39 protein-coding genes and 1 pseudogene are annotated in these 41,905 nt (G+C 34.8%); 25 read left to right on the top strand and 15 right to left on the bottom strand.

Features of this window, described 5'->3' with window-relative positions:
* From RM520_RS06430 to RM520_RS06390, 9 genes and pseudogenes are all read left to right on the top strand, one after another.
* Positions 1-798: pseudogene (locus RM520_RS06430) on the top strand (bZIP transcription factor); the annotation flags it as partial.
* Positions 798-1,961: a T9SS type B sorting domain-containing protein gene (locus RM520_RS06425; protein WP_311387377.1), complete on the top strand. Its 1,164-nt coding sequence runs from the start codon at positions 798-800 to the stop codon at positions 1,959-1,961. The pseudogene RM520_RS06430 and the gene RM520_RS06425, both read left to right, overlap by 1 nt.
* A gap of 97 nt (positions 1,962-2,058) precedes the next feature.
* Entirely contained in the window at positions 2,059-2,793 is a 735-nt protein-coding gene (locus RM520_RS06420) for a M15 family metallopeptidase (RefSeq protein WP_311387376.1), read from the top strand.
* A gap of 43 nt (positions 2,794-2,836) precedes the next feature.
* The gene (locus RM520_RS06415) at positions 2,837-3,610 is read left to right on the top strand and encodes a M48 family metalloprotease (protein ID WP_311384879.1); all 774 of its coding nucleotides are present in this window, start codon (positions 2,837-2,839) and stop codon (positions 3,608-3,610) included.
* A gap of 135 nt (positions 3,611-3,745) precedes the next feature.
* Complete coding sequence (locus tag RM520_RS06410; RefSeq protein ID WP_311384878.1) at positions 3,746-3,913, top strand: DUF6747 family protein; 168 nt, start codon at positions 3,746-3,748, stop codon at positions 3,911-3,913.
* Positions 3,914-4,093: 180 nt separating this feature from the next.
* Positions 4,094-5,596 carry a 2,3-bisphosphoglycerate-independent phosphoglycerate mutase gene (gene gpmI / locus RM520_RS06405; RefSeq protein WP_311387375.1) on the top strand — a complete coding sequence of 501 codons (1,503 nt, stop codon included), beginning with the start codon at positions 4,094-4,096 and terminating at the stop codon, positions 5,594-5,596.
* 45 nt (positions 5,597-5,641) lie between these two features.
* Positions 5,642-6,448 (top strand): type I methionyl aminopeptidase, encoded by an 807-nt coding sequence (gene map / locus RM520_RS06400; protein WP_311387374.1) that lies wholly within the window; start codon positions 5,642-5,644, stop codon positions 6,446-6,448.
* Between the two features lie 12 nt (positions 6,449-6,460).
* A complete protein-coding gene (locus RM520_RS06395; RefSeq protein ID WP_311387373.1) occupies positions 6,461-7,225 on the top strand; it encodes a class I SAM-dependent methyltransferase in 765 nt (254 codons plus the stop codon).
* A 164-nt stretch (positions 7,226-7,389) separates the two neighbouring features.
* A complete protein-coding gene (locus RM520_RS06390) occupies positions 7,390-8,526 on the top strand; it encodes a polysaccharide lyase family protein (RefSeq protein ID WP_311387372.1) in 1,137 nt (378 codons plus the stop codon).
* Between the two features lie 4 nt (positions 8,527-8,530).
* Here the strand turns inward: RM520_RS06390 and RM520_RS06385 are convergent, their stop codons facing one another.
* From RM520_RS06385 to RM520_RS06350, 8 genes are all read right to left on the bottom strand, one after another.
* Entirely contained in the window at positions 8,531-9,535 is a 1,005-nt protein-coding gene (locus tag RM520_RS06385; protein WP_311387371.1) for an FAD:protein FMN transferase, read from the bottom strand.
* 5 nt (positions 9,536-9,540) lie between these two features.
* Positions 9,541-9,912, bottom strand: a complete 372-nt coding sequence (locus RM520_RS06380; protein WP_311384872.1) for a DUF8840 domain-containing protein — start codon at positions 9,910-9,912, stop codon at positions 9,541-9,543.
* Positions 9,913-9,989: 77 nt separating this feature from the next.
* A complete protein-coding gene (gene nqrF / locus RM520_RS06375; RefSeq protein WP_311384871.1) occupies positions 9,990-11,297 on the bottom strand; it encodes an NADH:ubiquinone reductase (Na(+)-transporting) subunit F in 1,308 nt (435 codons plus the stop codon).
* 1 nt (position 11,298) lies between these two features.
* Positions 11,299-12,042: an NADH:ubiquinone reductase (Na(+)-transporting) subunit E gene (gene nqrE, locus RM520_RS06370; RefSeq protein ID WP_311387370.1), complete on the bottom strand. Its 744-nt coding sequence runs from the start codon at positions 12,040-12,042 to the stop codon at positions 11,299-11,301.
* 10 nt (positions 12,043-12,052) lie between these two features.
* Entirely contained in the window at positions 12,053-12,700 is a 648-nt protein-coding gene (locus tag RM520_RS06365; RefSeq protein ID WP_311387369.1) for an NADH:ubiquinone reductase (Na(+)-transporting) subunit D, read from the bottom strand.
* A gap of 1 nt (position 12,701) precedes the next feature.
* On the bottom strand, positions 12,702-13,451 hold the full coding sequence (locus RM520_RS06360) for a Na(+)-translocating NADH-quinone reductase subunit C (protein ID WP_311384868.1): 750 nt from the start codon (positions 13,449-13,451) through the stop codon (positions 12,702-12,704).
* Positions 13,452-13,453: 2 nt separating this feature from the next.
* A complete protein-coding gene (locus tag RM520_RS06355; protein ID WP_311384867.1) occupies positions 13,454-14,722 on the bottom strand; it encodes an NADH:ubiquinone reductase (Na(+)-transporting) subunit B in 1,269 nt (422 codons plus the stop codon).
* Positions 14,723-14,724: 2 nt separating this feature from the next.
* Entirely contained in the window at positions 14,725-16,077 is a 1,353-nt protein-coding gene (locus RM520_RS06350) for a Na(+)-translocating NADH-quinone reductase subunit A (protein ID WP_311387368.1), read from the bottom strand.
* A 151-nt stretch (positions 16,078-16,228) separates the two neighbouring features.
* On the opposite strand from RM520_RS06350, the gene RM520_RS06345 reads away from it, so the two are divergent.
* The 7 genes from RM520_RS06345 to RM520_RS06315 all read left to right on the top strand — a co-directional run bounded on the left by RM520_RS06345 (position 16,229) and on the right by RM520_RS06315 (position 22,985).
* Complete coding sequence (locus RM520_RS06345; RefSeq protein ID WP_311387367.1) at positions 16,229-17,473, top strand: type IX secretion system plug protein; 1,245 nt, start codon at positions 16,229-16,231, stop codon at positions 17,471-17,473.
* Between the two features lie 15 nt (positions 17,474-17,488).
* Positions 17,489-18,700: a DUF3667 domain-containing protein gene (locus RM520_RS06340; protein WP_311384864.1), complete on the top strand. Its 1,212-nt coding sequence runs from the start codon at positions 17,489-17,491 to the stop codon at positions 18,698-18,700.
* A 3-nt stretch (positions 18,701-18,703) separates the two neighbouring features.
* Positions 18,704-19,090, top strand: a complete 387-nt coding sequence (gene apaG, locus RM520_RS06335; RefSeq protein ID WP_311384863.1) for a Co2+/Mg2+ efflux protein ApaG — start codon at positions 18,704-18,706, stop codon at positions 19,088-19,090.
* A gap of 72 nt (positions 19,091-19,162) precedes the next feature.
* Positions 19,163-20,791 carry an L-glutamate gamma-semialdehyde dehydrogenase gene (gene pruA / locus RM520_RS06330; RefSeq protein ID WP_311387366.1) on the top strand — a complete coding sequence of 543 codons (1,629 nt, stop codon included), beginning with the start codon at positions 19,163-19,165 and terminating at the stop codon, positions 20,789-20,791.
* 90 nt (positions 20,792-20,881) lie between these two features.
* Entirely contained in the window at positions 20,882-21,646 is a 765-nt protein-coding gene (locus tag RM520_RS06325; protein ID WP_311387365.1) for a creatininase family protein, read from the top strand.
* Between the two features lie 303 nt (positions 21,647-21,949).
* The gene (locus RM520_RS06320) at positions 21,950-22,462 is read left to right on the top strand and encodes a DinB family protein (protein ID WP_311384860.1); all 513 of its coding nucleotides are present in this window, start codon (positions 21,950-21,952) and stop codon (positions 22,460-22,462) included.
* Positions 22,463-22,568: 106 nt separating this feature from the next.
* The gene (locus tag RM520_RS06315) at positions 22,569-22,985 is read left to right on the top strand and encodes a hypothetical protein (RefSeq protein WP_311387364.1); all 417 of its coding nucleotides are present in this window, start codon (positions 22,569-22,571) and stop codon (positions 22,983-22,985) included.
* Here RM520_RS06315 and rsmG read toward each other — a convergent pair.
* Positions 22,958-23,593, bottom strand: a complete 636-nt coding sequence (gene rsmG, locus RM520_RS06310) for a 16S rRNA (guanine(527)-N(7))-methyltransferase RsmG (protein WP_311387363.1) — start codon at positions 23,591-23,593, stop codon at positions 22,958-22,960. The two genes, RM520_RS06315 and rsmG, sit on opposite strands and share 28 nt — an antisense overlap.
* A gap of 112 nt (positions 23,594-23,705) precedes the next feature.
* Here rsmG and RM520_RS06305 point away from each other — a divergent pair, with 112 nt between their 5' ends.
* Together RM520_RS06305 and RM520_RS06300 are read left to right on the top strand one after the other, a co-directional pair.
* Positions 23,706-24,806 carry a fatty acid desaturase family protein gene (locus RM520_RS06305; RefSeq protein ID WP_311384857.1) on the top strand — a complete coding sequence of 367 codons (1,101 nt, stop codon included), beginning with the start codon at positions 23,706-23,708 and terminating at the stop codon, positions 24,804-24,806.
* A gap of 14 nt (positions 24,807-24,820) precedes the next feature.
* The gene (locus tag RM520_RS06300; protein ID WP_311387362.1) at positions 24,821-26,008 is read left to right on the top strand and encodes a pyridoxal phosphate-dependent aminotransferase; all 1,188 of its coding nucleotides are present in this window, start codon (positions 24,821-24,823) and stop codon (positions 26,006-26,008) included.
* A 25-nt stretch (positions 26,009-26,033) separates the two neighbouring features.
* On the opposite strand, the gene RM520_RS06295 is transcribed toward RM520_RS06300, so the two are convergent.
* From RM520_RS06295 to trkA, 4 genes are all read right to left on the bottom strand, one after another.
* Positions 26,034-27,095, bottom strand: a complete 1,062-nt coding sequence (locus RM520_RS06295) for a proline racemase family protein (protein WP_311387361.1) — start codon at positions 27,093-27,095, stop codon at positions 26,034-26,036.
* Positions 27,095-28,051, bottom strand: a complete 957-nt coding sequence (lhpI, locus tag RM520_RS06290; RefSeq protein WP_311387360.1) for a bifunctional Delta(1)-pyrroline-2-carboxylate/Delta(1)-piperideine-2-carboxylate reductase — start codon at positions 28,049-28,051, stop codon at positions 27,095-27,097. The genes RM520_RS06295 and lhpI overlap by 1 nt, the downstream gene beginning before the upstream one ends.
* A 75-nt stretch (positions 28,052-28,126) precedes the next feature.
* On the bottom strand, positions 28,127-29,584 hold the full coding sequence (locus tag RM520_RS06285) for a TrkH family potassium uptake protein (RefSeq protein ID WP_311387359.1): 1,458 nt from the start codon (positions 29,582-29,584) through the stop codon (positions 28,127-28,129).
* A gap of 32 nt (positions 29,585-29,616) precedes the next feature.
* Positions 29,617-30,966: a Trk system potassium transporter TrkA gene (trkA, locus tag RM520_RS06280; RefSeq protein WP_311384852.1), complete on the bottom strand. Its 1,350-nt coding sequence runs from the start codon at positions 30,964-30,966 to the stop codon at positions 29,617-29,619.
* A 177-nt stretch (positions 30,967-31,143) separates the two neighbouring features.
* On the opposite strand from trkA, the gene ubiE reads away from it, so the two are divergent.
* Both ubiE and porT read left to right on the top strand, forming a co-directional pair.
* A complete protein-coding gene (ubiE, locus tag RM520_RS06275; RefSeq protein ID WP_311384851.1) occupies positions 31,144-31,872 on the top strand; it encodes a bifunctional demethylmenaquinone methyltransferase/2-methoxy-6-polyprenyl-1,4-benzoquinol methylase UbiE in 729 nt (242 codons plus the stop codon).
* Positions 31,873-31,876: 4 nt separating this feature from the next.
* Positions 31,877-32,575 carry a type IX secretion/gliding motility protein PorT/SprT gene (gene porT / locus RM520_RS06270; RefSeq protein WP_311384850.1) on the top strand — a complete coding sequence of 233 codons (699 nt, stop codon included), beginning with the start codon at positions 31,877-31,879 and terminating at the stop codon, positions 32,573-32,575.
* 27 nt (positions 32,576-32,602) lie between these two features.
* Here the strand turns inward: porT and RM520_RS06265 are convergent, their stop codons facing one another.
* Complete coding sequence (locus tag RM520_RS06265) at positions 32,603-33,325, bottom strand: TrmH family RNA methyltransferase (protein WP_311387358.1); 723 nt, start codon at positions 33,323-33,325, stop codon at positions 32,603-32,605.
* A 25-nt stretch (positions 33,326-33,350) separates the two neighbouring features.
* Here RM520_RS06265 and tamL point away from each other — a divergent pair, with 25 nt between their 5' ends.
* Genes tamL through accD form a run of 3 tightly spaced genes read left to right on the top strand, consistent with a single transcriptional unit; the run spans position 33,351 to position 37,958 of the window.
* Entirely contained in the window at positions 33,351-35,942 is a 2,592-nt protein-coding gene (gene tamL, locus RM520_RS06260) for a translocation and assembly module lipoprotein TamL (protein ID WP_311387357.1), read from the top strand.
* Positions 35,943-35,996: 54 nt separating this feature from the next.
* A complete protein-coding gene (gene fbaA, locus RM520_RS06255; protein ID WP_311387356.1) occupies positions 35,997-37,064 on the top strand; it encodes a class II fructose-bisphosphate aldolase in 1,068 nt (355 codons plus the stop codon).
* A gap of 18 nt (positions 37,065-37,082) precedes the next feature.
* Positions 37,083-37,958, top strand: coding sequence for an acetyl-CoA carboxylase, carboxyltransferase subunit beta (gene accD, locus RM520_RS06250; RefSeq protein WP_311384846.1), 876 nt, complete (start codon positions 37,083-37,085; stop codon positions 37,956-37,958).
* A gap of 35 nt (positions 37,959-37,993) precedes the next feature.
* On the opposite strand, the gene RM520_RS06245 is transcribed toward accD, so the two are convergent.
* Positions 37,994-38,866 (bottom strand): hypothetical protein, encoded by an 873-nt coding sequence (locus RM520_RS06245; protein WP_311384845.1) that lies wholly within the window; start codon positions 38,864-38,866, stop codon positions 37,994-37,996.
* A 231-nt stretch (positions 38,867-39,097) separates the two neighbouring features.
* Here RM520_RS06245 and rpsO point away from each other — a divergent pair, with 231 nt between their 5' ends.
* Both rpsO and RM520_RS06235 read left to right on the top strand, forming a co-directional pair.
* The gene (gene rpsO / locus RM520_RS06240) at positions 39,098-39,367 is read left to right on the top strand and encodes a 30S ribosomal protein S15 (protein WP_311384844.1); all 270 of its coding nucleotides are present in this window, start codon (positions 39,098-39,100) and stop codon (positions 39,365-39,367) included.
* Between the two features lie 198 nt (positions 39,368-39,565).
* Positions 39,566-41,776, top strand: coding sequence for a polyribonucleotide nucleotidyltransferase (locus RM520_RS06235; protein WP_311387355.1), 2,211 nt, complete (start codon positions 39,566-39,568; stop codon positions 41,774-41,776).
* Positions 41,777-41,905 lie beyond the last annotated feature (129 nt).

The raw sequence follows: 41,905 nt of genomic DNA, 5'->3' as shown, positions 1-41,905 counted from the left end.
GCCGTAAAAACTTATGTAGATAACCAAGTAACAACATTAGGTGATACCAATTTTGCAGAAAACGATTTAACCCTTGACGCCAATAGAACCCATAATTTGGACGGTAATAACTTAGTTTTTGATGGAACTGGAAATATTGGTATTGGTAATTTGCCAGGTGCTCCCCAAGATAAATTAGATGTTGATGGCCAAATTAGAGCAAGAGGTGGATTTGGAGCATCAAACGGAACTTTTGGTTTACCTAGTATTGGGTTTTACAATGACCCTGACACCGGTATATTCAGAGACTTTGCGAATCAAATAGGTATTTCTACAGGAGGTGCTGAGGCCATGAGAATTGATGCAACTCAAAATGTGGGTATTGGGGTTGCAATACCTCAAGAAAATTTGCATGTTTTAGGTAACATAAGAACCGATGGGAGTTTTCTTTCAATTGACACAAATATTGGCGTTCCGGACTACGTTTTTCAAAAATATTTTAACGGATTTTCAAATTTAGATAAGACGTACCAGTTTTACAGTCTCTCAAAAATCGAGAGATTTATCAGAAAAAATAAACATTTACCAGGCATTACTTCAGCAGCAAAAGCCAAAAAAGATGGGTACTGGAATTTGAGTCAATCTAACCTTCAAAATCTTGAAAAAATTGAAGAATTGTTTCTTCACACCATTGAGCAAGAAAAGAAAATAGAAGCTTTAAAAGCTGAAAACATTAATTTATCAAAAGAGCTTGAAACCCTTAAAGCTGATATGGAGCTAATAAAAGCTATGTTGTTAAAAAACCAAGAAAACGACTAGTGAAAAAGTACATATTCATATCATTTTTGATTATTAAGTCTACAATTTGGGCTCAATCTGCCTTATATAATGGTGGAACATTCCAATTACATGAAAATGCAAATGTTGGTTTCCATACAGATTTAATTAATGATGGTGTTTTTAATCAAAATACTGGGCTTGTTGGTTTTTACAATGAAGGTGTGCTTTTCTTTCAAGGTACTCAGTCAATAAGCTTATTTGATACCGAATTTGCGGCTCAAGGCAATCTATTTTTAGAAAACACTATTAACATTGGTAACAATGCCAATTTTATTTTTGGTAATGTTAATGCCTCACAAGAAAATGTCAATAGCACTCTAAATTTTGAAGTAAACTCTTTTTTTACCGGTGAAGCAAACGATTCAAAAGTCATTGGTTTTACCTCAGTTAATGAAGTGACCACCTTTTCTTTCCCCATCGGCGATGAAGAACAATTGAGATCACTAGTACTTAACTCAACCTCTGTATCTGAATTTGCCAACGCTGCATATTTTTTTGAGAGCCCAAACGGGCCAAATAGTTACAACCAAACTTTTGATATAGATACCAAAATAAGAGATATTGGTTTTATTACGAATAATGAGTTTTGGGTTTTAAATAATGATACTGCATCAAACATTACCGTGAGTTGGAACCTAAGAAGTGACCTAGCTCAAATTGCAACAGTTGTTGAAGATATTATTTTGGTCGGTTGGAGTAAAGTTTCAAATCAATGGACAAGTCTTGGTAATACTGATTTTGCAGGAGACTTAAATGAAGGTTTTATAACTTCTGACACCTTTAATCCGGCCGATTATTCAGCAATAACATTTGGTACGAGACCATTACCACTTGATACCTTTGCTACTAACAACCCAACACTTGGCAACTATTTTATTTCGCCAAATGAAGATGGTACTAATGATTTTCTAATTTTTGATAACCTCGAAGACACGGGTCCTAACCAACTATTTATTTTCAATAGTCTAGGGCAAAAAGTATTTCAAATGACTAATTACACCAATGAGTTTAACGGTGTTTCTAACATTGATAATTTTGTGATTAATAGAGAATTAGGTCTTGAAGAAGGAATCTATTATTATGCGCTTTCTTTATTTGACTTAAACCTTAGCTATCAAGGCTTTCTTTTTCTTGATCGATAAATCTTAAATTTTTAGTTAGTAATTTTATAATACAATAACATAAATGGTATATGTTTTGCGTTATATATATCATATTGTTCTTATAAAAATCTAAATAATGCTTAGAAGATCTTTCATAAAAAAAACTACTGCTGGTAGTTTGGCCTTAGCAAGCTTTCCATTAATACCTATCTCTCAAGAGAAAGAATATTCTATTGTAGAGCTCATGGGAAAAACAGACATTAAGCTTTATGGTGAAGGTATTAACCTCAGAGAAGAAGCACATAATGCTTTTGTTGAAATGAAAAGAGCAGCTTACAGTGCTGGTTTTGATATGAAAATAGTTTCAAGTTTTCGTGATTACTATAGACAAGAAGCCATCTGGGAAAGAAAATATATTCGTTACACCGAAGAAGATGGAATGAAACCTATTGATGCTATAGATAAGATTATTGAGTATTCAACCATTCCGGGAACTAGCAGACATCATTGGGGTACTGATATTGACATCATTGACGGTTATCCAAAAAGTTCAGGTGATGTTTTAGTGCCAGAAAAGTTTGAAGAAGGTGGTCCATTTGCACCTTTTAAAAAATGGCTAGATGCCAATTCAGAGAAGTTTGGGTTTCATCTAGTTTATACCGATAGTGTTATAAGAAGAGGGTTTAAATATGAACCTTGGCATTACAGCTATGCCCCAATCTCAAAACCCATGTTAACGCAATTCAGAAGTAAAAATATTTTCAGACTCATTCAGAATGAAACCTTTGAAGGTTCAGAGCATTTTACAACTGGTTTTCTAAAAAGTTATATCCAAGACAATATTTTAGGAGTTAATCCAGATTTGCTATAAGTCATTTTTTGTATATTCCGATTCTATTCTAGAACACTAAACCATGAGAAGTAGAGGAAGTTGGAAGATTCGAATCTTTATCGGCCTTGCTATTGTAGCTTTTGCATTTATTCAACGTTGCAATAACAAAGAAGAAAACCCGTACACCGGTCGTGTACAAACTATTAATATGACCGCTGAACAAGAAATTGCTATTGGACTGCAAAGCCGTCCTGAAATGGCGCAACAGCATGGCGGTCTATATCCTGATGAGCGCATGCAAGCCTTGGTTGATGCAGTTGGTAATCGATTGGTCAATAACAGCATAGCCAGAGAAACTCCATATAAGTATGAATTTCACTTATTGGCGGACGACCGCACAATTAATGCTTTTGCCTTACCCGGCGGCCAATGCTTTATCACCTACGCTTTATTTTCTCAACTTAATGAAGACCAACTTGCTGGGGTTCTCGGCCATGAAATTGGGCATGTAATTGGGCGACACTCGGCAGAACGAATTGCAGAAAGTAGTTTTTGGCAAACCTTAACAATGGGAGCTTCTGTAGGCGGTGATATGGGTGGTCTAGTTCAAGGAATAGGTCAAAACAAACTACTAACAAATGGTAGAGGCGATGAGTTAGAAAGTGATGATTTAGGAGTTCTATTTATGATTCAATCTGGCTACGACCCTTATCAGATGATAGAAGTAATGAAAATACTCAAAGCAGCTGCTGGCCCCAATAGAGTGCCTGAATTTCAAAGCACACACCCTGATCCTGAAAATAGAATTGAGAGGATAAAAGAATCAATTGAGAAGTATCAAGGTTCGACGAGATGATATTCAACTCCATTAAAAGAGAGAAAAAGACCATTCACCGAAATATTATGGTTACCCGTCTATATTACCTATCTTTATAGTCCCAAATCAAGTGCCCTAGAATTTATCCTTTATTGCTATATTAAACTAGACAATATGGGAACGCTTTTGACTTTTAAGAATTTGTATTTTAACGCTTTTGATGAGAATCAACCTAAATATTTGGTAACCTTATTAAAAGCCTATTCGATTTTTTGTGGATTAATGATAACTATGGCCATGTATGCTTTTTTTTACAGAGCTTTTACAGGTTTTAGATTTTAATAAATAATATTCTTACTCTTTTACTTGAACACTATGAGGTAAGGAAAAAACCCATTGCGATGCAATGGGTTTTTTTATTTAAAATAAAATTATTTTCACATTTATACCTTACACCTTCTTTTAAAAAAACTAGCAGTTCACATTAAATCAGTTTACTTTTGAGTAAACTTTAAGATACTCATGAACAAGAAGGTAATATTGATGATTTTAGACGGCTGGGGTAAATCTCCCGACCCAAAGGTTTCCGCAATTGAACAAGCAAAGACTCCCTTTGTTGACTCTCTTTATTCAAAATTTGCAAATTCAGACTTACTTACAGATGGTATGAATGTAGGGTTGCCGGAAGGTCAAATGGGAAATAGTGAAGTTGGCCATATGAATTTAGGAGCTGGCAGAATTGTTTATCAGGATTTAGCCAAAATAAATAAAGCGGTAAAAGAAAATACCCTTAAAGATGAAACTGTACTTCAAGATGCTTTTAAATATGCTCAGGCAAATAACAAACCAGTCCATTTCCTTGGTTTAGTTAGTGATGGTGGAGTACATAGCCATATCGACCATCTTAGAGCTTTAATTGATGCTAGTGAATCAAATGGTGTTCAAAAATCTTTCGTTCATGCTTTTACTGATGGACGAGATGTAGATCCTAAAAGCGGAAAAGGCTTTTTAACAGAAATTGAAAATTATTGTGAAGATAAAAAGACTAAGCTTGCCTCTGTAATCGGACGTTATTTTGCGATGGATAGAGACAAAAGATGGGAACGAGTTAAAAAAACTTATGATTTACTAATTAAAGGAGAAGGAACATTCTTTAACTCTGCATCTGAAGCATTACAGAATAGCTATGATAATGATAAAACAGATGAATTCGTTGAGCCAATTGTGCTGAATAAAGAAGGAATAATAAAAGAGGGTGATGTCATTATATTTTTCAATTTCAGAACAGACCGTGGTCGCGAACTTACACAAGTTTTAAACCAGCAAGATTTTCCTGAATTCAATATGAAAAAACTTAATCTTTATTACGTAACCATAACCAATTATGATGACTCGTTTAAAGGTGTAAAAGTTGTTTATGATAAGGATAATATTAAGGATACACTTGGAGAAACTTTAGAAAAAGCTGGTAAAAAACAAATAAGAATTGCGGAAACTGAAAAATATCCGCATGTAACATTCTTTTTTAACGGGGGCCGTGAAGAGCCCTTTGAAGGAGAAAGTAGAATATTGTGCCCTTCACCTAAAGTCGCTACTTATGATTTACAACCAGAAATGAGTGCATATGATATTACAGCCGGTATTATACCCGAATTAGAAAAAGGAGATGTTGAATTTGTCTGTCTGAACTTTGCAAATCCCGATATGGTTGGTCATACAGGTAGCATGCCCGCTGCCATAAAGGCTTGTGAAGTGGTTGATGAGTGTGCAAAAAAAGTAATTACGGTTGGTTTAGAGAATGGCTATTCTACTATATTAATTGCAGATCATGGTAATTGTGATACCATGATAAACGCAGACGGAAGCCCAAATACAGCTCATACCACAAATCCGGTTCCATTAATTTTAATTGATAATGATATTACATCAATTCAAGATGGTGTGCTAGGTGATATTGCACCTACAATTTTAAAAATGATGGGAGTTAAGCAGCCAAAAGCAATGACCCAAAAAGCTTTGGTTTAAAAGGTCAAACTAAGTTTTGTATTAAATCACATTATCTTTACCGATATGATTAACATTAAAACAGCTGAAGAAATTGAATTGATGCGTGAAAGCGCTCTTATAGTATCGAAAACACTTGGTATGGTAGCTTCTGAAATTAGGCCAGGTGCGAATCCATTAAAGCTGGATAAGATGGCTGAGGAGTTCATTCGAGATCAAGGCGCTGAACCAGGGTTTTTAGGCATGTACGATTTTCCAAACACCCTGAATTGGAGTCCTAATGCACAAGTTGTTCATGGTATTCCAACCAATGAGGTTTTAAAAGACGGCGATATTATTTCGGTAGATTGTGGTGCCCTAAAAAACGGTTACTATGGAGACCATGCCTATACATTTGAAGTTGGTGAAGTTGCAGAGGCAACGAAAAAGCTATTAAAAATTACTAAAGAATCACTTTATATTGGTATCAAAGCTTTCAAATTAGGTAATCGTGTAGGTGATGTCGGACATGCAATTCAAAATTATACCGAGAATCATGGTTATGGAGTAGTTAGAGAACTAGTCGGACATGGTTTAGGAAAAGAACTTCACGAAGATCCTCAAATGCCTAACTATGGAAAACGTGGTCGCGGCAAAAAATTTGTAGATGGTATGGTGGTTGCTATTGAACCTATGATAAATATGGGTACAAAACGAATCAGACAACTTAAAGATGGTTGGACGGTTTTAACGGCAGACGGAAAACCAAGTGCCCATTTTGAACATGATGTTGCCTTAATTGATGGAAAACCTGAACTGTTGTCTACCTTTCAGTATATTAATGAGGCTTTAGGTATTATTACTGATGAAGAAAAAGAATTCAGAAGACACTAAACTTCTATTTACTTGTCAAAGATTTTTAAATTTTTTTTGAACCTAATTCCAAGACCTTGGCTTATTAAATTAAGCTACTGGGTGAGACCATTATTGGCCTTTTATTTGAAAGGTTCAAAATATATGGACCCAATAGATGGTAAAGGGTTTCGAAAATTTTTACCCTACGGTTATGAAAATCCTAGAGAAGGAGTATTATCTCCTTCCACCCTATCATTAGAAAGACATAGATTACTTTGGTTGTATCTTAAAAATCAAACCAATTTTTTTACAGATAATTTAAAAGTACTGCACTTTGCCCCTGAGCAGGCATTTTATAAGCGATTTAAAAATCAAAAAAATATAGATTATTTAACGACGGATTTAAATTCTCCTTTGGCTGATATAAAAGCTGACATTTGCGATTTACCTTTTGAGGATGCATCTTTTGACGTCATTTTGTGCAATCATGTTCTTGAACATATTCCTAATGACATCACTGCAATGAAAGAATTATATCGAATATTAAAACCAAATGGCTGGGGTATATTTCAGATTCCTCAAGATTTAAATCGAACGACAACTTTTGAGGACAACTCGATTACAGATAAAAAAGAGCGAGCAAAAATTTTTGGTCAATATGATCACGTACGAGTTTATGGAAGGGATTATTTTGACAAGCTAAGAAATATTGGTTTTAAAGTTGATGAAGTTGATTATACGGCAACCTTAACAAATCAGAATATTGAAAAATACCGATTAGCAAAAGGAGAATTAATTCCTTTTGTTCGTAAATAATCTTAAAGCAAAACACAAAGAATCGCATAAAAAATACCTAAGAAACGTTGTAATATGGTATTAGTTGATGAATTTACAGATAAAACAATAGTTTTTGAGAAAATCTGAGCGCAAATTATGTGATATAAAGAATTGAGCTCGACCTTAATCCAAATTAGAAATAAATGAAAAACTCGATTCAATTAATTTTAAAAAAAGTGGCCGTTTTGGTTCTAGTTTTCACAGCACTTTTATCATTGAGTTTTTGTAGCAGTCAGGAGGATGAACAGCCGACAACATTTGTCCCAACAAATACTGATATTTCAGTTACCACATCCGAAAGCCTTTTAATTTGGATAGATGGCAATGACCTGATTCAAAAGCTGGAAAACTCTATTAGTTATAATTATGGCGATGCCTCTCAAAGTCAAACTGAAAAGTCTTTAGTTATATCAAGTGATTCTACTTCCGCTATAGCATCCATCAACTTTAAACAAGAATTTTCAAACCTATTTTCGGATACTAACGTGGCAAATAACTCAGTCACCATTTCATTAGAAAAAGAGATTATACAAAATAATGCAGTTATTTTAAAAGCAGATGGACCTGGCAATACATATGATTTAATTACATCAGTTTTGGCTCCTGGCAATAATCCTATTGAAGTACCAGATTGTAACCACTCAGAATTTGGAAATCATATTGATGAAGTATTTGATAGCGAATTGAATGATAATATATTTCGTTTTTATATACATACAACACCAGATAATGACCGCTGTTTAAATTTTGATAGACAACGTAATGAAATAAAAACTTATGATAAGTCACCTGATAATTTATTGGGTATTGAAAACGAGACGGTAGTTTACACGTGGCTGTTCAAGTTACCTGAAGGTTTTCAATCTTCCCCTAATTTCACGCATTTACATCAACTTAAATCTGTTGGAGGGGACTTTAGTAGTATGCCAATGTATACCCTAACTACCAGAAAAGGAAGTCCAGACCGACTGGAATTACGTTATGCTGAAACAGATACTCAGATAACGCTAAAACAAACAGATTTGGCAACCTTAATTGATGTTTGGCTTGAAGTTACTGAAACTATAAGCTATGGTGCATCCGGTACCTATGCAATCTCTATTAAAAAAGTGATTGACGGTACTGTTTTATTCGAATATGCAAACAATGATATTATTAACTGGAGGCCCGAAGGGAGTTTTGTAAGACCAAAATGGGGTATCTATAGAAGTTTACTAAATGCACAAGACCTTAGAGATGAAACGATTCTTTTTGCAAATTTTAGTGTAGAAGAATTATAACTAATTAGTTTTTGACCAAAGTTTTAAACCCATCTGTCATAAATTGTTGGGGCCTATCATATTCATCTAAATAAATTATATAAGCATCGAGCTCTTGATTATTTTCAAGTAAACTTTTCGATTCTTCTAAATCAAGAGTCATAAAAGTTGTTGCATAAGCGTCGGCAATAGCACAGTTAGAGGCAAGAACACTTGATGCTAAAACTCTTGAATTCTTTGTGTATCCGGTTTTTGGGTCAATGGTATGAACATATTTTTCACCAGTTTCAGGATCAATTCTGAATTTTCTATAATTACCAGAAGATGCTAAAGCTTTATTTCTTAAAGTAATTATAGCTGAAGTTCCTCTTTGTAGAACATCATTAGGGTTGTCAATACCAACGGTCCAATCTTTAGCGGTTACAGTATTATGTCCTTGGGTTAAAACTTCACCACCTACTTCAATTAAGTAATTTTCTATTTCTCTATTATTTAATAAAACGCCTAACCTATCAATCGCATAACCCTTAGCAATAGCATTAAAATCAAAACGTATTTCTGGATGCAATTTTTTTATAGTGCCGTTTGGACTAAGTTTTACTTTATTCCAGCCAACAAAATTTAAAAGACTGTCAATTTTTATACTATCTAATTGAATTTGTTTACCTGGCCCAAACCCCCATGCATTTGCTAGAACACCAACACTTGGATCAAAATAACCATCTGATGTCTCATAAACTTGAGTTGAGAGTTCAAAAACTTCTTTAAACATAGTATCTACGACTACTGTTGTGTCACCATCATTTATTTTAGAAATATCCGAATCAGGAATATACGTAGACATTGATTGATTTATCACCTGAAATACTGAGTCAATCTCCTTTTGAAAATCAACCTCTTTATGAGCGATATATATTATAGAATAAGTCGTACCAAGTGCATTACCAATATTTTGATTTTTAATCCAACTAGATTTTTCTTGACAACCAGCAATAACCAAAATGATGAAAACTAAAATCACTTTTTTCATACAGCTTATTTTATTTCAACCAAACCATCATAATCCACAACATACTCTTCATTCAAATATACTGGCAAATTATGATCTTTAGCATTTACCAAACCTACCGCAGCATAAAAGGTACGAGCTTCAAATTTTAAGGCATGGTCTCGCATCTTATTTAAATCTGCCCTGAAAAATTCCATATCCTTAGGGTCACCAGGATATTCAATTCCTTTCACAACCACAAAACTCATCTTTTTGTCCTTCGTACATACGAATTGTGGATTTTTTCTAAGTTCACTGTTAACGGCTAAAAACTCGTAACCATCATTTTCAAGTTCCTTACCGACTATATTCATAGCCAAATTATGCAATTCTTGTTCTGTCAGTATTCGTTGTTCCATTCTAATAAAAAAGCCGATACAAAAAGTATCGGCTCATATTTTTGTTTCTTGCTAACACAAGAATATTAATTTAATGCTTATCCACCGAAATCATCAAATCTGATATGCTCATCAGGAATTCCAAAATCTTCTCCCATTTTTTGAACAGCTTTATTCATCAATGGTGGGCCACAAAAATATAATTCAATATCCTCAGGTGAATCGTGATGATTCAAATAATTATCGATAACACAATTATGAATAAAACCTACAAACCCATCACCAGGGGCATCAATACTTTCTTTTACTTTCCAATTATCTTCTTCCATTGGTTCAGATAAGGCTAAATAAAATTTAAAATTAGGAAACTCCTTTTCCAGTTCGTAAAAATGGTCTAGGTAAAACAATTCTCGTTTTGAACGTCCTCCATACCAATAGCTTACTTTTCTATTCGTTTTTAGTGTTTTAAATAAGTGATAAAGATGAGAACGCATTGGAGCCATACCAGCACCACCACCTACATACAACATTTCTGACTCAGACTCATTAATAAAAAATTCACCATAAGGTCCTGAAATTACCACATCATCGCCTGGTTTTAAACCAAAAATATAAGAAGAAGCGACTCCAGGGTTTACATCCATCCATCCATTCTTAGATCTATCCCAAGGTGGAGTAGCAATACGAACGTTAAGCATTATCTCTCTGCCTTCTGCTGGAAAAGATGCCATTGAGTATGCTCTTTCTACCAACTCTGGGTTTTTCATAACTAAAGGCCACAAGTTAAACTTGTCCCATTCAGCCTGAAACTTATCAGGAGTATCGTGTTCCTCTGGGTGCGCGGTAATATCAATATCTTCAAACTTCACTTCGCATTCCGGAACTTCGATTTGAATGTAACCTCCTGCTTTGTATCCCATGTCTTCAGGAATTTCTACAACAAACTCCTTGATAAAAGAGGCTACATTATAATTACGAACCACTTTAGCCGGCCACTTTTTAATACCAAAAACCTCTTCAGGGATTGTGATATTCATGTCTTGCTTTACCTTTACTTGGCATGCCAAACGTGCACCGTGCTGCAACTCCTTTCTTGAAAAATGTGGTGTTTCTGTAGGTAAAGCTTCACCACCACCTGAAAGAACATGGCATTCACATTGAATACAAGTTCCACCTCCACCACATGCGGAAGGTAAAAATACTTTCTGAGCACCTAAGGTTGTTAGTAATGTCGAGCCCGAAGCTACTTCAATCTTTTTTTCTCCATTTATTGTTAACGTAACTGGACCAGAAGGGGACAGTTTTTCTTTTGTAAATAGCAATAATGCTACTAACATTAACAATAAAATCAAAAATGCAACTACGGTTATTAGAATGGTACCACCAGTACTTGTAGCTAATATCATCTTATTCGTTTATTACATCGTTATAAGAGACTGCTTTTTCATCGTCCTCAATCTCCTCTTTAATTATTTTTTCTTCTTCGACTTTTTCAGCAGTCGTTGCTTCTGTTCCTTCAGGCGGTTCATTATCACCAGTTAACATTCCACCAAAACTCTGAAAACCAATACCCATTAACCCTGTAATAATGAAGGTAATACCCAGTCCGCGCAGTGGCGCAGGAACATTTGAATATCTTATCTTTTCACGGATTGCCGCAATAGCTACTATCGCCAAGAACCAACCTATACCTGAACTAATCCCATAATTTAATGCTAAACCTAATGATGGAATATCTCTCGCTTGCATAAATAATGACCCACCTAAAATAGCACAGTTTACAGCAATTAAAGGCAAGAAAATACCCAGAGAATTGTAAAGCGACGGTGAAAATTTCTCAACAACTATTTCAACCAATTGTACCATTGTTGCAATAGTTGCAATGAATAAAATAAATGATAAAAAACTCAAATTATAGTCCGCGTACTCTGGTCCTAGCCAAGCCAAGGCACCATCTCTTAGTAGATATTGATCTAACAACCAATTCAAAGGCACCGTAACTGCCAATACAAATATTACAGCAGCTCCTAAACCTACGGCGGTACTTACTTTCTTTGATACCGCTAAATAAGAACACATTCCTAAGAACACGGCAAAAACCATGTTATCTATAAAAATGGATTTAAAAAATAATTCTAAATGTTCTAACATAATACTTTATTTATGCCTCTTCAATTAATGTCTTATTTCTTGAACGTTGAATCCATATAATGACACCTACAACGATTAATGCAGCTGGAGGTATTATCATGAAACCATTATTCTCATACCCAATAGAGTATAAACCTGTTTTTGCAATCGGATCACCTAATACTGGTATTCCAAAAAGTGTTCCCGAACCAAGTAATTCTCTAATAAATCCTACTATAATTAGAATGATACCATAACCCAATGCATTACCAATACCATCTAAAAATGATCTCCAAAGACCATTCCCAAGCGCAAATGCCTCAAATCGTCCCATGATAATGCAGTTCGTAATAATCAATCCAACGAATACCGAAAGCGTTTTACTTAATTCGTAGGCAAATGCTTTGAGCACCTGATCAACCACAATAACAAGAGTCGCTACAACGATGAGCTGCACAATAATTCTGATTTTTGAAGGGATGATGTTTCGTAACATAGAAATTACAACGTTACCAACACCCATAACAAAAAGTACAGATATCGCCATTACTACAGAAGCTTTAAGCTCTGCTGTAATTGCTAAAGCAGAACAAATACCTAATACCTGAATGGTGATAGGATTATTGTCTGCTAAGGGGTCTAATATGAGATTTGCATCTTTTTTTGAAAGTAGCGCCATCTTAGTTGTTTCTTATGGTTTCTAAATAAGGCTTATATGCCTTTAAAGTTTCTTTTATCATAGCAGCAACACCATTACCTGTAATGGTAGCTCCTGCTAAGGCATCAACCTCGTTGTCTTCTTTGTTGTCATTCAACGGGTCGTTGTTAGTTTTCGATACATTGATACCAGCATAACTATTTCCGTCTAAAATTGATTCTCCAATAAAGTCGTCCATAAAAAATCTCATTTTTATGTTAGCTCCTAAACCTGGAGTTTCTGCTTTATGGTCAAAATAGACCCCTTGAACAATCATATTTTTGTCAACCGATATAAAACCCCATATAGCATCCCAAAGTCCTTTACCATACATTGGTAATATATAAGTCTGTTTACCATCTTTTTCACCAACAAAAATTGGTAAACGGGCTTCGCCGCCATTCTTTAATGTTGCCATTTCTTTCTTAACATCAATTAAGAAAGCTTGTTCATTCTTCTGAACTTCGCCATCCACCAAAATGTACTGCTCTTTGATTGTTTCAGAAAATTTTGTTTCTACAACATCAGTAGGAATACGATTTACTCCGCTATCTGGAGTATTTTCATTAACTCCCATAGCATAAAGAATATTCTGTTGTTTTTCAAAACGTTCATTTTCTTTAATTCTTTCGCTAAGCCCAGAGGCCAAAAATGCTAATACAGAGCCGACGATAATTACCATTACCGCTGCAAAAACTACTGTATAAACGTTCTTTTCAGTATTAATAGCCATAATTAAACAGTTTCTGCTTTAAGTTCTTGTGCTTTTCCATCTGAAGGTTTTGGAAAGATGGTAGCATTCTTTAATCGCTTCATTCTTTTTCTAACATTACCTTGAACAACATAATGATCAATTGTAGGTGCAAATACGTTCATTAGTAATATTGCCAAAAAGACGCCTTCTGGATATCCTGGGTTAAACACTCGAATCATTACAGAAATGAATCCAATGAAAAATCCGTAAATCCATTTACCTTTATTCGTTTGAGAACCTGTTACCGGATCTGTAGCCATGTATACAATACCAAAGGCTAAACCGCCAACAATTAGATGTTTCCAAAATTCAAATTGCATTAATCCATAGAACTTGCTGTATGAGGGAATCCATTCAGCATCTACTATACCGTTGAATATTAAACCCATTACCAATGAGCCTATTACGGCACTAACCATTATTCTCCAACTAGCTATTTTCGTGAAAATCAGAAATAATCCGCCCAACAAGATTAAAAAAGTAGAAGTTTCACCTACAGAACCAGGTATAAAACCAAAGAACATATCTGATAAGGAATAGGAAAAATCACTTGTATTACCTTGGGCTAAATACCCTAAAACAGTCTCACCAGATATTGCATCTGCAGAACCAGCTTGTACAACCCCATCCTTAGCGCCATGCACCCACACCTTGTCTCCACTCATCCATGTAGGATATGCAAAGAATAAAAATGCTCTAATTGTAAGTGCAGGATTCAAGATGTTCATTCCTGTACCTCCAAAAACTTCTTTTCCGATTACCACGCCAAATGCAACAGCTACAGCTAGCATCCATAATGGAGTATCAACTGGAACAATAAGTGGTACCAGCATTCCGGTCACTAAATAACCTTCTTCAACTTCATGACCTTTTATAACTGCAAAAATAAATTCTATTAAAAGACCTACTCCGTAAGAAACTATTACTAAAGGTAGAATTGTAATGGCACCTAACCAGAAATTATCCCAGGTGATAAAGTGTTCCATCACTGAAAAATCTGTTGGAAAACCATTAATTGCAGAATAATGCTGATAACCGGCATTAAACATCCCAAAGATTAAACAAGGTACCAACGCCATAATGACCGTATTCATGGTACGTTTTAAATCATCAACTGCTCTAACATGACTGCCAGAATGCGTTGTCTCATTTGGTGCGTATAAAAAAGTATGAATAGCATTAAAGGCAGGAGCCATTTTCTTGCCTTGATACTTTAATTTTAACTGGTGTAATTTTTCTTTCATGCCCATTTTTATCCTATTTCTTGGTACATTAAATCAAGTCCTTCCCTAATAATTTGTTGATGAGGTTGTTTTGAAATACATATGAACTCCGTAAGTGCAAAATCTTCTGGAGCTACTTCATACATTCCAAGCTGCTCCATTTCATCTAAATCCTTAACCATACAAGCTTTCAAAAGTTGTAACGGATATATATCTAATGGAAAAACCTCTTCATATTTACCCGTGACCACAAAAGCTCTATGCTCACCATTTGTATTTGTATCTAAATCATACTTCTTCTTTTTACTTAACCAAGAAAAAGTTAACGCTCTTGTTGAAGATATTTTATTAAAAACAGGTTTGTTCCACCCAAAAAATTCGTAATCGTCTCCCTCCGGTATCGCTGTTACTGTAGTGTTATAAAAACCTAGATAACCATCAGGACTCACTTTTGAACCTGTTAAAACATCTCCATTAATTAATCTAAAATTTTCACCATTAACACCACTAGCATATAAAAATGTTGCAACCTCAGCTCCTATCTTAGTGGTAAAATATTTAGGTGTTTTAACCGAAGAACCTGCAAGAGCTATTGTGCGCTCCGCATTAAACTTACCAGTTAACAAATATTCACCTATGATTACCAAGTCTTGAGGAGAAACGGTCCAAACAACTTCACCCTTGTTAATTGGATCTATTTTATTTATTTGAGTTCCTACCAATCCTGCCGGATGTGGTCCAGAAACCTTGTGCAGTGAAACTCCTTCAAGGTTAGAAAATGGCGATGCAGATTTGTTGGCTATTGAAACATGCACCTTACCTGGTGTCATAATATTTAGAGCAGAAATTGCAGCTTGCAATTCAGCTTCTTTACCTTCTAATACATAATCAACATCAGCTGCTAAAGGCGCTGTAGTGGCCCCGGAAATAAATATAGCTTTTGGTGTCGCATCTGGATTTGCGATTACATCATAAGGTCGTTGCTTAATAAATGCCCAACAGCCTGATTCTAATAAACTAGCTTTAATTGTTTCTGAGTCTGCAGCCTTTAAATCAACCGCTTTGGAAGAATGAAAAACTTGTTCTTTATCGGCTAAAATTTTAATTGTTAAAATGCGTCGTCTTGCACCCCTTAAAACCTCAACCACTTCACCACTTACCGGTGAAACGAATTTCATTGCCTCAATATTTTTGTTGTAAAAAAGGGGTTCACCAGCTTTTACCTCACTACCCTCTTTCAATAATAACTTTGGTGTAATACCATGGAAGTCATTTAGATTTAAAGCATAAACATTACTTAAAACGGCTTTGGAGGTAGTCTGTTCAGCAGCCCCGACAAGGTTGATATTTAAACCTTTCTTAATTCGGATGTCTTTGGACATATTATTGTAGACCTTTGGTTAACAAAATTGCTTGCAAATTTACTACTAAAACAACAAAAAATGCAATTATTATCTAGAAATTTGGGAATACAACGAGCTTAATTTGTTGGGCATGCTTTTTGTTTACCTTTACTCAAAATATATGCTTTAAATGCGATTTTTACTTAAACAACTTTTGTTTTTTCTAATTTCTTTTTGTGCTTTCGCACAAGTACAAGAAGAAATTAATCCTCCTACTAATATTAAGTCAATCATTTTTAAAGGGCCCACCGAAGATCAATTTCCGGTAGTCAAGCTCGGTGAGAACATTAATTTGGAGTTTGATGATCTTACCGCAAGTGAACAGGACTATTATTATAAAATAATACATTGTGACTATGATTGGTCTCCATCTCAACTATTGAAATCTCAATATTTAAATGGAATAGATAATCAGCGAATTGTTAATTATGAAAATAGTTACAACACCCTTCAACCTTATTCCAACTACCAGTTAACGATACCTAATAACGAAGTACAGCTTAAGGTTACTGGTAATTTTGTTCTTGAAGTTTATAATACGTACCGTGAACTCCAGTTTTCTAGACGTTTTGTCGTTTACAAAGATGTAGTTAAAGTTGGAGGAGTTGTGAAGCGTTCTCGTGATTTTGAATTTCTAAACACTAAACAGGTAGTACAATTCAATATTAATACTGCAGGTTTTCCAGTGGTTAATCCCAAACAAGAGGTAAAAGTTGCTATCATTCAAAACCACTATTGGCCTACAGCACTTTATAACATAAAACCTCAATTTACCTTAGGTACCGAGTTGGTTTATAAATATGACCAAGAAACCAGTTTTTATGGTAGTAATGAGTTTTTAAACTTTGACACCAAAGACCTGCGTTCACCCACTTTTGCAATTGCGAATATTGAATTTAAAGAATTGTACCATCATTATCTTTTTGCCAATCAATTTAGAAAAGATAGGTCTTACACTTTTTTCCCTGATATTAACGGTGATTTTGTGGTTCGTACGCTTCAAGGGGAAGATGTCTCGAGAGAAGCAGAATATAGTAAAGTGCACTTCTCGCTTCCTTATGAGCCTGAATTAGGTCTTGATAATGTTTATGTGTATGGTAAATTCAACAACTATGAACTTAGCGAAGAAAACCTAATGTCCTATAATGAGGAAACAGGAAACCTCGAATTAGAATATCCAATCAAACAAGGCTTTTATAATTATAAATATGTTGTAGAAAAAGAAGATGGAACTCTTGCTCCAAATCAGATAAGCGGAGATTTCCACTTTACTGAGAACAACTACCTCATTTTAGTGTATTACCGAGATTTTGGAGATTTCTACGATAGTTTAATAGGTATTGGGTCAGCGAATTCTCAAACCATTAGCAATTAATTATATTTGAAGGCCATGGAAGATGTGCCTAAAAATAAAGAAACACGATTAATATCTAAAGGACGTTACGAACTAAAATTTAGAGGGACCGCATGTCTGAACTGTGGTCACATTTTAGATATTAGTGACAAATACTGCCCAAACTGCTCTCAGGCAAACAGCACTAAAAAATTAGTGTTGAAAGATTTTTTTGATGAATTCTTTTCTAGCCTCATTAATTACGACTCCAAGTTATTAGCTACACTCTACGCGATGTTGGCCAAACCAGGGTCAATTACTAGAGATTACATAAATGGAAAAAGAATTGCCTACACTAATCCTTTTCGGTTTTTATTGAGTTTGGCATTCCTCTATTTTTTAATGGTAAGTTTTGGTGGAGCATTTTCTAGTCTCGATAATCTAAATCTTGACAAAGAACTCAAAAAGAATGGACCGGCATCATTTTCTTTTAGTAATGATGAAAATGAGCAAGAAAATGACAGCACTGCTTCTATTAACCAATTAGAGAATGTTTTCAAAGGTTTAGACTCACTTAAAACTAGTGACCCCGCTGTTGCAAAAAACCTTAAGGGTTTAGATTCTCTAGAATACAATATAAAAAAGTGGGAAGCCAAAGAAAGAAAATCAGACTCCTTATTGGCAGCGAATCCCAAGAATTACTTTGAAAAACTTGAATCTGATAACGCTGATTTTTACGATAGAGCAGAATTCTTTTTCCTTATGCTAAAGAATGATTCCATAAGTGATTATAATGAGGCAAAAGAGAAATATAGTGTTCAGGGTAGCTGGAAAAACAGAATGGCTTTCAATATTGGCAATAGTACTTTACGGGTTTCTAGGCAGCCAGGAAGCTGGTTAAATGACACTATTGCAAAACTACCATTTGTCATATTTTTCTTTTTACCCATCTTCACAATATTCGTTTATGTGGCGTACATCCGAAAAAAATTCACCTATACCGATCATTTGATCTTCAGTTTTCACAACCAATCATTATTATTTATCTTGCTCATCCTTAGTTGGATAATTGACACCATATTTGATTGGTCGACAGCTGGTTTATTCTTATTGATTTTTGGAATATATCTTTTTCAAGCCATGAGAAAATTTTACAACCAAGGTTTTATTAAAACTAGTATTAAATACTTGTTTTTGAACTCAATATTTACGTTTTTAGCAATAATAACCGTATTATTATTGGGCATCGGAAGCGCTTTTACCTACTAAACTATGATTACTCAAGTCACCAAAGGAATTAAAGTATCGGTTCAAACTTCTTTTGAAGGAACTTTTTTTAAGAATTACAAAATGCACTATGCATTTGGTTATACCATTACCATTGAAAATCAAGGTAAAGACCCTGTTCAATTGACTGCTAGACATTGGGATGTTTTTGATTCTTTAAAAGAAATGGAAACTGTTGATGGTGAAGGAGTAATTGGTAAAAAACCGGTAATACAACCAGGAAAGTCGCACACCTACAGTTCGGGTTGCCTTTTAGCTTCGCCTATTGGGGCAATGCGTGGCTTTTATCAAATGGTTGATTTAGCCACAACCGAAGAGTTTGAAGTTGAAGTACCAACCTTTAAGTTCGCCGCTCCATTTGCAATGAACTAAAACGCTTTTGTTTTTCTTTCGAAATCGCTTTCATTACCTTTGCAGGAATTTATAACACTAAAAAATTCCACAATGGGTAAAGGTTTTTTTCAAGTTCCAACTGCAATTAATGAACCTATAAAAAGTTACGCGCCGGGCTCGTTTGAAAGAGAGGCCGTCTTACAACAATACAAATCATATTTCAATAGTCAAGTCGAAGTTCCACTATATATCGGTGGCGAAGAAATTGAGACTGGCGAAACTAAACCCATGTCTCCTCCGCACGACCATAAACACGTTGTGGGTCATTATCATACTGCAGAAAAAAGTCATATTGAAAAAGCAATATCAAACTGTTTAGAGTCGAGAAAGGCTTGGGCCGATTTAACTTGGGAACAAAGGGCTGCCATCTTTTTGAAAGCTGCCGAATTAATAGCCGGACCTTATAGAGCAAAAATTAACGCATCAACAATGATGGCACAATCAAAGACTATTCATCAGGCGGAGATAGATGCGGCTTGTGAGTTTATTGATTTCTTGCGATTTAATGTTGAGTACATGTCCCAAATTTATGAAGAACAACCTGACTCAGCAGAAGGAATTTGGAACCGAGTAGAATATCGCCCGTTAGAAGGTTTTGTTTATGCTATCACCCCATTTAATTTTACTGCTATTGCCGGAAATTTACCTGCAAGCGCTGCCATGATGGGTAATGTCGTTGTCTGGAAACCAAGTGACAGCCAAGTATACTCCGCTAAAGTTATAATGGACGTATTCAAAGAAGCTGGTTTACCTGATGGTGTAATCAATATGGTCATGGGTGACCCGGTTATGATTTCGGAAACCGTTTTAGCGAGCCCTGATTTCTCAGGACTGCACTTTACAGGCTCGACACATGTTTTTAAAGAATTATGGAAACAAATCGGAACTAACATTCATAGCTATAAAACTTATCCACGAATAGTTGGTGAAACAGGTGGAAAAGATTTCATTATTGCACATCCGACGGCAAAACCAGCTCAAGTAGCTACAGCAATTGTTAGGGGTGCTTTCGAATTTCAAGGTCAGAAGTGTAGCGCAGCATCTCGTGTTTATCTACCTAAATCTACTGCTGATAAAATCCTAAGCTTGGTCAAAAAAGATATCGAAAGCTTTAACAAACCAGGTTCGCCTGAAGATATGAGTAATTTCATAACTGCAGTAATTCATGAAGGGTCTTTTGATAAATTGGCAAAATTTATTGATCAAGCAAAAGCAGATTCAGATGCTGAAGTATTTGCAGGTGGTAATTATGACAAATCAAAAGGATACTTTATTGAGCCAACCGTAATTATAGCTAATGACCCAAAATACACAACTATGTGTACTGAACTTTTTGGACCTATAGTAACCATTTTTATTTATGAAGATCAAGATTGGTCCAAAACTTTAAAATTAGTTGATGGCACTTCGGAATATGCATTAACAGGTGCTGTGCTTTCAAAAGACAGATACGCAATTGACGAAGCTACTAAGGCCTTACAGAATTGTGCAGGTAATTTTTATATCAATGATAAACCAACTGGTGCTGTTGTAGGTCAACAACCTTTTGGTGGGGCTCGAGCCTCAGGGACAAATGATAAAGCCGGTTCGGCTCAAAATTTGTTGCGTTGGGTTTCACCTAGACTAATCAAAGAAACCTTTGTAACACCAGAAGATTATCGTTATCCATTTTTAGGATAATTCAAGTCTAAATAAAAAATGTAGCCGTTATTCCTGAAAAATCTTGGAATAACGGCTATTTTTATTAGCAAAGATTGTAAAACTCCTATTATGCCTAGACCATATGTATTAGCAGAAACCAATTGGAAACATTTAAAAGATGAGCAAATTGATTTAGCCATTTTACCTTGGGCGGCTACAGAAGCACATAACTATCACTTACCTTACGCCACTGATATTATAGAAGGTACTGCTATTGGTGAAGAATCCGCCAGGCTAGCTTGGGAACAAGGTGCAAAAGTTACTGTTTTACCCACTATACCTTTTGGCGTTAATACCGGACAATCAGATATCTACCTAGATATAAATTTGAATCCCAGCACTCAATTCGCAATACTAAAAGATGTAATTGAAGTTTTAAATAGACAGGGTATTTACAAATTTATGATTCTAAATAGCCATGGCGGTAATAATTGGAAATCAATAGTAAGGGAACTAGGCCTACTTTATCCAAAAATGTTTATCTGTGTTACTCATTGGCCTGTAATGCTGGACAGAAAAGAATATTTTGATGTTGTTGGAGACCATGCCGATGAAATGGAAACGAGCTTGATTCTTCATCTTACCCCAGAATTGGTTTTATCACAGAATGAATGGGGAGATGGTAAAGAATTAAAAAACAAAATAAAAGCCTTTTCCGAAGGATGGGCATGGACGGAACGCCCTTGGTCAAAAATTAGTAAGGATACTGGAGTTGGAAATCCTCATGGAGCAACAAAAGAAAAAGGAAAAAAGTTTTTTGAAGCTGTCTGTGCAAAAATGGGACAACTTTTTGTTGACATTGCACAAGCAGATGTTCAACATTTATATAAATAAATCGACTGCTCATAAAAACAATCCATTATGTCTAAAATGATTGTTTTTTAAAAGAAGAAAAAATATACTTTTTTGCCTCTTACGGTTGTGTGTTTAAGCCAAAGAAGACAATTATGACATCAAAATTCTTAAAAACTACAGGGCAAAAAATCTATTGAAAAATTTATAATTAAAAAACTTATTATTTAAATATAAGCTCTTAAACCTATTAAAAGTTTTATCTTTTCTAAAAGGATTTTTCTTACTTTTAGTAAGCTATTTTGATAGCTGTCAAAATAGCTTAACAATCTTAACATATTAAAAATGAAAAAATTAACAATCTTAGCTATGTTACTAATTACGGTAATAACATACGCGCAAGACAATTTAGCTCAAGCCACAATCAAAGGAGTCTTAACTGGTAATCAAGGACAAGTTGTGCAATTAGCAGAAGCCTTTTCTGAAGACCAATATGATTGGAGGCCTTCTGAAGGAGTCAGCTCTGTTGGAGAAGCATTATTACATGTCGCCGGTGCAAACTATTTTTTAGCAATGAAAATGGGATTTCCACCACCAGACGATGTAGATATGATGGCGATTGGTAAAATCACCGGTAAGGATAATATCATCGCTGCCTTAAAAAAATCCAATGAATTTGTTTTAAGCAAAATAATGATGGTAGAAAATGATGATTTAAGTACCGAAGTTGATTTTGGTTTTGCTAAAATGAACAAAATGGGAGGTCTTCTGGCTATGATGGAGCACAATGGCGAGCACAAGGGGCAATTAATTGCTTATGCACGTTCTAATGGTGTTGTTCCGCCATGGAGTAAATAATATTTTGAATAATCTCAAGTAAAAGGTGCCGATGGCACCTTTTTTAGTTTAACGGATTACCAAAGCAACCTTTAATCCTCAATTACATCATTTTTGAAAATAAATAATGAAAAAGACGATTCTGCTTTTTGGCTTCCTATATTTAATTTCCTGTTCTAACGATGACAATCTTCCGGTAATTTCCGCTTGTGATGTTACCAATCCAATAGAAGATTTACAATGGCTCAAAGGGTTAGCAGAAGAATTAGAGAAAACGGAAAGTGAATTGACTCAATATTTTTATATAGAACAAGCAGAATACCAAAACGAATCTATTTTTATTTCTAATAACTGCTGTCGTATTTGCAGTTCAATAGCCCCAATTTACGATTGTGAAGGTAATAAAATTGGTTTTCTAGGAGATGATAATTTTAATTCTTCCAGTATTTCAAACAGAATTGTGATTTATAGATTTTCAGAATTCGGCTGTGAAATAACTAATTCTATTTTACCTATCTATATTTTAAATTTTTGTGGTAGATAAACCACTTTTTTAGTGTCAAAAAAATCTTCTTCAAAATGCTCTGGTAAATCAAAAATCTGGGCATTTCTATATTCTTTTAACTCTTCTGTTAAATCCCCGCCTTTTAGATATAGAATACCATTTTTACGTTCATGTGATGAATCTTTCTTTATTTTCCCTTTTGTCCAATGAACAAATGTCGGCATGGCCGCAACAGCGCGACTCACTATAAAATCAAACTGTCCAGGCAAATCTTCAGCCCTTGTGTGATAAGCTTTAATATTTTCTAGTGCTAAACCATCAATTACCTCTTGTACAACTTTTATTTTTTTACCTATGGCATCTACCAAGGTAAATTGTGTTTTTGGAAATAAAATCGCCAATGGTATTCCTGGAAAACCACCTCCTGTACCAACATCAAGAATTTCTGCCCCTTCATTAAACTGTTGAATTTTGGCAATACCAAGAGAATGCAATACATGTCGTAGATACAACTCATCAATATCTTTTCTAGAAACGACATTAATTTTCTGATTCCAATCCTGGTATAACGCTTCTAGCGCCATAAATTGTTGCTTTTGAGCATCAGTGAGCGTCGTAAAATAATTAAAGATAATTTTTGCGTTCATTGACTTTCTGTTATTTTGGTTAAAAATAATACTTTTAGATTCCGTCAAGACGTTTTAAGGAAACACTAACTTTTTAGGAATTCAAATTAAGTACCTTTGTAAAAAATAATTTATGCACATGGAAACCATTCGTTTTTCAAGAAAAGACTCTGCACAATTCTTCAAGACTTTGAATAAGAGAGTTAACGAATACTTCAATGAAAATAAAATCAGAAAGACAGGTAATTGGAGATTACATCTAAAGACCATTGTCATGTTTGCATTATTTCTTACACCATATTTCTTAATACTAACTTTAGATTTACCTTTTTGGGGTTATGTATTACTTTCTATGGTTATGGGTGTTGGAATGGCCGGTGTAGGTATGAATGTGATGCACGATGGTAATCACGGTTCATATTCCAATAAAAAATGGGTCAACAAGTTTATGGGTGGCAGTATTTACATTCTTGCTGGTAATGTTTATAATTGGCAAGTGCAACATAATGTATTACACCATACTTATACTAATATTCATGAGCATGATGAAGACATGGAAGCTGGAAGAATTCTTCGTTTTTCAAAACATGCAGAATGGAAAAAACATCATAAATTTCAACATTTCTATTCTATATTTTTATATGGTTTATTAACCTTTAATTGGGCAATAACTACCGATTTTCAACAAATGTACCGTTATATGAAACGAAAACTTTCATATGGCAAGTTGCCTAGTCCGGCTATAAACTGGAGTACTTTGGTAATAACCAAAGTACTTTATTTAACTATCTGGATAGTATTACCTCTGTTATTTGTAGATATTCCTTGGTGGCAAATCTTATTAGGCTTTTTCATCATGCACTATGTTGCTGGAGTCATTTTGAGTGTTGTTTTTCAATTAGCGCATATCGTCGATGATGCACAGACTCCATTACCAGATGAAACTGGAACAATGAAAAATACTTGGGCAATACATCAACTTTTCACCACTGTTAATTTCGGTACTAAAAACAGAATAGTAAACTGGTTTACGGGAGGATTAAATCACCAAGTAGAACATCATATCTTTCCCAATATTAGTCATGTTCATTACACAAAAATTTCAAAAATTGTGAAACAGACTGCAAAGGAGTTTAATTTGCCGTATAATGAATATAAAACCACTAGAAAAGCTATAATTTCGCACTTCAAACATTTAAGAGAGTTAGGCAGACAGCCTGCATTACAGTACTAGAAATTACACTTGAAATGAGCAACCAACTTTCGGATAGGATTAACAGTGTTACTCCGTCCGCAACCCTTGAGATGGCCGCAAAGGCTCGAGAACTAAGAACTGAAGGCAAAGATATTATTGGATTAAGTCTAGGAGAACCAGATTTTAAAGTACCAGACTATATTCAAGAAGCAGCCATCCAAGCAGTAAAAGACGGCTACAATTCTTATACACCAGTAGATGGTTATGTGGAATTAAAAGACGCTATTATTACAAAGCTAAAAAGAGATAATAGCCTTAGTTATGACCGTTCTCAAATAGTAGTATCTACTGGAGCAAAACAAGCTTTATATAATGTCGCACAGGTTTCATTAAACAAAGGCGATGAAGTCATTTTACCATGTCCGTATTGGGTGAGTTATAGCGATATTGTAAAACTTGCAGATGGTGTTCCGGTTGAAGTGCCAACTTCAATTGAGAATGATTTTAAAATGACACCCGAGCAATTAGAAGCAGCCATCACAACAAAAACAAAAATGCTTTGGTATAGTTCTCCTTGCAACCCAAGTGGATCTATATACAGCAAAGATGAACTAAGAGCATTAGCTGATGTTCTAAAAAAACATCCAAAGATTATTGTTGTTAGTGATGAAATCTATGAACATATTAACTACGGTGTAACTTCACACGCTTCCATGGCTCAATTTGAAGACATGTATGATCGCACTGTTACCGTGAATGGAGTTGCAAAGGCATTTGCAATGACTGGATGGCGTATTGGTTACATAGGTGCTCCTTCATATATTGCTAGAGCCTGTAACAAATTACAAGGTCAGGTGACCAGTGGTGCTAATTGTATAGCGCAACGAGCTGTCATAACCGCTTTATTGGAGTTGCCTGAGCGCATTCAATATATGGTTGATGAGTTCAAGGAACGTAGAAAATTAATTTTAGAATTATTGAATGCAATTGACGGTTTTCAGTGTAATGAACCTGAAGGTGCTTTCTACGTATTTCCAGACATTTCTGCTTACTTTGGAAAGACTTTAAATGGAACCCTTATTAATAATGCTTCTGATTTTGCGATGTACTTATTAGAAAAAGCAAATGTAGCTACTGTTACTGGTGATGCCTTTGGAAACCCTAAGAGCATTAGAATTTCATACGCTGCTTCTGAAGATAATATTCGAGAAGCTATCTCTCGAATCAAATCAGTACTATAATTCATTTAATAGTTTAATTCCAATATCACCTTAATATAAATCCATTTTTCATTGGGTCCTTTGGGTCAATTACAAACGTTTGTATTCCCGTTATATAAGCAGTCCCTTCTACTTGAGGTATTACCGCCTTAAAAGGACCGTAGTCCTTTTCAGCGACTATACTTCCTTTAAATATTGAATTTGTGATACTTTCAATACACATAGTATCTCCAAAATCTAATTCTTTTCTAGCTTTATGAATTGCCATTCTTCCAGATACACCAGATCCTGTTGGGCAACGGTCCACTTCCCCTTCAGCAAAAACACAAACATTCTTACTATCAACTTTATCAGTCGTTGATTGGTCAATAAAAATAGTTCCATACAAAAAACTTAGTTCAGCCTCGAAAGGATGTTCTATTTCGTTATCCTTTTGCATGATGGCCTGTTTTATTGCCATTCCGGCATGGATTATTTTTTGGTATGATTCCTTTGTAAGGTCTAAATCTAATTGATTCTTTTGTAAATCTACATAAGCATAAAAAGCCCCACCATATGCCAAATCATAAGTGATTTTTCCATAATCTTCTAATAAAACCTCCTTATTTAGTCCTATTACAAAACTAGGAACACAATGAAAATGAACATGTAAAACCAACCCGTCCTTTATTGTAACAAAAGATGTAATTCTGCCGCAAGGAGCATCAATTTTTAATATGTTCTCTCCTTCAACTGCATCAATCCAATTTAATTGAATAGCAAGAGTAGAAATGGCAATAATAGCATGCCCGCACATGGTACTATAACCTTCATTATGAAGAAATAATATCCCAAAATCTCCATCTGAATCATTTGGAGGAACTATAATACAACCATACATATCTGCATGCCCTCTAGGCTCAAACATCAGTGCAGAGCGGAGGTCATCAAAATTATCTTTGCAATATCTTCTGTATTCTAAAACGGTGTTACCTTCTAATTTTGGAAAACCCTTCAAAATCACTCTCAAAGGTTCACCGCCAGTATGCATATCTATAGTATTAATCTGCAGCCATTCTTTAGGCACAGAAAAAGAACTACCTGCTACTATTCTGTCGTAAGTTTCCATCAATCGTTCATTTTGTTAAAGTAATACCGTGCTGCCACCAAATCTTCTAGTGCATGACCAACAGATTTAAAAACAGTTATTTCATCGTCATCTATCCTGCCTTTCTTTTGCTTTGAACACAATTGGAACAATTCAGCTTTAATATCATCTTTAGAAATAATGCCTTCTTTTAATGGAATTAAAATATCTCCGCTCTCATTCAAACCACCTGAATAACTATCGATAAAAATCGAAGCTTTTTTAATAGTTTCATTGTCAGCTTCGCGCATATTTGGGCGGTATGCTCCCACTAAATCTACATGCTGCCCTTTACGTAAATATTTCCCTAATACAAGAGGTGTTTTTGATAATGTTGCACAAGAAACTATATCAACCTTTGAAATTACTGATGCAATTTTAGATACCGCCTTTACCTCTATTTTTTCGCCATTCAATTTTTCTGCAATCAATTTAGCTTTTGTCGAAGTTCTTCCCCAAACAAAGACCTTTTTAATTGGTCTAACGGCAGCATGTGCCTGGATTAAATTTACTGAAAGAGCTCCTGTTCCAATCATCAATAAGGTTGAAGCACTTTTTTTTGACAAGAATGATGATGCCAATGCTGAAGTCGCTGCTGTTCTTTTAACTGTTAAGCTTTTAGCTTCAATAATTGCTTTCAACAACCCTGTAGTAGCATCTAAATAAAGATAGCTACCTTGTATTGAAGGAAGTTCAAACATTTCATTTTTTGGACTTACAGTTACTATCTTAATTCCCGCATCTTCACTTGGTTTCCATGCCGGCATTATTAATAGAGTAGATTCTTCCTTCACTTCAGGATTGGGAAAATGATGATGATGTCGTTTAGGAACTATGGTTGTGTTATTTGAGAAAGCGCTATCAAGTTCTTTCACTAATTCAATAAATGAAGTAGTGCTTTCTATAAAATTGGAATCTATTTGAACTGGTTGTTGCACCCACTGAAAATACAACAGTGCATTACAAAATGCAATGTTCAGGGATTATTATTGCATAAAAATCAAAGTTGGTTCTTATATTTTTTTCCAAAAATATGGAGTCATAATTATTAAGACTGTAAAAAGTTCTAGTCGCCCCAAAAGCATTAAAAAACCGCACCACCATTTACCAAAATCAGGTAGCTCACTGAAGTTCACCACTGGATTCAAGTCTCCTAAAGCTGGCCCAACGTTTCCTAGTGAAGAAGCAGCACCACCAATTGCTGATTCAAAATCTAATCCTAGAAAACCTAATACCAAAGCTCCAATTATAAATAATAACATGTAGAGCACAAAAAATGCAATGATATTATACACAATATGCTCGGTGACTGTTTTATTGTTATAACGTACCGGAATAATTGCGTTCGTATGCAAAGTTCTTTTGAATTCTAAAATTCCATTCTTTATAATTAATAGGTGACGCATTACTTTAATACCACCAGATGTAGAACCGGCTGACCCACCTAAAAACATTAGTCCAAAGAAAAATACAGTTAAAAACGGTGTCCAATTTGTAAAATCAGCAGTAACAAAACCGGTCGTTGTAACTATAGCAATTACTTGAAACAAAGCATGACGAAATGAACTCTCAACTTCACCGAAAACTTTTGGATGATAATCTGAAATAGAAACATCTGCTTGTAACCAAACAATTAAACTCGCAACAATAGTAAACCCAATAATAAAAAAAGAGTATACTTTAAATTCCTCATCTTTGAATATCCGCTGAACTTTTCCTGTGAAAGCAAAATAACTCAAAACAAAATTGGTTCCCGCTAAAAACATAAAAACAATAATAATATATTGTATTAGAGGTTGATTATTCCAATAAGCTACACTAGCATTCTTAGTTGAAAAACCACCGGTTGACAATGTTGCTAAGGCATGATTAATGGCATCAAAAAATGACATCCCGGCCAATTTTAATAAGATGGTTTCAGCTAAAGTATATCCAACATATATTAACCAAAGTCTTTTGGCGGTATCGGTAATTCTTGGATGAAGTTTATCTCCTACAGGCCCAGGCGCTTCTGCTGCAAAAAGTTGCATTCCACCTATTCCTAAAAGCGGTAAAATAGCAATAGCAAGAACAATTATACCCATACCTCCTATCCAATGAGTGAGACTACGCCAAAATAGAATTCCTTCGGGCAATGATTCTATATCATTTAGAATAGAGGCGCCGGTAGTGGTATAACCAGAGATTGTTTCAAAAAATGCATTCGTAATATTAGGGATAGTACCAGAAAAAATATACGGCAAAACCCCTGAAATTGACATAATCAACCAGCCAAAGGTTACAATTATATACCCTTCTTTTCGCTTTACTTCTTTACGATGACCTCTTGTATAGAACATAGCCATCACTCCCACCAACATGGTCACAATAGCCGCCATTGAAATATCAAGAGTAGCTCCGTCTTTGTAAATTCCGCTTACGAATGCCGCCAAGAGCATAAACCCTCCATTACAAAGTAATAGAAGTCCCATAATATGAAAAATGATTCGAAAATTAAGCCACATTATAAAAAGAGCTTTTCAATTTTTGGTATAGCCTTTGGTAGGCTACACACAACTACCTTATCACCTTCAGCTATCTTAAAATCACCTAAAGCAATAATTCCTTTTCCATTTCTTATTACGCCACCAATTATAGCTTCTCTTGGAAAATCAAGTTCTTTAATAAGCTCGTTATTTACTGCCGAAGTTCCTTTCACTTCAAACTCAAGAATTTCCGCATTAAGGTTATTCAAACGAGTCAAAGCTAAAACCTCACCTCTGCGTATATATCTAAAAATATTATTCGCAGCTAAAAGCTTTTTATTGATAAGTGTATCTATACCAATAGATTGTGATAGTTGAAAATAATCCATGTTTTCAACCAAGGCTATAGTTTTCTTAATCTTCTTAGACTTGGCAACAAGGCAAGACATGATATTGGTTTCGGAATTACCCGTTACAGCGATAAAGGCGTCCATGGATTCGAGACTTTCTTCCTCCAGTAGTTCAACATTGCGACCATCTCCATTAATTACAAGGGCGTTGGGCAAATCATCAGCTATGTCAAAAGCCTTTTCTTTATTTTTTTCAATGAGCTTAACATTAAACTTGCTAGCACATAGCTCTCTAGCAGTTTTAAAACCAACTTTACTGCCACCGAGAATCATAACATTCTTGATATCTTTCTTTTGAACGCCCGCTAATTTATATAACTCATCAACTCCGCCAGCCGAAGTAATAAAATATACTTGATCACCTTCTTTAAAAACGGTATCCCCTCTTGGGATAAGAGTGAACTGGGTGCCCTTGCGCTGTAATGCTATGGGCATAAAGTGCAACTCTGGAAATATATTAGCTGCTTCTTTTACCATTTTGCCTACAAAAGGAGCTGATTTAGGCAGAAACATACCTACCATAGTCAATAGTCCTTCCTCAAATTCATAAGTATCATTAAAAGCAGAGCGATTTAGTAATAATTGAATTTCTGAAGCAGCAAGTTCTTCCGGAGAAATTAATTCATCAATACCAAGCTCTTCAAATTTTATTAACTCTTTATTATCTACAAATTCAGTATTTGAAATACGAGCAATAGTTTTTTTGCTTCCTAATTGCTTTGCTAAAAGACAAAGTGTAAGATTGGTTGTTTCTGAAGCAGTGACCCCAATCACTAGGTCAGAAGCACCAACTTTAGCATCTTGCAAAACTTCAATTGAAGTGGCATCACCTTTTAAAACTCTTATATCTAAATGGTTATCTGCATAAGAGAGACTTTCCTTATCAGTATCAATTAAGGTGATTTCTTGTGCTTCATAAGACAATAACTTCGCCAAATGAAAACCTACTTCACCAGCACCTGCAATGATTATCTTCATTACTTAAAGAGTAGTTTAAAACTAAAACTGTTAATGGAAAGAGTTTTTGGGGTTTCCTTTATTGGAACATATCCCATAGTAAATATTCTAATTTCATCACAAAATTACATAATATTTTATTCATCATGCCGAATTGCCCTATTTTGGGTTATTGTATCTTTGCTAAAAAATTGCCAAATGTCGAAAACTGTTAGACCTTATAAAGATTCTGACTTAGGAAAGAAAGCACAGGTTACCAAAATGTTTGATACTATTTCGGGTAATTATGATGGCTTAAATCGGGTTATTTCCTTAGGCATTGATATTAAATGGCGTAATCGAGTTGTCAAACTTATTAGCGCCGCAAACCCAACTTCTATTTTAGATATTGCAACGGGTACAGGAGATTTGGCGATAGCAATGGTTAAGACGGGTGCTAAAAAAATAGTTGGTCTAGATATTTCAACGGGAATGTTAGAAGTTGGAAAAGTTAAAATAGCGGATAAAAATCTTTCTAAAACTATTGAAATGGTAGTTGGCGATAGTGAAAATCTACCCTTTGAAGACAACACATTTGATGCCATCACGGTGGCTTTTGGAGTTCGTAATTTTGAAAACTTAGACAAAGGCTTGGCAGAGATTTATCGGGTTTTACAACCATCAGGTACTTTTGCCGTTCTTGAAACTTCAGTACCTGCCAAAACACCTTTTAAACAAGGATATAAAATATACACAAAGTATATGCTTCCTCTCATTGGAAAAATTTTCTCAAAGGACCAATCTGCATATACTTACCTCTCAGAATCGGCCGCAGTATTTCCTTATGGTCAGGAGTTCAACAATATTTTAAGTAAAATCGGGTTTATAGCTATAGAACACAAACCCCAAACATTTGGGGTTGCAACAATTTATGTAGCTACAAAGTAATTAAATGAAAAACGCCCTATTTCTGCTTGTCATAGTAATATTGACTAGTAATCATCTTATCGCACAAATTGGTAGAGACCCCATTCTCAACATTCAGAACGAGGATAAAAAGCTAATTAACTTTGGGTATTATCTAGGTTTTAATCAATATGATTTTCAATTTGAATATGAAAATGATATTGGCCAAGATATTCTAGTAGAAAAGAGTTTTGGCTTTAATGTTGGTGTTTTAAGTGAAGTCAGAATAAATGAATTTCTTGATGTTAGGTTTGAGCCAGGTCTCTTATATACTTCAAGAAATCTGGGCTTTCCAGGATTTACATCTGAAGCTGATGCTATAAGAGAAGTACGATCAACTTATATCCGTTTTCCTTTATTACTTAAAGTAAGTACGAAAAGATTTAACAATATTAAACCCTTTATTATTGGAGGGTTTTACACTTCTTTGAATCTAGGTGCAAAAGAAGATAGTCTTGATGATAATAGTAGCGGAGAATTTAGAATGAAAAAAAGTGTTTATGGTTATGAACTAGGATTTGGCATTGATTTTTACACAGAATATTTCAAGTTTACACCTTCTATTCGAGGGGTTTTTGCACTAAATGATGAATTAATTAGAGATGATGACCCTAATAGTCCATGGACCGGTAATATCGCAGGTATGCGAACCAGGGGTATTTTTGTTAATCTGACTTTTGAATAATAAAAAATTGAAGTACACATTTTAAATTTAGCTTCTTCTTATTTCATTCAATAGAATTGCTGTAGCAGTGGCAACATTTAAACTTTCGGTGGTTACATTTCCAAATTGTGGAATACTGATTTTATTTTTTATTAGATTTTCTAAATCATCAGAAATTCCATTAGCTTCATTACCCATCATTAAAATTCCTTTCTTGGGAATATTTTCTGTATAAACTGATTCACCATCCATAAATGCGCCGTAAACTGGCATGTGGGCCGAAGTCACTAAGGTATTTAAATCCGTATACTGTACATTCACCCTAGTAATAGAACCCATTGTTGCTTGTAAAACTTTAGGGTTAAAACAATCAACAGTTGCTTTTGAACAAACTAAATTTGAAATTCCAAACCAATCACATAAACGTATCACAGCACCTAAATTTCCGGGATCTCTAACATCGTCTAATGCGACAATCCAATCCTCATAGTCTACCGGTTTATTTTTTGGTATTTTAAAAACGGCAAGTACTCCACTTGGGTTTTGAAATGCACTTATTTTTTTTAATTCATTATTGGTAATTGATAAAAATTCATAATTCTCAAAATGTTTTTTCAATTCATCGGTTACAATTATATATTCCGATTCAAAGTCTGAGCTCAAAAGTTCTTTGACTGTTTTAAGTCCTTCAACAAAAAAAAGACCATGTTGATTTCGGTACTTTTTTTGATGTAAGCTTTTAATCAGTTTTAATTGGTTTTTGCTAACCATATGAAATCACGTAATTTTGACTTTTATGAAGTTACTTTTAGTGCTTAAAAAATTCAGGGCAAAAATAGGTTTATTATTAGCAATGATTGTCCTAGCTTCATGCAATGCCATAAAAAAAGTAAACGAAGACGAATTACTTTTAACAAAAAACACCGTCTATGCTGATGGTCAAAAAACTAACAGTGAGGCAATAAAAGGTCTTATAGCACAAAAACCTAATAGTACTTTACTAGGTTACCCTCTTAGACTTAACTTATATAATCTTGCCAAAGACAATCCTGATTCTTTGTACCAAGACTGGCTAACAAGAAAGGAAGGACGCCAAAAAAGATTAAATAGTTTTTTATCTGAAAAACAAGTTAAAAGACTTGGAGAATCATTTGTTGTTAGAGGTTACAGCAATTTATTTAAAAGAATTGGTGAACCACCCGCAGTAATTGATAGTCTAAGAACAAACAAAACGATAGAACGTTTAAAAGGATATTATGGAAGTAAGGGTTATTTCAACAACTCTGCTAGCTACAACATAGTTCCATTGAAGAAGAAAAAAAGGGCTGAAATAAATTACAATGTTACATTAGGCGAGCCCTACATGATAGATTCTATAACTAAAACAATTGCCTCAAAAGATTTAGATTCTATTTATCAAAATAAACTAAATGAAGTCTTAATTAAGCAAGATTCACAATTTGATTTAGAAACTTTTACAAAAGAAAGGCAACGATTAACTAATCTTTTTAGAAACTCAGGTATTTATAATTTTCAAGAAAGTTCCATAAGTTATGATATTTCTCGTGACACCTCAATTACCGGAAATGACCAAAAAATGGATATTCAATTGAATATCAAAAATCTTTTAAATTCTAATGATAGTTTACCAAGCAAGGAGTACAAAGTCAATCGTTTTGAAAAAATAAAAATATTTTCTGATTATCAATTCGCAGATGATGTTAATGCTTTGGATTCCCTGTCATATAAGGATTATACTATCTATTTTAAAGATAAATTAAAGTATAAACCTAAAGCACTAACAGATGCTATATTTTTTGAAAAAGATAGCATTTATAGAGATTTAGATTATGTAAATACAAATCGTCAAATCACCAACCTTAATACCTTCAAATATCCATCCATAAGATTCGATGAAAATAATGAAAATGCATTATTAGTGGCCAATGTATTTCTGGCACCAAGACCAAAGTATTCCTTAGATACATCACTTGAATTATCTCGATCTAATATTCAACAAATAGGTAGCGCATTCTCTGTTTCAGTTATCACTAGGAACGTTTTTGGTGGTGCTGAGACTTTAAGTGTTTCAGCTAGAGGTTCTGTTGGTTTATTGGACGAACCAACTAATGATGAAGATTTTACATCTGAAATAGGAGGAGATATCAATCTCACTTTTCCACGAATTTGGTTTCCATTTAACACTGAGAAAATTATTCCTTATTACATGCTCCCACAAACAAGGCTTTCTGCTGGAACAAACTTTCAAAAAAATCTTGGTCTAGATCGTCAAACCGTAAATACTGTTTTGTCGTACAACTGGTCACCTACCAATTTCACAAAAAACACTTTAGAACTTATAAATATTGAATTTGTTAGAAATACTGATCCAGAAGACTATTTTATTGCATACAATAATACCTATGATAATTTAAACAGTATAGCTGATGCTTTTGAAGACGATCCTAATTTTTTTGAATTCTATGATGAAAATGTCACTCCAGATTTGGATAAGGACGATGAGCAAGATTTAATTATTCCAGATGGAACTTCTCAGTTCATTGATTCTGTCACACAGCCTGGATTTGAAATTAATGAAGATGATTTACAAGATGTTAGAAGCATAGAAGAACGTAGAGTTCGATTGACTCAGAATAACCTCATTTTTGCTTCTAATTTTACTTTTCAAAAAAACAATCGTGAGGATATTAATGATAATAATTTTTATCAGTATCGCGTAAGATTTGAAAGTGCTGGAAATCTTTTATCAGCCTTTTCCAATATTATACCCTTTGAAACTAAAGATGGACAAAGACTTGTATACGGAGTTCCATACTCTCAATACCTCAAAACAGATTTTGATTATATAAGACATTGGCGTGCAGGCAATCAACAGGTTTTAGCCTTTCACGGTTTTGTTGGGTTAGCTTTGCCTTACGGTAATGCAGATAATATTCCATTCGTTCGAAGTTACTTCGGTGGTGGCGCCAATGATAATAGAGCTTGGAATGTATATTCATTGGGACCTGGTCGTACGCAGAGTCTCAATGACTTTAATGAAGCTAATTTTAAATTAGCATTCAACCTAGAATATAGATTTCCTATTGTTGGAGATGTAAAAGGAGCTCTTTTCGCTGATGCAGGCAATATCTGGAATGTCTTTGACAATGTAGAAGATGAAGAAGCGACTTTTAATGGGTTTGATTCTTTAGCTGACATCGCTTTAGGCACAGGATTTGGCCTCCGATATGATTTCACTTATTTCGTAATCCGATTAGATATGGGACTTAAAACCCATGATCCTTCACTAAGAGGTTCTAAACGTTGGTTTAGAGATTATAACTTTGGAAAAGCAGTATATAACATAGGTATTAATTATCCTTTTTAAGCTAATATTTTTATTACTTTTGTTTCTTGTTTAAACCTTTAACCGACGAACAATATGTCTCATAATATTAAGCCTGGCGTTGCCACAGGTGATGAAGTACAAGCTATTTTTCAATATGCTAAAGAAAAAGGATTTGCCTTACCGGCAGTTAATGTAATTGGCTCCAATACCATAAACGGAGTTTTAGAAACAGCTGCTTCATTAAACTCACCTGTTATCATCCAATTTTCTAACGGAGGTGCACAGTTCAACGCAGGTAAAGGACTTTCTAATGAAAATCAACAAGCAGCTATTAAAGGTGCTATTGCTGGTGCAAAACATGTTCATGAAATGGCTGAGGCATATGGGGCAACTGTAATTTTACATACCGATCATTGTGCAAAAAAATTACTGCCTTGGATTGATGGTTTACTGGATGCTAGTGAAAAACATTTTAAGCAAACAGGTAAATCTTTATATAGTTCTCATATGATAGATTTATCAGAAGAGCCTATTGAAGAGAACATTGAAATTTGCAAAAATTACCTCGAGCGCATGGCCAAAATGGACATGACCTTAGAAATTGAATTAGGTGTTACTGGTGGTGAAGAAGATGGTGTAGATAATACTGATGTCGATAGCTCAAAACTTTATACACAACCCGAAGAGGTGGCTTATGCTTACGAAGAACTTTCTAAAGTAAGTCCAAGATTTACTGTAGCAGCTGCATTTGGTAATGTTCATGGAGTTTACAAGCCTGGTAATGTAAGCCTAACTCCTAAAATTTTAAAGAATTCTCAAGAGTTCGTTTCTGAAAAATATGGAGTAGCACATAATCATATTGATTTTGTTTTTCATGGTGGTTCTGGATCAACACTAGAAGAAATTCGTGAAGCTATTGGTTATGGAGTTATTAAAATGAATATTGACACTGATTTACAATACGCTTTCATGTCAGGTATTCGTGATTATGTAGAAAATAAATCAGGATATTTACAAGCTCAAATTGGTAACCCTGATGGGGCTGATTCTCCAAATAAAAAATTCTACGACCCAAGAGTATGGTTGCGAGAAGGTGAAAAAACATTCATTAATCGATTGAAAAAAGCTTTTGAAGATTTAAACAACATCAACACGCTTTAATCTAAACACCCTCGTTTTATGACAGCTTGGTTCAAAAGAAAAGAAAAGGGAATTCAAACCGCAACAGAAGAAAAAAAAGACACACCAAAAGGTCTTTGGTATAAGTCGCCCACAGGTAAAATTGTTGAATCTGAAGATCTTGCGAAAAACTTTTATGTAAGTCCTGAGGATGACTACCACGTGCGGATTGGTAGTAAAGAATATTTTGAAATTCTTTTTGACGATAATAAATTTGAGGAATTTGATGAAAAATTAAATTCAAAGGACCCACTCAAGTTTGAGGATACCAAAAAATATTCAGATCGTTTAAAAGCTGCTAAAGCAAAAACAGGTCTCAATGACGCTGTTCGTTCTGCAATAGGAAAGTCCCAAGGAAAACAACTAGTAGTTTGTTGTATGGATTTCAGTTTTATAGGTGGCTCTATGGGTAGCGTAGTTGGTGAAAAAATTGCGAGAGGAATAGACATGGCTATAAAGAAAAAGACTCCTTTTCTAATGATTTCAAAATCGGGTGGAGCTAGAATGATGGAAGCAGCACTTTCGTTGATGCAATTAGCTAAAACCTCAGCCAAATTAGCACAGCTAGCCGAAGCAAAATTGCCATATATATCATTATGTACTGACCCAACAACAGGTGGTACAACAGCCTCTTATGCTATGCTTGGAGATATTAATATTTCTGAACCTGGTGCATTAATAGGTTTCGCTGGGCCAAGAATCGTTAAAGACACGACTGGTAAAGAATTACCGGAAGGATTTCAAACTTCGGAGTTCTTAAAAGAACATGGTTTCCTAGATTTTATAACACACAGAAGGGAATTAAAGAAAAAGATTAATCTTTATATTGATTTAATTCAAAATTTACCTGTAAGAAAAGAAAAAGAGCTTGTTTAAAACAAGCTCTTTTTTTAGCAAATACTTTCACTCCACTAATTTTTTAAAAATCGTCTTAAAAAAACTTCATCACTACTTCCATCAGTATAAGTTAGAGTTCCTTTTGCATCACATTCACCATCGCCAAAATCAAGGCTTACGTTTGCATTATTTCTAGAAATACTTAGGACTCCACTTACGATGAACCTGCAGGAAAGCTCTCTACGTAACGGCGAAAGCACTTCCTTTTCAAAAGTATTTCCAACTTTATTATTGAAGGTTCTTTTTCCAGTTATTAGAAAAACATTATCTCCCCAAAATCCACTGCCATAGCCTTCAATCCATTCACGAGTTCTTTCTCCTTCAAAAGTAGCCGTTTCCCCTTCAGGCCAAACTGCACTAAATGAAGCATCGGCAGTACTCTGAGGATTACCATTTTCATTGCTACGCACCCTTAGAATGTTGGCACCACCCTCAATTGACACACTATTAAAGGTAAATTTTTCGAGATTTAAGGTTATAGTTTTTTCAGCAAGTTCCATATCTCTAGCATAACTTAAACTGATTATTCCGCCCAATATATTACCATTTGGCAATTCACAACCTTCACCAAAATCTATGGTCTTTTCCCTAGAAGTTTCGGTAACAACAGTAGTGATTGTAACGCATTCCGGTAAATAGTCTGAAAAATAACTTCCTTTAGAAGTATATATGATTTCATCCGTAGCGTATACATCTTCTGCAATAGCAGTAATTTCCTCTGATATCATTTCTGATTCATCGCTAAATTGAAGCTCGGTTTGGGTAATAACCAGTTCATTAGATATAATTTCATCTGATTCTTCCTCATTTTTATCACATGAGAACAGTGTCAAACATGCCAATGAAATTAGCATTAACTTCTGTACTTTTTTTAAATTCTTTTTCATCTTAATAAATTTTAATTGTTTTTAATGGGGCTAAATAAGTGCATCACCAAATGAACTAGTATTTATCTAGTAAGCACTTAAATGTTAATTTTTTAACGTCCTATAGTATGACCAATTCAAAACAAAAAGGTTTAATCTTTGCTAAAATTTTTTTCTTCAAAAAAAGAATTATCTTTGCAGCTTGATTGAAAGACAGTCTTATACATAAAAATCATTTAAAATAATATTGGAATGTATTTAACAAAAGAAGTAAAAGCCGAAATCTTTAAGAAACACGGCGGATCAGAAGGGAACACGGGTTCTACTGAAGGACAAATTGCATTATTTACACATCGTATCAACCATTTGACTACGCATTTAAAAAGAAATCACAAAGATTTTAATACAGAGCGTTCTTTGGTGAAATTAGTAGGTAAGAGAAGAAGTCTTTTAGATTATTTAAAGAAAAAAGATATTGTAAAATACCGTGAGCTAATTAAAGAGCTTGGTATTAGAAAATAATTGTTGGGGGAAGCATTGCTTCCCCTTACTTTTGCAAAGTCCTGAGTTTAATTTCAGGCGAACACAAAAAGCTACATTTAGTTTTTCATTGGTCACAGTGCTACTCGCACCAACACAACAACACAACCCGACCGTCCGGATGGCGGTAGACCAAATGTTTAACAAGTCCTTTTTTATAAAAAGGCAACACAAAATTTTATGATTCCAAAAACTTTTAAAGAGGTCATAGACCTCGGTGACGGTAGAGAAATTTCTATCGAAACAGGAAAATTGGCAAAACAGGCTCACGGTTCTGTTGTTGTACAATCCGGCAAGTGTATGTTACTATGTACAGTTGTATCTAACTACAAACAAGCTGATGTAGATTTTCTGCCACTTACTGTAGATTATCGTGAAAAATTTGCGGCCGCTGGGCGTTATCCAGGTGGATTCTTTAAAAGAGAAGCAAGACCTAGTGATGGGGAAGTTTTAACTATGCGTTTAGTAGACCGGGTTTTACGCCCACTATTCCCAAAAGACTATCACTCCGAAACTCAAGTTATGATTCAATTAATGTCTCATGATGAAGATGTAATGCCAGATGCAATGGCAGGCTTAGCCGCTTCAGCTGCAATCCAATTATCAGATTTTCCATTTGAGTGCGCAATTTCAGAAGCTAGAGTTGGTCGCGTTAATGGAGAATTTATAATCAACCCGACGAGAGCACAATTAGAAGAATCTGATATTGATATGATGATTGGTGCTTCTGCTGACTCTGTAATGATGGTTGAAGGTGAGATGGATGAAATTTCTGAAGAAGAAATGACTGAGGCTATCAAATTTGCTCACGAGGCTATTAAGGTTCAATGTGCTGCACAAATTAGACTAGCAGAGGCCTTTGGCAAAAAAGAAGTTCGTGAATACGAGCCGGAAAGAGAAGATGAAGATTTAGCAAAGAGAGTTCATGACCTAACTTATGACAAAGTTTATGCCGTAGCCAAAGCTGGTTCAGCAAAACATGAACGTAGTGCGGCTTTTGGTGAAATAAAGGAGGAAGTTAAAGCAACATTCTCTGAAGAAGAACAAGAAGAATATGGCGGATTAATTTCAAAATATTTTTACAAAGCTGAAAAAGCCGCAGTTCGTGACCTTACTTTAAATGAAGGTTTACGATTAGACGGTCGTAAAACTGATGAAATTAGGCCAATCTGGTGTGAGGTTGATTATTTACCCTCTACACATGGTTCTGCAATTTTTACACGTGGAGAAACACAAGCTTTAGCAACAGTAACTTTAGGTACTTCAAGAGAGGCTAACCAAATAGATATGCCATCTTTCGAAGGCGAAGAACGTTTCTACTTACATTATAACTTCCCTCCTTTTTCAACTGGTGAAGCACGACCAATTCGTGGAACATCAAGAAGAGAAGTTGGTCACGGAAACTTAGCACAACGCGCCTTAAAAGGAATGGTTCCAGAAGATTGTCCTTATACCGTTCGTGTTGTTTCTGAAGTGTTAGAATCTAATGGTTCTTCTTCTATGGCAACCGTTTGTTCCGGTACCATGGCGTTAATGGATGCTGGTGTTCAATTAAAGAAACCTGTCTCAGGTATTGCAATGGGACTAATTTCTGATGCAGATTCTGGTAAGTATGCTGTTTTATCTGATATATTAGGTGATGAAGATCACTTAGGTGATATGGATTTTAAAGTAACCGGTACATCTGATGGTATCACTGCTTGTCAAATGGATATTAAGGTGAAAGGTCTATCTTATGAGATTTTAGTTAATGCATTAAATCAAGCTCGAGATGGTCGTTTACATATCTTAGGAAAATTAACTGACACTATTACAGCTCCAAATGCAGAAGTAAAAGAACATGCACCAACAATGGTATCTAGACGTATACCTAACGAATATATTGGAGCATTAATCGGACCTGGTGGAAAAGTAATTCAGGAAATGCAGAAAGAAACGGAAACGACTATCGTTATAAACGAAGATCCGGTTACGGAAGAAGGTATTGTTGAAATTTTAGGTGTAGGTAGTAAAGGTATTGATGCCGTAATGGCAAAAATAGATTCTATATTATTTAAACCTGAAGTTGGTAGCGTTTACGAAGTAAAGGTAATTAAGATGCTTGATTTTGGTGCTGTTGTAGAATATATGGATGCCCCTGGCAATGAAGTTTTACTTCATGTTTCTGAATTAGCATGGGAACGAACTGAAAATGTTTCTGATGTTGTAAACATGGGTGATGTCTTTGATGTCAAGTACTTTGGACTTGATAAACGTACAAGAAAAGAAAAGGTATCACGCAAAGCACTTTTACCTAAACCTGAAGGTTACGTAGAACGTCCACCTAGAAATGATCGCGGTGACCGTCGTGGTGGAAGAGACAATCGCGATAGAAAACCAAGAAGAGACTAGTACTTTTCTATTCAATATTTAAGAAGCCCTTGTATGTTATTTTCATGCAAGGGCTTCTTTTTACAAAAAATAATTGAAATAAATTTTACCAAATTGTAACTTTTTTCGTTTTTATACGTATAAGTATAT

The organism is Croceitalea vernalis, assembly GCF_031846405.1.
Lineage (GTDB): Bacteria > Bacteroidota > Bacteroidia > Flavobacteriales > Flavobacteriaceae > Croceitalea > Croceitalea vernalis.
This window is presented reverse-complemented; position numbering and strand designations above follow the sequence as displayed.

Excerpts from the sequence above, each read along its gene's own strand:
- RM520_RS06420 (WP_311387376.1), top strand. The coding sequence starts at position 2,059 with ATGCTTAGAAGATCTTTCATAAAAAAAACTACTGCTGGTAGTTTGGCC.
- RM520_RS06415 (WP_311384879.1), top strand. The coding sequence starts at position 2,837 with ATGAGAAGTAGAGGAAGTTGGAAGATTCGAATCTTTATCGGCCTTGCT.
- RM520_RS06410 (WP_311384878.1), top strand. The coding sequence starts at position 3,746 with ATGGGAACGCTTTTGACTTTTAAGAATTTGTATTTTAACGCTTTTGAT.
- gpmI (WP_311387375.1), top strand. The coding sequence starts at position 4,094 with ATGAACAAGAAGGTAATATTGATGATTTTAGACGGCTGGGGTAAATCT.
- map (WP_311387374.1), top strand. The coding sequence starts at position 5,642 with ATGATTAACATTAAAACAGCTGAAGAAATTGAATTGATGCGTGAAAGC.
- RM520_RS06390 (WP_311387372.1), top strand. The coding sequence starts at position 7,390 with ATGAAAAACTCGATTCAATTAATTTTAAAAAAAGTGGCCGTTTTGGTT.
- RM520_RS06385 (WP_311387371.1), bottom strand. The coding sequence starts at position 9,535 with ATGAAAAAAGTGATTTTAGTTTTCATCATTTTGGTTATTGCTGGTTGT.
- RM520_RS06380 (WP_311384872.1), bottom strand. The coding sequence starts at position 9,912 with ATGGAACAACGAATACTGACAGAACAAGAATTGCATAATTTGGCTATG.
- nqrF (WP_311384871.1), bottom strand. The coding sequence starts at position 11,297 with ATGATATTAGCTACAAGTACTGGTGGTACCATTCTAATAACCGTAGTT.
- nqrE (WP_311387370.1), bottom strand. The coding sequence starts at position 12,042 with ATGTTAGAACATTTAGAATTATTTTTTAAATCCATTTTTATAGATAAC.
- RM520_RS06365 (WP_311387369.1), bottom strand. The coding sequence starts at position 12,700 with ATGGCGCTACTTTCAAAAAAAGATGCAAATCTCATATTAGACCCCTTA.
- RM520_RS06360 (WP_311384868.1), bottom strand. The coding sequence starts at position 13,451 with ATGGCTATTAATACTGAAAAGAACGTTTATACAGTAGTTTTTGCAGCG.
- RM520_RS06355 (WP_311384867.1), bottom strand. The coding sequence starts at position 14,722 with ATGGGCATGAAAGAAAAATTACACCAGTTAAAATTAAAGTATCAAGGC.
- RM520_RS06350 (WP_311387368.1), bottom strand. The coding sequence starts at position 16,077 with ATGTCCAAAGACATCCGAATTAAGAAAGGTTTAAATATCAACCTTGTC.
- RM520_RS06345 (WP_311387367.1), top strand. The coding sequence starts at position 16,229 with ATGCGATTTTTACTTAAACAACTTTTGTTTTTTCTAATTTCTTTTTGT.
- RM520_RS06340 (WP_311384864.1), top strand. The coding sequence starts at position 17,489 with ATGGAAGATGTGCCTAAAAATAAAGAAACACGATTAATATCTAAAGGA.
- apaG (WP_311384863.1), top strand. The coding sequence starts at position 18,704 with ATGATTACTCAAGTCACCAAAGGAATTAAAGTATCGGTTCAAACTTCT.
- pruA (WP_311387366.1), top strand. The coding sequence starts at position 19,163 with ATGGGTAAAGGTTTTTTTCAAGTTCCAACTGCAATTAATGAACCTATA.
- RM520_RS06325 (WP_311387365.1), top strand. The coding sequence starts at position 20,882 with ATGCCTAGACCATATGTATTAGCAGAAACCAATTGGAAACATTTAAAA.
- RM520_RS06320 (WP_311384860.1), top strand. The coding sequence starts at position 21,950 with ATGAAAAAATTAACAATCTTAGCTATGTTACTAATTACGGTAATAACA.
- RM520_RS06315 (WP_311387364.1), top strand. The coding sequence starts at position 22,569 with ATGAAAAAGACGATTCTGCTTTTTGGCTTCCTATATTTAATTTCCTGT.
- rsmG (WP_311387363.1), bottom strand. The coding sequence starts at position 23,593 with ATGAACGCAAAAATTATCTTTAATTATTTTACGACGCTCACTGATGCT.
- RM520_RS06305 (WP_311384857.1), top strand. The coding sequence starts at position 23,706 with ATGCACATGGAAACCATTCGTTTTTCAAGAAAAGACTCTGCACAATTC.
- RM520_RS06300 (WP_311387362.1), top strand. The coding sequence starts at position 24,821 with ATGAGCAACCAACTTTCGGATAGGATTAACAGTGTTACTCCGTCCGCA.
- RM520_RS06295 (WP_311387361.1), bottom strand. The coding sequence starts at position 27,095 with ATGGAAACTTACGACAGAATAGTAGCAGGTAGTTCTTTTTCTGTGCCT.
- RM520_RS06285 (WP_311387359.1), bottom strand. The coding sequence starts at position 29,584 with ATGGGACTTCTATTACTTTGTAATGGAGGGTTTATGCTCTTGGCGGCA.
- trkA (WP_311384852.1), bottom strand. The coding sequence starts at position 30,966 with ATGAAGATAATCATTGCAGGTGCTGGTGAAGTAGGTTTTCATTTGGCG.
- ubiE (WP_311384851.1), top strand. The coding sequence starts at position 31,144 with ATGTCGAAAACTGTTAGACCTTATAAAGATTCTGACTTAGGAAAGAAA.
- porT (WP_311384850.1), top strand. The coding sequence starts at position 31,877 with ATGAAAAACGCCCTATTTCTGCTTGTCATAGTAATATTGACTAGTAAT.
- RM520_RS06265 (WP_311387358.1), bottom strand. The coding sequence starts at position 33,325 with ATGGTTAGCAAAAACCAATTAAAACTGATTAAAAGCTTACATCAAAAA.
- tamL (WP_311387357.1), top strand. The coding sequence starts at position 33,351 with ATGAAGTTACTTTTAGTGCTTAAAAAATTCAGGGCAAAAATAGGTTTA.
- fbaA (WP_311387356.1), top strand. The coding sequence starts at position 35,997 with ATGTCTCATAATATTAAGCCTGGCGTTGCCACAGGTGATGAAGTACAA.
- accD (WP_311384846.1), top strand. The coding sequence starts at position 37,083 with ATGACAGCTTGGTTCAAAAGAAAAGAAAAGGGAATTCAAACCGCAACA.
- RM520_RS06245 (WP_311384845.1), bottom strand. The coding sequence starts at position 38,866 with ATGAAAAAGAATTTAAAAAAAGTACAGAAGTTAATGCTAATTTCATTG.
- rpsO (WP_311384844.1), top strand. The coding sequence starts at position 39,098 with ATGTATTTAACAAAAGAAGTAAAAGCCGAAATCTTTAAGAAACACGGC.
- RM520_RS06235 (WP_311387355.1), top strand. The coding sequence starts at position 39,566 with ATGATTCCAAAAACTTTTAAAGAGGTCATAGACCTCGGTGACGGTAGA.